The organism is Streptococcus suis, from assembly GCF_016743335.1.
Taxonomy (GTDB): Bacteria; Bacillota; Bacilli; order Lactobacillales; family Streptococcaceae; genus Streptococcus; species Streptococcus suis_Y.
Genome location: NZ_WCJE01000018.1, coordinates 1 through 41,347 on the forward strand (window position 1 = coordinate 1; position 41,347 = coordinate 41,347).

The 41,347-nt window shown below is 39.9% G+C and carries 43 protein-coding genes; 36 read left to right on the forward strand and 7 right to left on the reverse strand.

Going from position 1 to position 41,347, the window contains the following annotated elements; genetic code table 11:
• Window positions 1-192: 192 nt before the first annotated feature.
• From F9856_RS06485 to F9856_RS06510, 6 genes are all read left to right on the forward strand, one after another.
• A complete protein-coding gene (locus F9856_RS06485; protein ID WP_202106110.1) occupies window positions 193-1,116 on the forward strand; it encodes an ABC transporter ATP-binding protein in 924 nt (307 codons plus the stop codon).
• 152 nt (window positions 1,117-1,268) lie between these two features.
• Window positions 1,269-1,694 (forward strand): ABC transporter permease, encoded by a 426-nt coding sequence (locus tag F9856_RS12160; RefSeq protein ID WP_236659566.1) that lies wholly within the window; start codon window positions 1,269-1,271, stop codon window positions 1,692-1,694.
• 263 nt (window positions 1,695-1,957) lie between these two features.
• Window positions 1,958-2,236 carry an autorepressor SdpR family transcription factor gene (locus tag F9856_RS06495; RefSeq protein ID WP_044668379.1) on the forward strand — a complete coding sequence of 93 codons (279 nt, stop codon included), beginning with the start codon at window positions 1,958-1,960 and terminating at the stop codon, window positions 2,234-2,236.
• On the forward strand, window positions 2,223-2,822 hold the full coding sequence (locus F9856_RS06500; protein WP_202106111.1) for a DUF1648 domain-containing protein: 600 nt from the start codon (window positions 2,223-2,225) through the stop codon (window positions 2,820-2,822). The genes F9856_RS06495 and F9856_RS06500 overlap by 14 nt, the downstream gene beginning before the upstream one ends.
• 112 nt (window positions 2,823-2,934) lie before the next feature.
• Window positions 2,935-3,342 (forward strand): GNAT family N-acetyltransferase, encoded by a 408-nt coding sequence (locus tag F9856_RS06505; RefSeq protein WP_202106112.1) that lies wholly within the window; start codon window positions 2,935-2,937, stop codon window positions 3,340-3,342.
• Window positions 3,343-3,476: 134 nt separating this feature from the next.
• Window positions 3,477-4,088 carry an FMN-dependent NADH-azoreductase gene (locus F9856_RS06510; protein ID WP_202106113.1) on the forward strand — a complete coding sequence of 204 codons (612 nt, stop codon included), beginning with the start codon at window positions 3,477-3,479 and terminating at the stop codon, window positions 4,086-4,088.
• Between the two features lie 14 nt (window positions 4,089-4,102).
• On the opposite strand, the gene F9856_RS06515 is transcribed toward F9856_RS06510, so the two are convergent.
• From F9856_RS06515 to F9856_RS06535, 5 genes are all read right to left on the reverse strand, one after another.
• Window positions 4,103-4,375, reverse strand: a complete 273-nt coding sequence (locus F9856_RS06515) for a GIY-YIG nuclease family protein (RefSeq protein WP_024379711.1) — start codon at window positions 4,373-4,375, stop codon at window positions 4,103-4,105.
• Entirely contained in the window at window positions 4,365-5,114 is a 750-nt protein-coding gene (locus F9856_RS06520) for a tRNA1(Val) (adenine(37)-N6)-methyltransferase (RefSeq protein ID WP_105128564.1), read from the reverse strand. Before F9856_RS06520 ends, F9856_RS06515 begins: the two co-directional genes overlap by 11 nt.
• A gap of 77 nt (window positions 5,115-5,191) precedes the next feature.
• Window positions 5,192-5,443, reverse strand: a complete 252-nt coding sequence (locus tag F9856_RS06525) for a hypothetical protein (protein WP_202106114.1) — start codon at window positions 5,441-5,443, stop codon at window positions 5,192-5,194.
• Window positions 5,444-5,452: 9 nt separating this feature from the next.
• On the reverse strand, window positions 5,453-5,707 hold the full coding sequence (locus F9856_RS06530) for a hypothetical protein (RefSeq protein ID WP_024379708.1): 255 nt from the start codon (window positions 5,705-5,707) through the stop codon (window positions 5,453-5,455).
• 13 nt (window positions 5,708-5,720) lie between these two features.
• Entirely contained in the window at window positions 5,721-5,987 is a 267-nt protein-coding gene (locus F9856_RS06535) for a hypothetical protein (RefSeq protein ID WP_202106115.1), read from the reverse strand.
• A gap of 201 nt (window positions 5,988-6,188) precedes the next feature.
• On the opposite strand from F9856_RS06535, the gene F9856_RS06540 reads away from it, so the two are divergent.
• Both F9856_RS06540 and F9856_RS06545 read left to right on the forward strand, forming a co-directional pair.
• A complete protein-coding gene (locus F9856_RS06540) occupies window positions 6,189-7,280 on the forward strand; it encodes a cystathionine gamma-synthase (protein ID WP_009910498.1) in 1,092 nt (363 codons plus the stop codon).
• Window positions 7,281-7,283: 3 nt separating this feature from the next.
• Entirely contained in the window at window positions 7,284-8,444 is a 1,161-nt protein-coding gene (locus F9856_RS06545; RefSeq protein WP_202106116.1) for a MalY/PatB family protein, read from the forward strand.
• Window positions 8,445-8,475: 31 nt separating this feature from the next.
• Here the strand turns inward: F9856_RS06545 and F9856_RS06550 are convergent, their stop codons facing one another.
• Entirely contained in the window at window positions 8,476-9,315 is an 840-nt protein-coding gene (locus F9856_RS06550) for an AraC family transcriptional regulator (RefSeq protein WP_202106117.1), read from the reverse strand.
• A gap of 104 nt (window positions 9,316-9,419) precedes the next feature.
• On the opposite strand from F9856_RS06550, the gene F9856_RS06555 reads away from it, so the two are divergent.
• The 18 genes from F9856_RS06555 to F9856_RS06640 all read left to right on the forward strand — a co-directional run bounded on the left by F9856_RS06555 (window position 9,420) and on the right by F9856_RS06640 (window position 28,238).
• Window positions 9,420-11,594 carry an alpha-galactosidase gene (locus tag F9856_RS06555; RefSeq protein ID WP_202106132.1) on the forward strand — a complete coding sequence of 725 codons (2,175 nt, stop codon included), beginning with the start codon at window positions 9,420-9,422 and terminating at the stop codon, window positions 11,592-11,594.
• 12 nt (window positions 11,595-11,606) lie between these two features.
• Window positions 11,607-12,842, forward strand: coding sequence for an extracellular solute-binding protein (locus F9856_RS06560; protein WP_171943442.1), 1,236 nt, complete (start codon window positions 11,607-11,609; stop codon window positions 12,840-12,842).
• 141 nt (window positions 12,843-12,983) lie between these two features.
• Window positions 12,984-13,856, forward strand: coding sequence for a carbohydrate ABC transporter permease (locus tag F9856_RS06565; RefSeq protein WP_161941503.1), 873 nt, complete (start codon window positions 12,984-12,986; stop codon window positions 13,854-13,856).
• Between the two features lie 10 nt (window positions 13,857-13,866).
• Window positions 13,867-14,697, forward strand: coding sequence for a carbohydrate ABC transporter permease (locus F9856_RS06570; RefSeq protein WP_009910491.1), 831 nt, complete (start codon window positions 13,867-13,869; stop codon window positions 14,695-14,697).
• Window positions 14,698-14,765: 68 nt separating this feature from the next.
• Window positions 14,766-16,214 (forward strand): sucrose phosphorylase, encoded by a 1,449-nt coding sequence (gtfA, locus tag F9856_RS06575; protein ID WP_202106118.1) that lies wholly within the window; start codon window positions 14,766-14,768, stop codon window positions 16,212-16,214.
• A gap of 72 nt (window positions 16,215-16,286) precedes the next feature.
• Window positions 16,287-17,903, forward strand: coding sequence for a glycoside hydrolase family 13 protein (locus tag F9856_RS06580; RefSeq protein ID WP_202106119.1), 1,617 nt, complete (start codon window positions 16,287-16,289; stop codon window positions 17,901-17,903).
• 82 nt (window positions 17,904-17,985) lie between these two features.
• Window positions 17,986-18,615, forward strand: coding sequence for a uracil phosphoribosyltransferase (gene upp / locus F9856_RS06585; protein ID WP_099779813.1), 630 nt, complete (start codon window positions 17,986-17,988; stop codon window positions 18,613-18,615).
• Window positions 18,616-18,710: 95 nt separating this feature from the next.
• Window positions 18,711-19,322, forward strand: a complete 612-nt coding sequence (locus F9856_RS06590) for an ATP-dependent Clp protease proteolytic subunit (RefSeq protein WP_223375679.1) — start codon at window positions 18,711-18,713, stop codon at window positions 19,320-19,322.
• A 126-nt stretch (window positions 19,323-19,448) separates the two neighbouring features.
• Window positions 19,449-19,721 (forward strand): YlbG family protein, encoded by a 273-nt coding sequence (locus F9856_RS06595; RefSeq protein ID WP_202106120.1) that lies wholly within the window; start codon window positions 19,449-19,451, stop codon window positions 19,719-19,721.
• Window positions 19,722-19,852: 131 nt separating this feature from the next.
• Window positions 19,853-21,022 carry an ABC transporter substrate-binding protein gene (locus tag F9856_RS06600; RefSeq protein WP_024378396.1) on the forward strand — a complete coding sequence of 390 codons (1,170 nt, stop codon included), beginning with the start codon at window positions 19,853-19,855 and terminating at the stop codon, window positions 21,020-21,022.
• A gap of 195 nt (window positions 21,023-21,217) precedes the next feature.
• Window positions 21,218-22,105: a branched-chain amino acid ABC transporter permease gene (locus tag F9856_RS06605; RefSeq protein ID WP_029173565.1), complete on the forward strand. Its 888-nt coding sequence runs from the start codon at window positions 21,218-21,220 to the stop codon at window positions 22,103-22,105.
• A gap of 2 nt (window positions 22,106-22,107) precedes the next feature.
• Complete coding sequence (locus F9856_RS06610; RefSeq protein ID WP_202106121.1) at window positions 22,108-23,055, forward strand: branched-chain amino acid ABC transporter permease; 948 nt, start codon at window positions 22,108-22,110, stop codon at window positions 23,053-23,055.
• Window positions 23,055-23,819, forward strand: a complete 765-nt coding sequence (locus F9856_RS06615) for an ABC transporter ATP-binding protein (protein ID WP_002937291.1) — start codon at window positions 23,055-23,057, stop codon at window positions 23,817-23,819. Before F9856_RS06610 ends, F9856_RS06615 begins: the two co-directional genes overlap by 1 nt.
• Window positions 23,819-24,529: an ABC transporter ATP-binding protein gene (locus F9856_RS06620; protein ID WP_202106122.1), complete on the forward strand. Its 711-nt coding sequence runs from the start codon at window positions 23,819-23,821 to the stop codon at window positions 24,527-24,529. The genes F9856_RS06615 and F9856_RS06620 overlap by 1 nt, the downstream gene beginning before the upstream one ends.
• 360 nt (window positions 24,530-24,889) lie before the next feature.
• On the forward strand, window positions 24,890-25,255 hold the full coding sequence (locus tag F9856_RS06625) for a glyoxalase (protein WP_202106123.1): 366 nt from the start codon (window positions 24,890-24,892) through the stop codon (window positions 25,253-25,255).
• A 128-nt stretch (window positions 25,256-25,383) separates the two neighbouring features.
• Complete coding sequence (locus tag F9856_RS06630) at window positions 25,384-26,040, forward strand: CBS domain-containing protein (RefSeq protein WP_024377199.1); 657 nt, start codon at window positions 25,384-25,386, stop codon at window positions 26,038-26,040.
• A 93-nt stretch (window positions 26,041-26,133) separates the two neighbouring features.
• Window positions 26,134-26,961, forward strand: a complete 828-nt coding sequence (locus F9856_RS06635) for a hypothetical protein (protein ID WP_202106124.1) — start codon at window positions 26,134-26,136, stop codon at window positions 26,959-26,961.
• 5 nt (window positions 26,962-26,966) lie between these two features.
• A complete protein-coding gene (locus F9856_RS06640; RefSeq protein WP_172004167.1) occupies window positions 26,967-28,238 on the forward strand; it encodes a toxic anion resistance protein in 1,272 nt (423 codons plus the stop codon).
• Between the two features lie 36 nt (window positions 28,239-28,274).
• Here the strand turns inward: F9856_RS06640 and F9856_RS06645 are convergent, their stop codons facing one another.
• Complete coding sequence (locus F9856_RS06645) at window positions 28,275-29,141, reverse strand: YitT family protein (RefSeq protein ID WP_024377196.1); 867 nt, start codon at window positions 29,139-29,141, stop codon at window positions 28,275-28,277.
• Window positions 29,142-29,315: 174 nt separating this feature from the next.
• On the opposite strand from F9856_RS06645, the gene tmk reads away from it, so the two are divergent.
• From tmk to F9856_RS06695, 10 genes are all read left to right on the forward strand, one after another.
• Complete coding sequence (gene tmk, locus F9856_RS06650) at window positions 29,316-29,954, forward strand: dTMP kinase (RefSeq protein ID WP_024412257.1); 639 nt, start codon at window positions 29,316-29,318, stop codon at window positions 29,952-29,954.
• The gene (locus F9856_RS06655; protein WP_202106125.1) at window positions 29,951-30,835 is read left to right on the forward strand and encodes a DNA polymerase III subunit delta'; all 885 of its coding nucleotides are present in this window, start codon (window positions 29,951-29,953) and stop codon (window positions 30,833-30,835) included. Before tmk ends, F9856_RS06655 begins: the two co-directional genes overlap by 4 nt.
• A gap of 19 nt (window positions 30,836-30,854) precedes the next feature.
• Window positions 30,855-31,172 carry a DNA replication initiation control protein YabA gene (gene yabA / locus F9856_RS06660; protein ID WP_004298942.1) on the forward strand — a complete coding sequence of 106 codons (318 nt, stop codon included), beginning with the start codon at window positions 30,855-30,857 and terminating at the stop codon, window positions 31,170-31,172.
• 1 nt (window position 31,173) lies between these two features.
• Window positions 31,174-32,037 (forward strand): 16S rRNA (cytidine(1402)-2'-O)-methyltransferase, encoded by an 864-nt coding sequence (gene rsmI / locus F9856_RS06665; RefSeq protein ID WP_202106126.1) that lies wholly within the window; start codon window positions 31,174-31,176, stop codon window positions 32,035-32,037.
• A 119-nt stretch (window positions 32,038-32,156) separates the two neighbouring features.
• A complete protein-coding gene (gene serC, locus F9856_RS06670; RefSeq protein WP_202106127.1) occupies window positions 32,157-33,248 on the forward strand; it encodes a 3-phosphoserine/phosphohydroxythreonine transaminase in 1,092 nt (363 codons plus the stop codon).
• Entirely contained in the window at window positions 33,248-33,805 is a 558-nt protein-coding gene (locus tag F9856_RS06675) for a GNAT family N-acetyltransferase (RefSeq protein WP_202106128.1), read from the forward strand. Before serC ends, F9856_RS06675 begins: the two co-directional genes overlap by 1 nt.
• Before the next feature lie 52 nt (window positions 33,806-33,857).
• Window positions 33,858-35,039: a 3-phosphoglycerate dehydrogenase family protein gene (locus tag F9856_RS06680; protein ID WP_105203022.1), complete on the forward strand. Its 1,182-nt coding sequence runs from the start codon at window positions 33,858-33,860 to the stop codon at window positions 35,037-35,039.
• A gap of 1 nt (window position 35,040) precedes the next feature.
• Complete coding sequence (locus F9856_RS06685; protein ID WP_202106129.1) at window positions 35,041-35,535, forward strand: methylated-DNA--[protein]-cysteine S-methyltransferase; 495 nt, start codon at window positions 35,041-35,043, stop codon at window positions 35,533-35,535.
• Window positions 35,532-35,885, forward strand: a complete 354-nt coding sequence (locus tag F9856_RS06690) for an arsenate reductase family protein (protein WP_202106130.1) — start codon at window positions 35,532-35,534, stop codon at window positions 35,883-35,885. The genes F9856_RS06685 and F9856_RS06690 overlap by 4 nt, the downstream gene beginning before the upstream one ends.
• Before the next feature lie 332 nt (window positions 35,886-36,217).
• A partial coding sequence (locus F9856_RS06695) for a prealbumin-like fold domain-containing protein (protein WP_202106131.1) occupies window positions 36,218-41,347 on the forward strand: 5,130 nt, incomplete at its 3' end.

The following is a 41,347-nucleotide window of genomic DNA, read 5'->3' on the forward strand; positions in this document are numbered from 1 at the left end:
TGTTTTTTTTTTTTTTTTTTTTTGAAATCTATTTAGAAAATAATCGAAATAGTTCTTGACAAACAATAAAAATAGAGTATAATTCTATTTAGAAATATTTCTAAATACTGACGATGAATTTTTTACTGTCTCAATTCTCTTCATGAGCATGCTTCATTTCTCATGGGTCTTATAGGTATAGGAGGGAATAAAATGGTTGTTGAAGTAAATGGAATTCAGAAAACAATTGGTTCAAAAAGTATCATTAATAATGTTTCTATAAAAATTGAGCGAGGTCAGGTCTTTGCATTACTTGGACCAAATGGTGCTGGAAAAACGACATTAATTCGAATTATTTTAGGGTTATTACACCCTGATAAGGGAACGGTTAAACTATTTGATATGATACTGACGGAAAATTCCAGAACAGAGTTGTTGCAACGTATTGGTGTTCAAAATGATGGAAATCTCTACGAAAACCTAACTGTTCAGGAGAACCTGGCTATTTGGGGAGAAATTTATGGTATGGACAATAGTCAGATTGACTCTAGAATAAGTATTTTAAAAAAGTTATTTCGGTTAGAACAGTATCTAGACATGGTTGTAGGGAGTCTTAGTAAAGGGAACAGACAAAAAGTTATGCTCGCTAGAGCTATGTTGCATAATCCAGAAGTATTGATATTGGATGAACCTACGACAGGTTTGGATCCAGAGGCCATTGATGAATTTTATAGTTTTATCAAACAGTTGAAAAAAGAAGGTATTACAATTATTATGTGCACTCACTATCTTTATGGAATGGATGGAGTGGTAGATAGTATAGGTATCCTAAAAAACGGTTGTATCTTGCAAAGTGGTGACTTAGATGCACTTCAAAAAACAGAAAAAATAGTTCAATTTCAAGGACATTTTCATCCAAATGACTTGGAAGAACTGTCCTATCTTGGGGCTATATTGAAATGTTCGAATACTGAGTTCCATATTAAGGTAGATAGACTTGACAATATTCCAGAAATTGTAAAAAAATTATCAGCTAAAGAAAATGCTATTTACGGTATTCATCAGGAAACCGAATCTTTAAAAGATATATACTTTAGAATTGTTGGAGGTACTCATTATGAAGAGCTATCAAATTAAAGTAATTGTTAAAAAAGATTTAATTGAGTCTGTTCCTTCCTCCAATCATTATTAGCATATTGCTTCCTTCTCTGATATTGGTCTTTGGTGCTAATGGAGGTGTCACCACTAGTATTGCTGGATTAAGTGATTTTTTAGAACACTTTCAAATTTTGAAGTATCCAAGCTATGTGACTTCTGCAAATTTACCATATTATGCTATTTTTACCTATTTCTTTTTACCGTTATTCATGTTGGTTCCAATCATGGCTTCTTCCATATTGGCAGTAAGTAGTCTTATTGGTGAGAAGGAGAACAAGACCATGGAGGGGTTGTTATATACTCCCTTATCTCCTAAGAACTTAATTTTGGGTAAGGCTCTTGCATGCGCAATACCAGCATTTTTAGTAACGATTACGTCAGTTATCATCTATTCAACGATGGTTAATATATTAGGTTGGAGCAACTTTGGGCATATTATCTTACCGAATCTTACTTGGTTGTTAGTAGTTTTCGTCATTTCCCCATTGCTTATCTTATTGTCAATTCTGCTCATTATTGGAAGTTCACAATATTTCAAAAATAGCAAATCTGCATAAGGAATTGCGATGATAATAGTGTTTCCGATTTTAGGGATGTTGATATCCCAATCGTCAGGAGTTTTAATATTAGGAATTTTTGAAACGATTGTTTTCATATCCATCTTACTGTTCGTAGTAATTGTGATGTTTATTGTTGTCGTTAAGAGATTTAATTTTGAAAAATTTATTTTGAATAATTAATCATGATTAAACTAAAGAAATATAGGCTTCAAGTTTTATTGAAGAGTAATTGCTACTAGAAAGAAGGAGGAAATGATAGTATGGGGCTTTCCGAAACCTTGAAGGCAATTTCTGCTCCTATTCGTAGGCAAATTCTAGATAGTCTTAAGTCGGGGCCGAAGTCTGCTGGGGAAATTGTTGAACAATTTCAATTAACAGGAGCAACAGTTTCTCATCATTTATCCACTTTGAAAAAAGCTGGATTAATTTTGGAGGAAAAGCAGAAAAATTTTATTTATTATCGTCTAAACTATACGGTCTTTGAAGAAGTCTTGGTTTGGATTGCAAGTTTAGGAGGGCAACAAGATGAAGAAAATTGACATAAAAACATTATTAGCAACTTCTAGTATATTCCTACTGATTGCTGTATTGATGATTTGTTACTATGGAGCATTGCCAGATACCATGGTAACGCATTTTGGCGTAAATGGTGAGCCAAATGGCTCTATGGCCAAGTATATGATGATTTTGACACCGCTACTATTCTTTTGTGTTCACCTATTCATTTGTGTACTTTATGATGTGAAAGGGATAGGGAAAACACCAGTCATTCGAGTGGTCAAATGGCTTTTTCCGCTACTGGCTCTCATCATTCAAGTTTCTTTACTCTGGTATAATTTAGGAGGAGAATTGGATTACCGGAGACTTGTTATTGGACTGCTGGCTATCTATTATATGGTGATAGGAAATTATTTACCCAAGGAGGAATTGGATAGCAAGACCAATGAAATAGAACGAAAGGGAAGAAAGCAGTCAGGCTATCTCTTGATGATTGGTGGGTTGTTGCAGTTAGTAAGTTTGTTGGGTTCACCAACCCTATCTATCCTTGTAATGATATTGGTTGGTATTTCTGTTGTAAGTCTTAGTATCTATTATGCTTATCTGCATTTTAAAACCGCTTCATAATTGGAGCAGTTTTTGTTATACTAATTGTAGTAAAACAGGAGGTACGACCATGGGTATTTTAACAATGGACAAAGCCTTTGTATTCTAAAATAACAATGCAAAGGAGAAAGACATGATTACTTACAAACAAAATCCTCAACTTGACTTTCAAGCAGTCCTTGAAATCTATGCTTCTGTGGACTGGACAGGATATACCAGCCGTCCAGATATGTTGCAAAACGCTATAGAGAACAGTCTGCTGGTTCTTGCGGCCTTTGATGGTGACTGTCTAGTTGGTCTTTTGCGGGCAGTTGGCGACGGGCATTCAATCGTTTTTATTCAGGACATCTTGGTCCTGCCACCCTATCAGCGTCAGGGAATTGGTCGCAATCTTTTAGAGCAAGCTATTGCCCACTTTCCAGGTATTTATCAACTCCATCTCTTGACGGACAATACTGAGAAAACACGGTCTTTCTATGAGGCAATTGGCTTTACAGCCGTTGATAGCCTGGACTGTGTCGCTTACACCTATTTAAAATAATAAAACAATCTAAAAAAAGCAAAAGGCTGGTTGGCCAGCCTTTTGCTTTGAGCAAATGATTTGAATTTCAAATCAAAAAGAGTAGAATGTATTTATCAATAATTAGTAATAACGGATGATAAAGGAGAGAACCAATGGCAACTGTATTAATTGTAAAGGCCCACCCCCTTGACGCACAAAAGTCCTACGCCTTGCGGGCCTTGGAAGAGTTTCAAACTCGTTACGCCAGTTTGCACCCAGAGGATAAGATAGAAATAGTTGATATATTTGAAGACCAGATTCCAGCTTTGGATAAGCCTTTGTTAGAATCTATGGGAGCTGCTAAAAAAGGCGAGAGTATCAGTCCTGAGCAAGCAGAGCAATTGGACCGCTACAATGTCTTGACCCAGCAATTTCTGGTAGCAGATAAGATTGTCGTCGTCAATCCTCTTTGGAACCTCAATGTGCCTAGCCAGCTCGTTTCATGGATTAACACCATCAATGTAGCAGGCCTGACCTTCAAGTATGGACCTGAGGGGTCTATCGGCTTGGTCAAGGGCAAAAAATTGTTGCACATCCAGTCCAATGGTGGCGTTTATGCAGGTCAAGATCCTGCAGCCCAGTATATCAAGTCTATCTTTGAATTTCTTGGCTTTGAAGACATTCATCAGATCTTTATCGAAGGACAATCGGCCGATCCAAGCCAGGCTGAAGCTATCTATGCTGAGGCAATGACCAAGATTGATACGATTTTGGAGACATTTTAAGTCAAAACCTCGCCCTATGTGGAGCGAGGTTTTTTTGTCATTTCTGCAATATAATCTAATTTACTCTGCCGACTGCGTTTCTTAAACAAAGCCTCGGCAGACATGGCTTCCTGCTTACTAGCAAAGGCTTCTTGATAGAGCAAGCTGACAGGTAAGCGTGCGCGGGTGTACTTGGCCCCTTTCCCACGATTATGGGTAGCAAGCCGCTTCTCCACATCAGTCGTATAACCAGTATAAAGACTCCCGTCGGCACATTCCAAAACATACAAGTAGGCCTTATTTTCCATAATAAATCTCACGAATGGCAGGAGTGTAGTCGCCGTTTTCCTCATGGACAACCAGAGGTGGCAGGATGTGCAGCCCATCCACCGAGCCGTCCTTGATAGCCTCAATCAGCAACATATTGGCCTCCTTGCTGGCCTTGGGATAGACAAACTGGATGCGTTTGGGAGCTAGTTTGTAGGTTCTCAGCGTGTCCAAAATATCTAAAAATCGATCGGGCCTGTGAACCATGGCCAAGCGACCATTGGATTTGAGCACCTGTTGGGCCATCTGACAAATGCTGTCTAGGTTGGTCGCAATTTCGTGTCTGGCCAGAAGATAATGCTCGCTTTCATTGAGGTTTGAACCCTCGTCCACCTTGAAGTAGGGAGGATTGCAGAGCATCAAATCAACCTTGGACCGCAAATCATACTGTGGCAGATTAGCCAAGTCGTCATTGATGACCGAAAGCTGTTCCTCCAGACCGTTGAGGGCGATGGAACGGCGGTTCATATCCGCCAAGCGTTCCTGTAATTCAACCTGAATAATCTGTGCCTTGGTGCGTGTAGAGGCAAATAGCCCCACCGCCCCATTTCCGCTACAAAGGTCAACAATCAACCCCTTCTGAGCAGGCATTTTTGGAAACCGTGAAAGAAGAACGCTGTCAATCGAGTAGCTAAAAACCTCCCGATTTTGAATAATCTGAACATCTGTCGAGAAGAGCTGGTCGATCCGCTCTCCGTCTAGTAAATCAATTTTTTGCATAGGTTTATTATACCATCTTTAGCAGAAAATCTCTGTTCATTTTGGAAGAAAAAGGAGCATTCAACGCTCTTCATCACCTAACTAAAAAATTCTACCCAAACCCCAACAAGCAAGAATGCGATACAGAGATAGATTTGCCAATTTGCCCTCAACATCCATTCATTAGACCAAAAGGCACTTCGGGCAGTACCGACGAAAGCAAAAAGCAAGAGCCCAAGCCAGAGGGTTGGCCCCTTGTCCAACCATTCTCCAATGCTACCTAATAATAACAATATCATTAAATAAAAATTCAAACTCCGATAATATTCTTTATTAAATTCCTTAAACATATAAAATCCTCACAGTACAAAGAAGGAAACGATTATCCAACTGACAATAAAACTAATGACTAAGTATAGTTGCCATGTTTTTTTAATCCAGCTACGTGACTTAAAGAAAGCTAGATAACCAGCATAAAGTCCGACTCCAAGCTTGAGAAAATGGATAAACCAAAACGGTCCATTTACAGCAGCATAAATCACTTGTAGGATACAGGCAAGAGACAAGTAAAATTCCCAGGTCCGATAAAATGCTGTATTGAAGTTCTTAAACATAGTAAGCTCCTTTCTATTTACCCAAAATGAATTTCAGATAGATAATCACCACAATCAATCCGATATAGAAGATGTAGCCCATGCGAGTGAGTTCTTTTTCTTCCTTGAAGAAAAAGGTTCGAATGGCATTGATAAAAATAATCAGACAGGCTAATAGGCTATACCAAGTTGGAGTTGGAGAGTTATCCCTAAAGAAATCTGGCAGTAAAAAACAAGTCCAAAAAATCATAGAATAGAAGGCGCTATAACGATAGAAATGCTTGTTAAACTGGAATTTCATTACAATCACCTCTCTTTCTTTTATTATATCAAATAAATTATAGGTTTAAAAGTATTTATCGGTAAATCCAGTATGGTTATTGTTATAAAGAAAAACTATAACAAAGCTTGCTGTTTTTCTATAAGTATTTTTGGATATTTTTCGCACCAAATCTCCTATTTCATGCTAGACTATATTGTAAGTTAGATTGGAGTAGATGTTATGACAGATTATAAGATTGATACGATTTTAGCGCATACGGGCATCAATAGCGATGAGAGAACAGGTGCCTTGATTTCCCCTATCCACCTTTCGACGACCTATCAACACCCTGAGTTTGGTCAATCGACAGGTTATGACTACACGAGAACAAAAAATCCGACACGTGCCAGTCTAGAGACGACTTTGGCAGCTATTGAAAAGGCCGACTATGCCTTAGCAACGAGCTCGGGAATGGCTGCTCTGGTCTTACTTTTTAATGGTTTTCCTGTAGGGAGTCAAGTGGTAGCGGCGCGTGATTTGTACGGTGGTTCCTTCCGCTGGTTCAATGAGCAAGAGAGTATCGGTAGATTTCAATTTACCTATGCAAACACCGAGGAGGAGCTGATTGCAGCCATCACCGAAGAGACAGACTATGTTTATCTGGAGACACCGACTAACCCACTCATGGTGGAGTTTGACATCGCTAAGGTTTCGGCTATCGCCCATGCCAAAGGTGCTAAGGTGATTGTCGATAACACTTTTTACAGCCCTATCTACCAAAATCCACTTGTTCTAGGAGCGGACGTTGTCCTACATTCAGCAACAAAGTACCTATCTGGGCATAATGATGTACTAGCTGGCGCTTTGATGACCAATGATCAAGCCCTATATGATAAGCTCTTTTATGACCAAAATACATCGGGTCCAACCCTATCTCCACTGGATTCTTACTTACTCATGCGTGGACTCAAAACTCTCTCGCTTCGAATGGAGCGGGCGACACAAAATGCTCAGAAAATTGTTGCCTATTTGGAGAAGAGTCCAGCAGTCAAGCAAGTTTACTACACAGGAAAAGGTGGGATGATTTCGGTTAAGGTGGTAGATGAAAGTCGGATTCCCCATATTCTCAACACCCTGAAAGTCTTTACCTTTGCTGAAAGTCTGGGTGGAGTAGAGAGTCTGATTACCTATCCAGCCACTCAGACCCACGCAGACATTCCAGCTGAAACCCGTCATTCTTACGGTTTGACAGATGATTTGCTTCGTCTGTCTATTGGTATAGAGGATGCGGAAGACTTGATTGTAGATTTAAAAACAGCCTTGGAGGGATAAGATATGACACAGTATAATTTTATAGATAGTCCGAATCGTCTATCCCAGCATGCGGAAAAATGGAGAAAAGTAGAGACGGATAAAGAACTCTTACCCTTGTGGATAGCAGATATGGACTTTGAGCCTCTACCAGAAATTCGCCAAGTTATCCGTGACTACGCAGATCATCATGTTTTTGGTTATCCTTATGCTAGTGACAGCCTCTATCAGTCTATTATTGACTGGGAAGATAGACAGCATGGCTACAAGATTGAAAGAGAGTCCATCCTGCTCATCGAAGGAGTTGTTCCTGCCTTATCTGTGGCTATTCAATCTTTGACAGAAGAAGGAGATGCAGTCCTAATTAACACGCCAGTCTATCCACCCTTTGCGCGGACTGTAAAATTGAACAATCGCCAGCTTGTTACCAATTCACTTGTTGAAGTGGATGGTGTTTTTAGGATTGATTTTGACCAGCTTGAAAAGGATATTGTAGAGAATCAAGTGAAACTCTATATTTTCTGTAATCCACACAATCCAGGTGGTAGGGTTTGGAGCAAGGAAGAACTCTTAGCTATTGGTCGTCTCTGTCAGAAACATGGTGTTATCCTTGTCTCAGATGAAATTCATCAAGATTTGGCTTTATATGGTCACAAACATGATACCTTTAATACGGTGGATGAAAATTTCAAAGATTTTTCAATTGTCTTATCATCTGCGACCAAGACCTTCAATATCGCTGGTACAAAAAATAGCTTTGCAATCATTGAAAATCCAAGCATCCGCAAGACTTTCGCCAAGCGTCAATTGATAAATAATCAGCACGAGATTCCAACGATTGGCTTGTTAACCACAGAAGCTGCTTTCACTTATGGAGATGAGTGGTTGAAGGAGTTGAAGGTTATTTTGGAGAGAAATATAGACTTTGTTGAGGAGTATTTGGCAACCCATACAAGGATCAAGGTCATGAAGCCCCAGGGAACCTACCTCATCTGGCTTGATTTTTCTGCTTATGAGTTAGAGCATGCGGAGCTCTTTGATATTCTTCATTGTAAAGCGAAGTTGATTTTGAATGATGGTTTGACCTTTGGTAAGGAAGGTAAGCATCATGCGCGTCTGAATGTAGCAGCTCCATTTGATGTCATTGAAGAAGCCTGTCAGCGACTTGGTAAGGTTTTTGGATAAAGAAATAAGGACTAGGTGTGAGTAAAATCACCTAATCCTTATTTTTTTGTATTTTTCTAAATTTTGTCGGGCTCATATGGAAATAATTTTTGAAGGCCGCACTGAAGGTGAGAGGGTCTTGGTATCCGACAGAATAGGCGATTTCAGTGATATTCCGAGAAGCATCTTCTAATAGTTGACAAGAACGATTCATTTTTACTTGTAAAATATAATCTTTGATAGAATAGCCAGTTTCCTGCTTAAAAATTTTATAGAGATAGCTTCGGCTTAAAGCTAGAAAATCTGCTATTTCAGAAACTTTAATTGGATGGGCATAGTGGTTATGGATCATCTTGATGGCTTGCTGAACATAGTGCTTGGTTTGTGTTTCAGGCTTAATTAATGTTTCACTGGGAAATTCCTCGATGAGTGCTGCTAAGAGTTGGTTGAGGTAGCCAATTAAGACCAATTCTGTGATAGAGGGGATGGGATGCATCTGAACATGGTTAATCTGATGCATGTAGCCTAGAATTGGTGACTCTAGATTGGAGTGGAGGTAGTAGTTTTCTAGCAGTTGACTTTGATTAAGTAGGTCTTTTGCTCGTGAACCACTAAAACCAACCCATATATAGGTCCACGGGTCTATATCATCAGCTTGGTAAAAAATGGAAACATCCTTTGGAAGAATAAACAAATCGCCTGCAGCAAGGTAGCTTGTTTTTCCGTCAACAAGAATTTTTCCTCTTCCTTTTGTAATAAAATGCAGGACAAAATTATCACGGATAGTAGGACCGAAGGAATAGCCCTTGTCACATTGTTCGGCACCGTAATGGTCTACATTTAGGTCAAAATTATGACTATCCAATTCATTATAGATATTTAGAATATTCATTTCAATCCTCCTAGGAAACATTATAACATGTTTTAAATACAAAAGACTATTAAGTAAAGCGTTTTCATTTTGTAAAATAATAGCATAAAGAAGAGATGGGAGAGATGAATGTGATTGAGATTTATAATGAAAAACAGATTTTCCACCTGAAAACAAGAGAATTCTCTTATATCATCCAAGTGTTGGAAACAGGCGATCTGGTTCATCGTTATTTTGGGAAAAAAATCGAAAAATTTAGCGATGGAAACAAAATAACATATTTAGATCGATCGTTTTCTCCGAGTCCAATTACTGGGGATAGGACATACTCATTGGATGTCCTCCCACTCGAATATTCCAGCAATGGTCTGGGAGATTTTAGAACCTCAGCATTAGATGTTCGGAATGAATTTGGAGTCACTCTTGACCTAAAATACAAAGAGTATCGATTATACAAGGGGAAAAAAGAACTGAGGGGATTACCAGCAAGTTTTGGAAATCAAGAAGAGGTAGAGAGTCTTGAAATTGATCTTTATGATCAGTTGACAGATATTACCGTGACACTTCAGTATTCTGTTTTTGAAGAAGCTTCCTATCTCGCACGGTCAGCTACAATTCAAACTGGCAAATATCCATGCAAACTAGAGAAGGTCTTGTCTGCAACGCTTGATTTTCCACATCAAGATTTCATTGTTCACAGCTTGGCAGGACGTTATGCTTATGAAAAAGAGTGGACACAGACTCCATTGACAAAAGGTCAGTATTCGATTGGTAGCATTCGAGGTGCTTCAAGTCACTCAAGAACACCCTTCTTAGCACTAGCCTCACCCGATGCAAGTGAGGACAAGGGCGATGTTTATGCAGCCCACCTTGTCTATAGTGGCAACTTTACAGCATTTGTCGAAACGACAGCCATGGAAACCAGTCGATTGGGACTAGGATTGGAAAGTCACTATTTCTCATGGCAATTGGATAAGGATGATTGGTTTCAAACTCCAGAAGTTCTCTTATCATATACTGATAAAGGATTTACTGGCATGACACAAAATAGTCATCACTTTATCACAAAACACCTCATTCGATCATCGTTTGTAAACAAACCAAGACCCATTTTAATCAACAACTGGGAAGCGACCTATTTCGAATTTACAGAAGAAAAGATTTTACAGTTAGCTCAGGTCGCAAGTCGAGCTGGTATTGAATTATTTGTTCTGGATGATGGTTGGTTTGGTAAACGAAACAATGATGAAAGTTCATTGGGCGATTGGAAAGTCAATTTGGATAAGTTGCCAAATGGTTTGAATGGCTTAGCAGAGCGAATAAATGAGCTTGGCATGAAATTCGGACTGTGGTTTGAACCAGAGATGATTTCTATTGATAGCGATCTTTATCGTGAACATCCTGATTGGGCAATTCGAACAGAAGGACGCTTACCAATCTACAGCCGAGAACAATTAGTTTTGGATTTGACCAAGCAGGAAGTCTGTGACTACATCATTGATAGCGTCTCTTCCATATTAGAATCAGCCAATATTTCTTATGTAAAATGGGATATGAACCGTAATATCACCAATATCCCTGAAGGTTTAGCAAATGACCAGCGCTTTGAGTTCCACCATCGTTACATGCTAGGTCTCTACCGTGTATTAGACCACCTTACCAAGCGGTTCCCAGATATTCTTTTTGAATCCTGTGCTGGTGGCGGTGGCCGAAATGATTTAGGTTTACTCTATTACATGCCACAGGCTTGGGCTAGTGATAATACAGATGCGATTGGTCGACTTTCTATCCAAGAAGGGACTAGTTTGATTTTACCTGCTTCTTCTATGGGAGCCCATGTGTCGGCTGTTCCAAACCATCAAGTCGGTCGAATCACTCCGCTTGCAACACGTGGGAATGTGGCAATGATGGGAGGAGCCTTTGGGTACGAGCTGGATTTAACGAAACTTTCGGAAAAGGAATTGGATGAAATCAGTCAGCAAATCGAAACCTATCACTCCATTCGTAAAACTATACAATTCGGTCAGCTCTACCGTCTGAAAAAGACGCCCAATACCTGGGCTGCCAATTATGTTAGTCAAGATAAGAATCAAGCGGTCTTTACATTTGTAAAAATTCTTGCTAAGCCGGAGGCACCATTGCTTCATGTCCGGTTGAAGGGGCTAGACCCGGATGCCTTGTATGAATGCCCTCAATTGGGAGAAACATTCTACGGGGATGAACTGATGAACATCGGTCTTACAATGCCACATGTTCAAAAAGATTATTTTAGTGTACAATATATTTTTAACAAAATCTAGGAGGATTTTATAATGAAAATGAAAACATTTTTAAAATGTGCATCGGTTTGTGCTTTTGCCAGCTTCTTGGTTGCTTGTGGGAATGCAAGTAGTAGCGATAAGGTAGAAATAGAATATTTTTCACAAAAACCTGAAATGCAGGCTACTCTTCAGGAAATTATTGATGAATTTGAAAAAGAAAATCCTACGATTGATGTTAAATTTTCAAATGTACCAGATGCAGGAACTGTTCTGAAAACCCGTATGGCAAATAACGAAGCGCCAGATGTCATCAACATTTATCCACAAAATGCGGACTTCAAAGCATACGCAGCGGATGGTCGTTTCCTAGAAATTGGTGATGATGCAGGTCTCAGTCATCTAAAAGATGGTGCTGTAACGCCATATCTTGTTAATGAAAAAAATTACACCCTTCCTTTGACAGCAAATGCCTATGGTATTTACTATAATAAGGATAAGTTCAAAGAATTGGGGCTCGAAGTTCCAACTACCTATGCAGAATTTGTGGCTTTGGTAGACAAAATCAAGGCTGATGGCAGTGCAGCACCGTTTGCTCTTTCATTGAACGATGCTTGGTCATTGAACGGCTACCATCAGTTAGCTTGGGTAACTGTTGCAGGTGGATTTGATGGTGCAGAAGATATTCTGATTCGTAGTGCAAAGGGAGCGATTCAAGATGATGCGACAACAAAAGCTGTCTTAGAACGCTTGCAACTGTTGACAGATAATGGTCAAAAAGGTGCAACAGGCGCGCTCTATGCAGATGCGGTGGCAGCCTTTGCAGCAGGTGATGCTCTCATGCTTCCACAAGGTACATGGGCAGCTACAGCTGTAAACCAACAAGAACCAGAATTTGAATATGGTATGTTTACATTCCCTGGCGATAAAGAAGGTGGCGACTATACCATCGGTGCAGCTGACCTTGCTCTATCTATTTCAGCAGATACAGAGCACCCAGAAGAGTCTAAAAAATTCCTAGAATACCTTTCTCGTCCAGAAGTTATCCAGAAATACTATGATGTAGATGGCTCACCAACTTCAGTTGAAGGTGTAGATACAGAAGGTAAGTTTGAAGAAACTGCTGGAGTGACACAATATGCCTTCACTGACAAACATGTAGTTTGGTTGCAATCTGAATGGGAATCAGAAGATGAGTTCTGGAACATTACTGTTGAAATGGTAAAAAATCCAAACTCAGCAGAATTAGTGAAAAAACTAAATGCATTCTTTGACCCAATGAAAAAATAATTCAAGAAAACTATAAGGAGGGCTAGAACAGCCTAGCTCTTCTTTATAGTTGCTTAGGGTCAGTTTGAATCCCCCCTAACCACACCTTTCATTCAAACTGTCCCTAAGCAACTATACATTATAGAAAAAAGGAGTACCATGATGAATCAAAAAGGATTTATTGCCAAATATTGGCCCTATCTATTTGTTGCCATACCAATTGGTCTACAGTTAATCTTTTTCTTCTATCCCTTATTTACGGGTATCTATTATAGCTTGACGGATTGGAATGGATTGACATCAGATTTCAGCTTGATTGGCGTTCAAAACTATCTAGATATCTTGAAGAATCCTGATTTTTATACGTCTATGACTTTTACCATTATCTTCACCATTGGTTTGGTCATTGGAGAAATTGTTATAGGGATTTGGTTGGCTAGTCTCCTCAATCGTAAGATCAAAGCTGTTGGTTTCTTTAGAACCTGGTATTTCTTCCCTGCGGTTCTTTCAACCGTTACTTTAGGCTTGATTTTTGTTCAATTGTTCAACTATGGTTTTACACAAATTGGAGAATTACTACATATTGATTGGTTGATGGAAAATTTATTGGTACAAGAAAATACTGTTATTCCAGCCGTACTCTTTGTGGCTCTCTGGCAAGGGCTGGCGATGCCAGTCATCATCTTCTTATCTGGTTTACAAAGTATTCCAGAAGATGTGAAAGAAGCAGCAGCGATTGATGGTGCTACTCGTTCTCAACAATTCTTCAATATTGAACTTCCATTCTTATTACCATCTATCAGTATGGTTTTCATCTTGGCAATGAAGTCAGGTTTGACAGCATTTGACCTTATCTTTGCACTGACAAGTGGTGGCCCAGATGGCAAAACAGAATCTTTGGGTTTACTTGTTTACAACTATGCCTTTGTAGACAACAAATTCTCGTATGCCAATGCTTTGGCTGTAGTACTTTTCATCTTCATTATTGTCATCTCATTGATTCAGATGAGAATTTCGAAGAAATTTGAAATTTAGGAGGACTGTCATGAATACTCAAAAACAGAAAAATTGGTGGGTCTATCTCGTGCTCTTCAGCGGTATTCTCTTCATGTTTATTCCGCTACTTGTGACGATTATAAGTTCGTTCAAACCAACCAAGGAAATCACGAGCAACTTCTTTGGTCTTCCTGAAAATTTCACCTTAAACAACTACGAACGCTTATTTAATGATGGGATTGTACAATATTTTGGCAATTCTGCCTTGATTACGATTGTAGCAGTAGGTTTGATTCTACTCGTTATTCCAATGGCAGCCTTTGCTGTAGCCCGTCAAATGAAACGCCAGACAGTATTTAACTTTATCTACTTTTTCTTGATTATTGGGATTTTTGTACCTTTCCAGGTGATTATGCTCCCAATGACCAAATTAATGTCAAGCCTTGGTTTGAACAATATTGTCGGTTTGATTATCTTGTACTTAACCTATGCAGTTCCTCAGGCCCTCTTCCTCTATGTCGGCTATATTAAGACCATTGTTCCTGAGGAAATGGATGAGGCGGCAGCTATTGATGGCTGTGATAAATTTACCATGTACTGGAAAATCATTTTCCCACTCATGAAACCTATGCATGCAACTGTTTTGATTATCAATGCCCTCTGGGTCTGGAACGATTTCCTCTTGCCTTTACTAGTATTGAACCGTGACCAAAGCATGTGGACTTTACCTCTTTTCCAATACAACTATCAAGGCATGTATTTCAGTGATTATGGACCATCATTTGCATCCTATGTGGTGGGAATTATTCCAATCTTACTAGTCTATCTTGTCTTCCAAAAACATATTATTTCAGGTATGACGAGTGGTTCTGTCAAATAAATCTAAAGGTTGACTTGTTCAACCTTTTCTAACAATGAAAAAAGAAAAGGCTTACGAGGAGAATGTCGATGAAAATTAAAAACCAAGCTATGTTGATTACTTATTCGGATAGTTTAGGCAAGAATCTTAAGGATTTGAAAAAAGTTCTTGAGGGGCCTTTAAAGGATGTTGTGGGAGGTATTCACATTCTACCATTCTTCCCATCGTCAGGTGACCGTGGGTTTGCACCAATGGATTATACCAAAGTAGATCCTGCATTTGGAGATTGGTCAGATATTGAAGCATTGAGTAAGGACTACTATCTGATGTTCGATTTTATGATTAATCATATCTCGGCAAAATCTCCATATTTCCTTGATTTTCTTGAAAAGAAAGATGAATCAGCTTATGCGGATTTGTTCATTCGCTATAAAAACTTTTGGCCAAATGGTGAGCCAACGCAAGAAGATGTTGATTTGATCTATAAGCGTAAACCTCGTGCGCCATATCGTATTGCAACATTTGCTGATGGTAGTGAGGAGAAGGTATGGTGTACCTTTGATGAGCAACAGATTGACTTGGATGTGACTACAGAGACAACACGCCGGTTCATCCAAGAAAATCTGGAACAGTTGGCAGAACATGGTGCTTCCATCATTCGTTTGGACGCCTTTGCTTATGCCAATAAAAAAATCGGAACCAATTGTTTCTTTGTGGAGCCTGATATTTGGGAAATGCTCCATTTTCCACGTCAGTTATTGGCACCAAAAGATGTGGAAATCTTACCAGAAATTCATGAACACTACACCATTCAGCAGAAAATTGCCGAGCAAGATTATTATGTTTATGACTTTGCCTTGCCAATGCTAGTTCTCCACGCTTTGTATTCTGGTCATGTCAATCGCCTGGTTCACTGGATGGAGATTTGCCCTCGCAAGCAATTTACAACCCTAGATACACATGATGGAATCGGTGTTGTGGATGTTAAGGATTTGCTGACGGATGAAGAGACAGAGGAGACACGTGAAGCCTTGTATGCACAAGGTGCCAATGTCAAGAAAATTTATAGTACAGAAGCCTACAATAATTTAGATATTTATCAGATTAACTGTACTTATTATTCTGCCCTTGGCAATAACGATCAAGCTTACCTATTAGCGCGTGTTCTTCAATGTTTTGCACCAGGTATTCCACAGATTTACTATGTTGGTTTACTTGCAGGTGAAAATGATATTGAGCTTTTGGAATCAAGCAAGGAAGGCCGCAATATCAATCGCCATTACTATGATTTGGAAGAAATTGAGCAGGAAGTACAACGTCCTGTGGTACAATCCTTGTTTAAACTCTTAAAATTCCGCAATACAAGTCCAGCTTTCGACGGAGAGTTCTCCGTTAAGATGCTGGATGAAACAAGTATGGAAATTTTCTGGAATAATCAAGATGCAGGGGTGTCTGCCCGTCTAACAGCAAACCTAAAAGAAAAATCCTTTGAAATTGTTGAAATAGAAGAGGATAAAATGACCATAATTGAGTTATAATATGATTATATAGAAATAGGGGAATTCCCCTTTTTCTTGCGTAAATAAGATTGTACAGAAAGGATCAATCAAATGCCAGAAATACAAAAAACAGATTGGTGGAAGAAGTCCGTCATTTACCAAATTTATCCTCGTAGTTTTCAAGATTCAAATGGAGATGGAGTAGGGGATATTCGAGGGATTATCAGCCGATTAGATTATCTCCATGAGCTTGGAATTGATGCTATTTGGCTCAGTCCTGTTTATCAGTCCCCCATGGATGACAATGGTTACGATATCAGTGACTACCAAGGAATTGCTCCAGAATTTGGGACCATGGAAGATATGGAAGAGTTGATTGCAGAAGGCCATAAGCGCAATATCAAAATAATCATGGATTTGGTACTCAATCATACCTCGGATGAACATTTCTGGTTTCAAGAAGCCCTCAAAGGACCAGATAATCCCTATTATGATTATTATGTTTGGGCTGATGAGCCGAATGAATTACGCTCAACCTTCTCAGGCTCAGCTTGGGAATATGTTCCACATCTGAACAAATACTACCTCCACCAATTCTCTGTTAAGCAACCTGATTTGAACTGGAAAAATCCTGCTCTGAAACAAGAAATCTGGGATATGATCAATTTTTGGATTGAAAAAGGTGTCGGTGGTTTCAGGCTAGATGTAATTGATTTGATTGGAAAAGAACCGGAAAAATTAATTACAGCCGATGGACCGACTCTCCATCCTCTTATTCAGGAATTAAATGAGAAAACCTTTGGTGCATACGACTTAGTGACTGTTGGGGAAACCTGGAGCGCCAATCCAGAAAATGCTCAGTTATATTCGCATCCTGATAGAAAAGAATTTTCGATGATTTTCCAATTTGAACATGTAGGACTTGATCAGCAGGAAGGGAAAGAAAAGTGGGATTTGGCACCGCTTGATCCAGCACGTTTGCATAAGGTTCTATCCAAATGGCAGACTGAACTGGTTGGTAAAGGCTGGAACTCGCTTTTCTGGAATAACCACGATTTACCTCGTGCCATTTCTCGCTTCGGTGATGATCGACCTGCATTTCGTGAACTAAGTGGTAAAATGTTAGCTATTTATCTTCATTTTATGTCAGGGACACCTTATATCTACCAAGGTGAGGAAATTGGTATGATTAATGCACCGATTACGGATATTAGCCAAGCGGACGATATTGAAACACGTCGTATGTATGCGGAGCGGATTGAAAATGGCTTCACCAAGGAGGAATTGATTACTTCTATAAATGCCAAAGGTCGTGATAATGCTCGCCGTCCAATGCAATGGACAGAGGCAGAAGGAGCGGGCTTCAGTACAGGTCAAGCCTGGCTGGCTTTGGGAGATACTGTCAAAGACATCAACGTTGAAAAAGCACTTGCAGACAAACAATCGCTTTTCTATACCTATCAAAAATTAATTGCTCTTCGGAAAGAGTATCCTTGTATGTCTGAAGGAAACTATGAAGTGATGGAGACTGGAAATAGCTTGGTAATGGCCTACCGTAAATATGATGAACAGGATGATTTCATCATATTAGTAAACTTTTCAAGCCAGGAGCAGGCTTATACTATAGCTGTGGAAGAATATTCTATTTTCATGAACAATTATGAAAACGAAGAGGCGATTAATAAAGAGATGTTGAGACCTTACGAAGCGATAGTTTTAAAAAAATAAGTTACTCAGTTTTTCTTTTCCCATGCTTTTTTCATGAATTTTTGGTAAAATAGAAAAAACAAAAAAGAGAGGTTTTATCATCATGGGGAAATTCCAAGTCATTTCACACCCACTCATTCAGCATAAGTTGTCTATCCTTCGTCGTACATCTACTTCAACAAAGGATTTTCGTGAGTTGGTTAATGAAATCGCGATGCTAATGGGTTACGAAGTTTTGCGTGACTTGCCACTTGAAGATGTGGAGATTGAAACACCAATCACTAAAACAGTTCAGAAACAAATTGCAGGTAAAAAATTAGCTATCGTACCAATTCTTCGTGCAGGTGTTGGTATGGTTGACGGCTTGCTTAGCCTTGTACCAGCGGCAAAGGTCGGGCACATCGGTATGTATCGTGATGAAGAAACCCTTCAACCCGTTGAGTATCTTGTGAAATTACCAGAAGACATTGATCAACGTCATATTTTTGTAGTTGACCCAATGCTTGCGACAGGTGGTTCAGCTATCTTAGCTGTTGAATCCTTGAAAAAGCGTGGCGCTTCAAATATTAAATTTGTTGCTCTTGTTTCAGCTCCAGAAGGTGTAAAAGCTCTTCAAGATGCACATCCAGACATTGATATTTACACAGCAGCTTTGGATGAAAAACTCAATGAAAAAGGCTACATCGTACCAGGTTTGGGAGATGCAGGTGACCGCTTGTTCGGTACAAAATAATTAAGAAATCAGCTCTGCTGGTTTCTTTTTCATTTCCTGAAATCGTGTTTTTTATTTGACCAATTTTGACTATTCATATATAATGAGTACAGAAAATCTCGAAAAGGAGTAATTTTATGATTCCAGTAGTTATTGAACAAACTAGCCGTGGTGAGCGTTCTTATGATATTTACTCACGCCTTTTGAAAGACCGTATTATCATGTTGACAGGACCAGTTGAGGACAACATGGCAAACTCTATCATTGCACAATTGCTTTTCCTTGATGCCCAAGACCCTACAAAGGATATTTATCTCTATGTTAATACGCCAGGAGGATCGGTGTCAGCAGGTCTTGCTATTGTAGACACGATGAATTTCATTAAAGCTGATGTTCAAACCATCGTTATGGGAACAGCTGCGAGCATGGGAACCATCATTGCATCAAGCGGTGCCAAGGGCAAACGTTTCATGTTGCCAAATGCAGAGTACATGATTCACCAGCCAATGGGTGGAACTGGTGGCGGTACTCAGCAAACGGATATGGCCATTGCTGCAGAACACCTATTAAAAACACGTAATAAGCTAGAAAAAATCTTGGCAGACAACTCAGGTAAGACAGTCAAGCAAATCCACAAGGATGCGGAACGCGATTACTGGATGTCAGCTGAAGAAACCTTGGCTTACGGATTTATTGACCAGATTATGGACAATACAAAAGTCAAATAAGCAGTGACAAATATGTAATAGTACTGACTATTCCTATTAGCTCCAACTCTTTTACAGGTAGTTGGAGCTTTTCATTTATCATTGAAAACGGTATAATATAGAAAGAGAATTTTTAGAGGAGAAGACATGTTTGAGAAGAAAAATCGCACTTGCTTAACTGTCTATTTACACTACAATCGTGATGCACGTAAACTCAGCCAATATGGAGATATTGTTTACCATTCCAAACGCTTGCGATATGTTTTGGTGTATATGGATCAAGAACTAGTAGAATCTACCATATTAAAATTGAAAAAGGAACGTTTTGTAAAAAAAGTGGTTCCTTCATACATTAAGGAGTTAGACCAAAACTTTGTGGGTAATCTATGGAGAGATGAAGAACCATTAGTTGTAGGATAGTCGGAATTAGCAGGTATGTATTCCCTGCTAATTTTTTATTTTAAAATTTTTTTCTTTTTTTGTTGACAATTTTCAGATAATTCAGTATATTGGATACATCGTAAAATTTAAGAAAGATTTAAGGAGTTTTCATGAAAACAAGAAAATTTGCAGTAGCGCTTGCTACATTTGCCTCTGCAGCTCTACTCGCTGCATGTGGTAATGTTTCGACAACCAATACTTCAGCCGCAGGTTCTTCTGTAGGTGATACATTTAAAATCGGCTACAACTTGGAGTTGTCAGGTGCTGTTTCATCTTATGGTCAAACAGAGGAAAAAGGTGCCAACCTTGCCGTGAAAGAAATCAATGCTGCGGGTGGTATTGACGGCAAAAAAATCGAAGTGATCACAAAAGACAACAAATCTGAAACAGCAGAGGCAGCTACTGTTGCGACAAGCTTGGCAAGTGAAGGGGCAAACGTTGTGATTGGCCCAGCTACATCAGGAGCTTCAGCAGCCTCTATTCCAGCATTGACATCTGCTGGTGTTCCTATGATTACTCCTTCAGGAACTCAAACAAACCTGGTTGTGAACGATAAAGGTGAGGTCCAAGAATACTTCTTCCGTACAACCTTTACAGATGGGTATCAAGGTCAAATTATGGCTAAATACGCTACTGAGAACTTGTCAGCTAAGAAAGTTGTTCTTTACTTTGACAACTCTTCTGATTATGGTAAGGGTGTAGCAGAGGCGTTCAAGAAAGCATACACAGGAGAAATCGTTTCAGAAATCACATTTGCTTCTGGCGATAAAGATTTCCAAGCTGCTTTGACAAAATTGAAAGATAAGGAATTTGATGCTATCATCATGCCTGGTTACTACAATGAAACAGGTACAATTGTGAAGCAAGCACGCGGTTTGGGTATTGACAAGCCAATTCTTGGTTCAGATGGTTTTGACTCACCACAATTTACTGAATTGGCAACTGCATCAGCAGCATCAAATGTTTACTACCTTTCTGCATTTGTAACATCAGCAAGTGAAAAAGCCAAAGCATTCTATGATGCATATAAGAAAGAATACAATGAAGAGCCATCAATGTTCTCAGCTCTAGCTTACGACTCAGTTTACATGGCAGCAGAAGCAGCAAAAGGTGCAGCTGATTCAGCAGCAGTGAAGGCTAATCTTGCAGCTCTGAAAGACTTTGAAGGTGTGACTGGTACAATGTCTGTTGACAAAGAGCACAATGTTGTTAAATCAGTTTATGTTGTTGGTCTAACAAACGGAGAAGAATCATCTGTAGATACTATCTCTATTGACTAATAGTGGATGAAAAGAGGGAATTCCCTCTTTTTCACTTGTCAGAATGTATAGAATAGTAGACATGCGGATATAAAATTTGGGTAAAATTTTCGGTAATGATTAAACTCCCTATCTAACTTGCTTATTTTCAGAAAATTTTGTATAATGTAACAATGCTATTGAGCTCGAAAAATATTTAGAAAGATTGGTGAACCTATGCTTCAACAACTTGTCAATGGTTTGATTCTTGGTTCTGTTTATGCCCTTTTGGCCCTTGGTTATACCATGGTGTACGGAATTATCAAACTCATTAACTTCGCCCATGGTGATTTGTATATGATGGGTGCTTTTATGGGGTACTTCCTATTAAATAATTTAACTTTTATTGCAGATGGTGGAACGCGTTTCTTTGTTGCTCTCATTTTAGCGATGGTAGGGACGGCTATTCTCGGTGTCGTTATAGAGTTTTTAGCCTATCGTCCTTTGCGTAATTCAACGCGTATAGCAGCTTTGATTACGGCTATCGGTGTATCCTTCTTCTTGGAATACACTATGGTCAAATTCTTTACAGCAGACGTAAAAGCCTTTCCACAAGCCATTGAGGCTGTGACCTTTAACCTTGGCCCAGTTTCTGTAACCAATATCCAGTTGATTATTCTTGGTGTATCGCTTGTGTTGATGGTCGCTCTTCAATTAATTGTAAAACGTACAAAAATGGGGAAAGCCATGCGTGCGGTCTCTGTAGATAGCGATGCAGCTCAGTTGATGGGGATTAACGTAAACCGTACAATCAGCTTTACTTTTGCTCTTGGGTCAGCTCTTGCGGGTGCTGCGGGTGTTCTCCTAGGTCTCTACTATAACCAGATAGAGCCTTTGATGGGGATGACGCCAGGTCTGAAAGCCTTTGTTGCGGCAGTATTGGGCGGTATCGGTATTATTCCAGGTGCAGCACTTGGTGGATTTGTTATCGGTATTATTGAAACATTTACATATGTGGTCGGTTTGGATACTTTCCGTGATGCGATTGTTTATGCTGTATTGATCATCATACTCCTTGTTCGTCCAAGTGGTATTCTTGGTAAAAATGTGAAAGAGAAGGTGTAACCATGAAGCAAAATTTAAAAGTTAATGCAATTTGGTTGGCTATCTTATTGGCTGGTTTTGGACTTATTCAAGGTCTTGTATCAGCAGGGATTCTGAATTTTTACTACATCCAGATTGTTCAGCAAATCGGTATTCAAATTATCTTGGCAGTTGGTTTAAACTTGATTGTTGGTTTCTCAGGTCAATTTTCACTTGGTCATGCTGGTTTTATGGCTATTGGTGCTTATGCAGTAGGTATCCTTGGGAAAATGATGCCGTCTTATGGTGGTTTTGCTATCGCCTTGATTGTTGGGATGTTGGTTGCTGGTGGTGTAGCCCTCTTAGTAGGTCTTCCAACATTGCGTTTGAAAGGTGACTACCTTGCAATTGCGACCCTTGGTGTTGCAGAGATTATTCGTATTTTAATTATCAATGGTGGTAGTGTAACGAATGGTGCAGCAGGTATTATGTCTATTCCACTCTTTACAAGCTGGCCTTTAGTTTATATTTTTGTAATTATCACAACCTTGGTGACAGTTAACTTTTTGCGCAGTCCGATGGGACGTGCTACAATTTCTGTTCGTGAGGATGAAATTGCGGCAGAATCTGTAGGTGTAAATCCAACATTTGTTAAGGTTTCAGCCTTTGTATTTGGTGCTATGACGGCAGCCATTGCAGGTGGTCTCCATGCAGGATACGTTGGGACAATTGTTCCGAAAGACTTTGCCTTTATGACCTCCGTTAACGTTTTGATTATCATTGTATTGGGTGGTTTGGGCTCTATTACAGGTACCTTTGTAGCAGCCATTGTACTTGGTATTTTGAACGTATTCCTCAAGAGTTACTCTGATATTTCAATGATTATCTATTCATTAGCTCTTATTCTCTTGATGATTTTCCGTCCTGGAGGTCTTTTGGGAACTAAGGAATTCAGCGTAGCGGCTCTACTCAAGAAGAAGGAGGTTAAGTAATGGCATTACTTGAAGTAAAAGATTTAACCAAGAACTTCGGTGGCCTGACTGCCGTTGGTGACGTGACCATGGAACTTCATGAAGGGGAATTGGTTGGTCTTATCGGTCCAAATGGTGCTGGTAAAACGACTCTTTTCAACCTCTTAACAGGTGTTTATGAGCCAAGCGAGGGGACAATTTCTCTTGCAGGGACTATTTTGAACGGTAAAGCACCATCAAAAATTGCTTCGCTTGGTCTTGGTCGTACTTTCCAGAACATTCGTTTGTTCAAAAATATGACCGTTTTAGAAAATGTCTTGATTGGTCTTGGCAACCATGGTAAATCAGAAGTATTTGCAAGTTTCTTCCGTCTTCCAGCATTCTATAAGAATGAAGAAGCGTTGAAAACAAAAGCGATTGAACTTTTGAAAATCTTCGATTTGGATGGAGATGCAGATACATTAGCTAAAAACCTTCCTTACGGTCAACAACGACGTTTGGAAATCGTTCGTGCCCTTGCGACTGAACCGAAAATTCTTTTCTTGGATGAGCCAGCGGCTGGTATGAACCCACAAGAAACGGCAGAATTGACCCAACTCATCCGTAAAATCAAAGAAGAATTTGGCATTACTATCATCTTGATCGAACACGATATGAGCTTGGTTATGGAAGTGACGGAGCGGATATACGTATTGGAGTACGGTCGTTTGATTGCCCATGGTACACCAGAAGAAATTCGTAATAATAAGCGTGTAATTGAAGCCTACCTTGGAGGTGAAGCTTAATGGCAATGTTAGAAGTAAAAAATCTTTCCGTTAACTACGGTGTTATCGAAGCTGTTAAAGATGTTAGCTTTGAGGTTAATGAAGGTGAAGTTGTAACACTTATCGGCGCTAATGGTGCTGGTAAAACCTCTATCCTTCGTACTATTTCAGGACTTGTCCGTCCATCAGCTGGAACGATTTCTTTCCTTGAAAATGAGATTCAAAAAGTTCCTGCTCGTAAAATCGTAGCGGACGGTTTGTCACAAGTTCCAGAAGGTCGACATGTCTTTTCAGGCTTGACTGTTATGGAGAACTTGGAAATGGGTGCCTTCCTTCGTAACAATCGTGAAGAAAACCAAGCAAACTTGAAAAAAATATTTGCTCGTTTTCCACGTTTGGAAGAACGTAAAAACCAGGATGCAGCTACCCTTTCAGGTGGGGAGCAACAGATGTTGGCCATGGGACGTGCCCTAATGAGCCAACCAAAGCTCTTGCTCCTTGATGAACCATCAATGGGCTTGGCTCCGATCTTTATCCAAGAAATTTTTGATATTATCCAAGATATTCAAAAACAAGGAACAACTGTCCTCTTGATTGAGCAAAATGCCAACAAAGCCCTTGCTATCGCAGACCGTGGCTATGTTCTAGAAACAGGAAAAGTTGTCCTCTCAGGAACAGGAAAAGAACTCCTCGCCTCAGAAGAAGTCAAAAAAGCATATCTGGGTGGCTAAAACAACCCTGACGGGTTGTTTTAGGTAGGAGATAGGAAAACCAGTAACGCAAGTTGCTGGTTTGTCCCCCGAGGCTGACGCCTCATTTTAGGTTGGAAATGAGAACCGCTGGTAAGCAGTTTTCTTTATAGGTGGGTTACCCCACGTTTAAAGTTGGAGATGAGAACTGCCGGTAGGCAGTTTTTTTATATTCGGATAGGCTGTTTTAATCGGGAGATAGGAAAACCAGCAATATGCATTACTTGGTCCTCCGACTTTGACGGTTTTCTTTTTATCTCTTACTTGCTAATTTCTGGATAATATGATAGCATTGTATCTCCATCAGAAGTATTTTTAGAATGTCTATACCGAGGTATAAAAATGTTTACCAAAGAATTTGGATTGATGTTTTATGTGGATGATGTTGTTGCTGAAAAGGATTTTTGGTCTGCAGCTGGTTTTATGATTTTAAATGAAGCTGAGATGATGGGCTATGAGACTTTTGATATGAAGTCTCATCCTGAAGCTACAACGACTATCACAGTTTATGCAAATGAGTTTATTCGCCAAGTATCACCAGAAGTGATTGATATGAAGCCAAGTCTCTTGTTTGAGACAGATGATATTGACGGTCTTCAGGCACGAATCGCTGGCCTGACAGATACTTGCAGTTCGGTCAATGCGGAGCCTTTCCCTAACTTTAACTTTGCAAGTCCAAGTGGTCATTACTTTGCGGTTAAAGGATAGAAAAATTAGTTAGCTTTGGAATAATCAGCGGTTTTCTATCGCTGATTTTCATTTCTTTTCATTAAATATTGAAATCGTTTTCGAATTTATGGTATAATAAAGTATGATTTACCAAAGGAGGAAGTCCTATGTCAGTTAAAGATTTTATGACCCGTAAAGTTGTTTACATTTCACCAGATACAACCATTGCACACGCTGCAGATATTATGCGTGAACAGGATTTGCACCGTCTACCTGTCATTGAAAATGATAAGTTGGTTGGTTTGGTCACTGAGGGAACAATCGCAGAAGCTAGTCCATCGAAGGCAACTAGCCTATCTATTTACGAGATGAACTACCTTTTGAATAAGACTAAGGTCAAGGATGTGATGATTAAGAACGTCATTACCGTTTCTGGCTATGCCAGTCTAGAAGATGCAGTCTATCTCATGTACAAAAACAAGGTCGGTATCTTACCAGTCGTGGATAATGGTCAACTCTATGGAGTTATTACTGATCGTGATATTTTTGCAGCTTTTCTTCATGTCTCAGGTTATGGGGAAGAAGGAGTACGCGCTCGGTTCCTTGTTGAAAATAAGGCAGGAGAATTAGAAAAGATTATTCGTCTGGTAGCTGATAAGGACTATAATATTGTGTCTACTGTGCAACTTGCTACCAAGTCTGGAAAAGTTGTCATTGAAGTGCAGATTGACGGAAAAGTTGATGTTGAAGAAGTTCGAACTCTTTTCGAGGGTGCAGGTATCCAAGTGGATAGCTTGGTTCCGACTGTTGCTAAAAACATTTAAAAACCGAGATTTCTCGGTTTTTTTCTTTAGCTATCATTCTAGTATTTTAGGGGAATGTGATATAATAAAGTATATCACGTATGAGGAGGCTCTATGGGGTACAAATATAAAAAGTATAAGAAATATGGTAAAAATAATTCAGGACTTGTGGCCCTCCTTGTTTTATTGGCAATCGGTTTTGTCATGAGGTTCTGGTATATCTTATTGCCCATTGGACTCTTAATTGGCTATTTTTACAAGAGAGAGGCTATTCAGCGTTTTTTGAATGGAGATTCTATAAAACGCTTGCAGGCATTAACGCTATCTATTCGTTCGGGCTATGAAAAGCATCAAGAGCTCTTGGTGGAAAAGGGTGAGGATAAGGTTGTGTTACAGTTGCGAAACAGACTGTTAGGACAATTATTTGAATTAGATCAGCTCTATCAAAAAGTTGGAAAATATCTGAATGGATATGAAAGTAAAGAAGTTGTAGATACCTTGCAACTAAAATATCATTTAAAACTGCCAGAAGCTAAAACAGAAAAAAATACTGACACACAGGTTTCTACTGGTGGTAATGCTGTGATGGATGAACAAGGCATGATAGCGGATTTAGCTCCTGAAATTCTAGAAACCTATTGTAATATTCAAAGAGACAATCTTGTTATTCTTGAAAAGCTGGAAAAGGCGACAGATAAGCGGGAAGAATTGACAGCTATCCATGAGGCCAATATGAATCGGTTTAACGATATTTTACAGGGTTATTTGAAAATCAAAAAATCACCGAAAGATTATTTCAACGCAGAAGAACGATTGGTGCAGGCAAAATCAGCCATGGAAATGTTTGATAAGGATTTGGATGATACCATCAAACAATTTAACGAAGCGGATATGAAAGATTTTGAAGTCAGTCTGCGTATGATGAAAAGAGAAGAGGAATAGAGAAGATGTCAGGATTTAATTTCGATATTGATCAGATTGCTAATAATAGTTTATCAACCAAAGATAAGACAACAGAGCTTATTCAAGCGACTCCGACTGGAGATAATTCAAAAGTGTCTTTCTTGGCACAGTTGACACCGGAACAACAAACAGGTATTCGTGCCAAGGCTCCCCAATTGGTGGATAATTTCTTAGCTAATCAAAATGCCCTCTTGGATTTTGGTAAGGAAGCGGTAGAAGAAGTCAATGCCACGGTCAATCACATTTTGTCAGAACAGAAGAAGATTGAAATTCCACAGGTGGATGAGCTTTTGGCCAATACCAACCGTGAATTGAATGGTTTTGTGGCTAAGTATAAGGACATTTCCACAACTGCTGAATTAGAAAAGAAACCAGGTTTCTTCCAACGCCTGTTCAAGCAGACCAAAAATGATTTGCAGGAATTTTATTTTGATTCGCAGACCATTGAAAAGAAAATGGATAGCATGGCAGCCAGTGTGGTCAAGCAAGAAGAGGTGTTGGCGCGCAATATTGTTTCTGCAGAGCTTTTGATTGAAAATAATACCAAGTCTATCGAGAATTTGGTGGGGGTCATCGCCTTTATTGAAGCGACTGGTCAAGAGGCTACCCAGCGAGCAAAAGCAGAGCAAGAACGCTTGGCAGGTCTGCAACCAACTACGGTAGATTATCAAGTAGCTTCTGAGAAGTTGGCACGTGTAACAGAGGTTGCTAATATCCTCGAACAACAACATTCTGAGTATATGAGTCGCTTGTATGTCGCGTGGACAACGACACCGCAGATGCGTAATCTGGTCAAGGTTTCGTCGGATATGAAACAGCGCCTTGGGATGTTACGTCGCAATACTATTCCAACAATGAAATTGTCCATTGCACAGTTGGGCATCTTACAACAATCTATCAAGTCTAGCCAGACGGCAGATGCGATTGTCAATGCTAATAATGCTGCCCTTCAAATGCTTGCGGATACATCAAAAGAAGCCATCCCGATGATGGAACGCACAGCTCAGAATCCGACCCTTTCAGTAGCATCTGTTACCAAATTGGCAGAAAGTTTGGTTGCCCAAAATAATGGCATTATTGCAGCTATAGATGAAGGGCGTCAGAAACGTCGGGAGTTGGAAGCAGCTATTGTACGGTCTGCAGAGACTATCAACGATTCTGTTAAGCTACGTGACCAAAAAATCATTGCTGCTTTGCTGGAGCAAGGCAAAGAAGCACAGTCTGAGGCAGAGCAAGCACTTGAAACCAATCAATAATATAAAACCTGCAGTTCAGCGAAACTGCAGGTTTGTTTAATGGCGTTCTATTGGTTTTTTATCTCGATCTAAAGTAAATCCCTCACCGAGCACTTCATGTGCGTCTGTAATGGTGATAAATGCGTGGGGGTCAATGCGGTGAATAAGCTCCTTCATCTCTTGGAGTTGGCTCTTATATATGACCGAGTAAATCATGTTGACATCGGCTTTGCTGTAGAAACCTTGTGCCTTGATAAAGGTGACACCACGCTCGATTTCACAATCAATAGCCTGAGCCAATTGGTCAGATTTTTGAGAAACAATCATAACACCCTTGCTACCATATCCGCCCTCCGTGACAAAGTCAATAACCTTGGAAGCAATAGCAACCATCATTAAAGTATATAGAACTGTTCGGAGGTCTTTAAAAACAATAACAATCAGAGTTAGGATGAGGATGTCAACTGCAAGAATGATTTGTCCAATGGAGTAAGGTAGGAATTTATGACCTATACGAGCAATAATATCGCTTCCCCCAGTCGTTCCGCCAGCACGGAAGATGGTTCCTAATCCTAGTCCCATAAGAATCCCACCAAGGATACTAACGAGTATCAAATCTTGTTGTAGATTGATTGAAAAATGGATTTTTTCAAAAATGGCCAACCAAAAGGTAACGCTAAAGGTTCCTAAGATACTGAGATAGAGAGTCTTCTTTCCGAGTATTTTCCACCCGAGGATGAACAATGGAATATTAATCACAATGTTCATTATCCAAGGTTGAATATGAAGAAGGTAGTAAATAATCAGCGTCAATCCAGTTGCGCCACCCTCGAATAGACGATTGGGCATGATTAAATAATTTAGCCCAAAGGCAAATAGCCCTGCACCAAGCAAAATAAGTAAAATATTTTTCAAACGAACCATAAGCACCTCCGAATATGTGTATATATCAATTTTAAAAGATTTTCTCCTTAAAAACAAGTCAATTTCCAAGTGATTTTTTGACTAATTTTTGGTAAAATGGAATGAATATCTAAGAACCAGTCTTCACAAGTGAAGTGCTGAACTGTGCATACTGGTACTAAGAGCGAGGGAAAGATGAGAAACGGTTTTTTTATTACATTTGAAGGTCCAGATGGGGCAGGGAAAACGACTGTATTGCAACAGTTATTGCCAGCCTTGCAGGAATTGGGGCCAGAAGTAGTCACAACTAGAGAGCCAGGTGGGGTGGCGATTGCAGAAGAAATTCGCAATATAATTCTCAATCCTGCCAATACTGAAATGGATGATAAGACGGAGCTGTTATTGTTCATTGCAGCACGACGTCAGCATTTGAAAGAGAAGATTCTTCCACCCTTGGCACAGGGGAAATTGCTCTTGATTGATCGTTTTATCGATTCCTCTATTGCCTATCAAGGATTTGGACGGGGCTTGGATATAGATGACATTCATTGGCTCAACCAGTTTGCAACAGATGGTTTAAAGCCAGATTTAACCCTTTATTTTGATATTGATACAGAAGAGGGGCTGGCTCGAATTGCCCGCAATGCTGACCGTGATGTGGATCGCTTGGATATGGAAAAAGCAGATATGCATAGACGGGTGCGTCAAGGCTATCTTAGTATTTTAGAGCAGGAACCAGAGCGGTTTGTAAAGATTGATGCCAGTCAGCCACTAGAGGCTGTTGTTGCAGATGCTCTGGCGGTCATTAAGAAACGGTTTGCAGAAAGAACATGAAGATTGAAGAACTTAGAAACTTACAACCCAATGTATTTCAACGTTTTGTGACAATTTTAGAGCAGAGACGTTTGGCGCATGCCTATCTATTTTCAGGTGACTTGGCTAGTTTTGATATGGCAATTTTTCTCAGTCAATCGTTATTTTGTCAGGAGAAAGAAGGCGTCCTTCCTTGTCAGAAGTGTCGGTCTTGTCGTCTAATTGAAGCAAATGAGTTTTCAGATCTTACTGTTATTGCACCGCAGGGAAATGTTATCAAAACAGATACGATACGTGAATTAGTTAAGAATTTTTCACAATCTGGATTTGAATCCAATAAGCAGGTTTTCATTATTCGTGATGCTGAGAAGATGCATGCTAACGCAGCCAACTCTTTGCTAAAAGTAATTGAAGAACCTCAGTCAGCCATTCACATCTTCTTATTGACCAATCAGGAAGAAGCTGTCCTTCCTACTATCAAGAGTCGGACACAGATTATAGGTTTTCCTAAAAATATTCCGGCCATGGAGCGAATGTTAGAAGAGGAGGGCTTGTTAAAAACACAAGCGAATCTCTTAGCTCAACTGGTTTCAAGTCAAGAAGAAGCGAAAAAGTTAGCAGAAAATAAAAACTTTTTAGATTTGATGGGACAGACAAAGAAATTTACAGACTTGCTCTTGGTGGAGCCTACACGTGCTTATTTGCAAGTTGGAATCCTAGTGTCTTTAGCTGTGGAAAAAGCTGAGCAGGGACGTTTGTTTGACCTTCTGAGTCTGATATTATCTGAGAAAATGATGGAGTCGGCAAATGTACGTGAAAAAATGGATGCTGTTCTTAAGGCTAAGAAGATGTGGCAGGCAAACGTAAGTCTACAAAATAGTCTAGAGTATATAACTCTGTAAAATAAAAGAAAGGGAGATAATGGATAAAAAAGAAATTTTTGATGCCCTAGATGATTTTTCGCAGAATCTTCTAACCACGTTGGCAGAAGTGGATGCTATCAAAAAGCATTTACAGGGAGTTATTGATGAAAATACGACCCTCCGCTTGGAAAATTCCAAGTTGCGCGAACGTTTGGAAAAAGATGATAAGACAGGCCATAAATCTTCCAACTTTGGTAAGGAGAATTTGGAGAATATTTACGAAGATGGTTTCCATATTTGTACCTTCTCTTATGGTCAACGTAGGGATAATGATGAACCTTGTATGTTCTGTGTGGAATTATTGAATCGAGATTAGGATGAAAGTACAAAAATCATTTAAGGGACAGACGAGTTTTGGGACGTTATATCTGGTGCCAACGCCTATTGGAAACTTACAGGATATGACATTTCGAGCTGTTCAGATTTTGAAAGAAGTGGATATAATTGCAGCGGAAGATACGAGAAATACAGGCCTCCTACTCAAACATTTTGAAGTAGGCACCAAGCAAATATCCTTTCATGAACACAATGCCCATGAAAAAATTCCAGTTTTGATTGATTGGCTCAAATCTGGTCAGTCCATTGCGCAAGTTTCTGATGCAGGCCTGCCTTCCATTTCGGATCCTGGTCATGACCTGGTAGGGGCAGCGATTGCGGAAGATATTCCTGTTGTAGCACTTCCAGGAGCATCGGCGGGAATTACAGCCTTGATTGCATCTGGTTTGGCACCCCAGCCACATATTTTTTATGGATTTTTACCGAGAAAATCGGGGCAGCAAAAAGAATTTTTCCAAGAAAAAAAGACCTATCCTGAGACGCAGATTTTCTATGAATCTCCATATCGTGTGGCAGATACCTTAGAAAATATGTTGACAGTTTATGGTGATCGTCAGGTAACAGTTGTTCGAGAATTGACCAAGTTATACGAAGAATACCAGAGAGGAAGCATTTCCGAATTACTAGAGTATTTGGAAGAAAATCCACTTAAGGGAGAATGCTTGATTATTGTCGAGGGTGCTGGTGAGGAAGTCTATCCTTCTGCTGACGAAGTGGACTTGAAGGCTGAGGTAGAAAGGGAAATTGCAAGTGGCATAAAACCTAATCAGGCTATCAAAGAAGTGGCCAAACGCTACCAACTCAAAAAACAAGAAGTATACGATGTTTATCATGGACTAGGCTAATGCTTGGTCTTTTTGGTTTTTAGGTATTTTCCGTACCTTTTCTGAGAACTCAGCATATTTTATGGAATTGTCTGAATATTTGTGATATAATGAACAGACTAATTTAATGGAGGGATTTTATGACAATCTACAACTTCTCTGCAGGTCCTGCAGTATTGCCAAAACCAGTACTTGAACGTGCCCAAGCTGAATTCTTGGACTACAATGGTTCGGGAATGAGTGTTTTGGAGATGTCCCATCGCTCCAAGGACTTCGATGATATTATTAAAGGTGCTGAAGCGACCCTGCGTGAACTTATGGCTATTCCTGATAACTACAAGGTGTTGTTCTTACAAGGTGGAGCATCTTTGGAATTTACCATGATTCCTCTCAACTTTGCCCAAGGTAAAAAAGCCTACTATCTTGTCGGTGGCTCATGGGGTAAAAAAGCCTATACTGAGGCTGTGAAGCTGTCTAAAACAATTGACTTTGAACCAATCTTGCTTGGCTCTACAGAAGATATCACCTATGCAGAATTGCCAACCTTCGATAAAAATGATATTGATCCAACTGCTGCTTACGTGCATTTGACAACAAACAATACCATTGAAGGTACAGCTGTTTACGATATTCCAGATACCAACGGTGTTCCAGTTATTGGTGATATGTCTTCAAACATCTTGGCGGCTCGCTACAATGTGGAAGACTTTGCCATGATTTATGCTGGCGCTCAGAAAAATATTGGTCCTGCTGGTGTGACGGTGGTGATTGTTCGTGAGGACTTCCTCAATGATCAACCAATGCTTTCAAGCATGTTGGACTACCGTATTCAAGCAGAAAATGACTCTCTTTATAATACACCGCCAGCTTACTCTATCTACATTTCCAAACTCGTCTTCGAATGGGTCAAGGAAATCGGTGGTGTGGACGAAATGGAAAAAATCAACCGTGAAAAGTCTGGTTTGCTTTATGACTATATTGACACGTCAGCTTTTTACAGCAACCCTGTTCGTAAAAAAGAAGAGCGTTCAGTAGCGAACATTCCTTTTGTCTCACCAAGTGAAGAATTAGATGCTAAATTTGTCAAAGAAGCAACAGCAGCTGGTTTTAAAAACATCAAAGGTCACCGTTCAGTAGGTGGGATGCGGGCGTCGCTCTATAATGCTTTCCCACGTCAAGGTGTGGTTGAATTGATTGACTTTATGAAAAAATTTGCAGCGGAGAATGTTTAATGGAAATTAGATTAGCACATCCAAATGAGATGGAGGCTATTGTCAATATTCTTGAAGATGCTCGTGCATTTCTAGCAACCTCCGGTATCAATCAATGGCAGGGAGAGTATCCTAATAAAGAGAATATCTTTGATGACATTCTTTCTGGCAGAGGTTACGTTGGTATAGTTGACGGTAAGGTGGCAGCTTATGCCGCCATTCATCATGGTCAAGCAGCAGAATATGAGGCCATATATGAAGGAAAATGGCAGCACAATCATCCTGTATATACAACATTTCATAGAATTGCAGCAGCTGACGAATTTCGTGGTCAAGGAATCATACAAACTTTTTTGCAAGGTTTAATTGAAGGTCAAAAAGGACCGGATTTCCGCTGTGATACCCACGAGCAGAATAAGACAATGCAGCACATTCTAAAAAAATTAGGCTATGTCTATTGTGGTAAAGTCCCAATAGATGGAGAACGTCTAGCCTATCAAAAAATCAAGCACAAGAGCGAGCGGAGTCTTTACCAGGAAATCAGTGAAGACGACCGTTGGTTACTCGGAAATAATTAATGAAATAAAGAAAGTCAGGCGGCAGCTATTCCGCCTTTTTAGGTAAAAATAAATGGTATTTAGCGTACGAACCTTTAACAATATTAACCAAGTTGGTTTGAAGGAATTGGGCAATCGTTTCCAGATTGACGGAGATCATGCAGCAAATCCAGATGCCTTTATCATCCGTTCTGAAAACTTGCATGGCTTTGATTTTCCCGAAAATCTGAAAGCCATTGCCCGTGCTGGTGCAGGGACTAATAATATTCCAATCGAAGAGGCAACTGAGAAAGGGATCGTGGTCTTCAACACTCCAGGTGCCAATGCCAATGCCGTAAAAGAGGCAGTCATTGCTTCCATCCTCTTGTCAGCGCGTGACTATATCGGAGCGACGGCATGGGCAAATACATTGTCAGGAGATGATGTGCCTAAGCAGGTTGAAGCAGGTAAGAAGCAGTTTGCTGGGACAGAGATTTCAGGTAAGACTCTTGGTGTTATCGGACTTGGTGCTATCGGTGCGCGCATTGCTAACGATGCCCGCCGTCTGGGTATGAATGTGCTTGGTTACGATCCTTATGTATCGATTGAAACGGCTTGGAGCATTTCCAGCCATGTCAAACGTGTGGATGATTTGAAAGAAATCTTTAGCAACGCGGATTACATTACTGTTCATGTTCCTTTGACAGACAAGACCCGCGATTTATTCAATGCGGACAGTTTTGGTCAAATGAAGAAAGGAACGACTTTGATTAACTTCGCCCGTGGTGAGTTGGTCAATAACGCTGACCTGTTTGAAGCTATCGAAGCAGGAGTTATCAAGAACTACATCACTGACTTCGGAACAGAAGAAGTGCTCAACAAAGACAATATTATTGTCTTCCCACATGTTGGTGGGTCAACAGAAGAAGCGGAGCTCAACTGTGCCATTGCGGCTGGTCAGACCATTCGCCGTTTTATGGAGACTGGTGAAATCATCAACTCAGTTAACTTCCCAAATGTCAAACAGTTCTTGGATGCACCGTATCGGATTACTCTCATCAACAAAAACATTCCAAACATGGTGGCAAAAATTACCACAGCCGTGTCTGAATTGGGCATCAACATTGACAATATTATCAACAAGTCAAAAGGTGACTATGCTTACACCTTGTTAGACTTGGATGAAGCAGATAAGGCAAAGATTGATCAGTTAGTTGCTAACTTTGAAGCGACCGATGCGATTGTCAAGGTTCGTGTTATCCAAAATAAAAACTAGTATGTATGTGAAAACGATCTATCAAAGTCCACTTGGGCCTATGTCCCTTGTTGCTAGTGATAGGGGCATGCGAGGAGCTTGGTTTGAGGGACAAAAATATTTTGAACGAGGCTTGAATGAGAAAGCTATTTTAGCATCCCATCCCATTTTAGACCAGACCAGTCTCTTGCTGGATGCTTATTTTTCAGGTCAAGATGTGGATTTTACTAGCCTGCCTCTTGAAGCTATTGGGACTGAATTTCAGGAAAATGTCTGGACTCTATTGAAAGAAATCCCTCATGGTCAGACGACTAGCTATGGACAACTTGCCCAGCAACTGGGCCTTCGTTCTGGGCAGGCAGTAGGAGGAGCAGTTGGGTGCAATCCCTATTCTATTATTGTTCCCTGTCACCGTGTTCTCAATCAGAAAGGACAGTTGACAGGCTATGCTGGAGGACTGGATAAAAAAATCTGGCTCTTGCAACATGAAAATCCACAGTTTGAGGTGAAGAAATGATCATATTTTATGAATATCCTAAATGTTCGACTTGTCGGGCAGCAAAAGCAGAGCTGAAGAGTTTGGGCTTGGAATTTGAAGCTATTGACATTAAGTCAACACCGCCTAGTGCTGAAGAGTTAAAAGCTTGGATGGAAGCAACAGGTCTTGAATTGAAAAAGTATTTTAATACTTCAGGAAATAGTTACCGCGAACTTGGTCTGAAGGATAAATTTGATAGTTTGACGGTGGATCAAGCATTAGACTTATTAGCTAATGATGGTATGCTGATTAAACGTCCATTACTTATTCGAGATGGAAAAATCTTACAGATTGGCTATCGAACAAAATATGAAAATCTCGGCTTATAAGGTCGGGATTTTTTATTGACTATAAAAGTCTAAATAAAGGGCAATAGTTACCAATCATGCAATGAGTATAAATAGACATAATAAACATATATGAAAACTATATATATTTGTATGATTGAAACCAAGAAAATTTCAAAGATTTTTTCAGAACTCTCTGCAAAACTGCTGAAAAAATCGCGTTTGCATATATATATATATATATAACAGTGAAATTTGTTTGTTTTTTGCCGTAAACTACTTTTATTTTTTAAAAAAATTTAGTATAATATTGCTGAAATAACAACGTGATAAAGAATAATTATGCATATAAGTATATGAAATGGAGTAAAGTTATGAAAAAGGTAAGATACTTTCTTAGTTCTTTCTTATTACTTGTTCTATGTTTGGATATTATTCGGCTACCGATAACAATTTTTTCGGAATCAGTTAGTGCTACAACGCCACTAACCATTCGGACTAAGTATCTAGAACATCTGAAGGAAGATGGTCAAAAGCTGGCCATTAAGCTAGATACCAGTCAAAAGCAGCTCGATAGGCTAGATGTGATTGTCCAGATTGAAGAGGGAGTAGACATCAGCAAAGGGCTTTCCTTGGTGCTCCAGAATGAGCTGGAACTGGAAAGTCAGCTGGATGAGCAAGGGATGCTCAAGGAAAAACTTCCACTAGGTTTTGTCAAGGACGAAGATTATCGTGAAGAAGATGCGCCCAAGGAATTTCCTGAGCAGGAAGTTGCCCCAACTGATGCAACACAGGATTCTCTAGAAGCTCCCTTGCCTGTATATGGTCTAGGCTATTACTCCATCAAAATCAAGCCAGATCCTGAACGCCATATAGAGTGGAAGGTAGATGAAGAGCAGCCTGAGCGGAGATACGAGGAAATTCTGCTACGCTTGAAGATAAAGAGTCCGCTACAAACTGGTCAATTTATGGCCGTTCTGTCTTCAGATTATAAGACCATCTTAACAGAAGACTGGAAAACATTTGAAGAATTGGTCAATAGAAATAGTATAGAGATGGTGACTGATTCCGCAGCCTTCGATACCTCACAACCAGTCTCAGAAAAATCGGTTTCTGATACCGAGCAGCAAGTCTCAGAAAAATCAGTTTCTGAGACCGAGCAGCCAATTCCAGAAACTTCTGAATCTATTTCTGACAACACGCAGTCTAATCCAGTACCTGAAGGCGAAGAGGTGCTACAAGAAGAACAAGCTTTAGCCATTCAAACAGCTAATCTACGCTTGGTATTACATGAATACGAAGAAGGTGTTTTGCAACCTAGCAAGCCCATCGCAGGTGCGGAGTTTTCTATGATAGCTGTAGGAAATTTTGAAAGCGCTCACAAAGGTCGTACAGATGAACAAGGAGTCTTGGAATGGCGAGATTTGCCCGTAGGTGAGTACCAGATCAGTCAATTGTCAACAGCTCAAGGTTACGAAGTAGAGAAACAGCTGCCAGCCATTCAGTTGCAAGAAAGTGGAGCCGAAAAAATAATCCATGTCACCAATGCTAAAAAGAATGAGTTAGAAGGACAGGTTGGTAGTATGTTGCGCTCTGCTCGGACAAGGAGGGCTGTAACAGAAACGAATACGAATAGTACAACTACCATTATCAACAATCCGAATGGAACAACCACTACTGTTACACGAGAAGAAGAGATTACAAAATACATTTTTGATACGATTCGGATTGAGATTCCGGGGGTAACACGTCATTTTAGACAGGGAGGAGATTTACGCAAGAAAGAAATTCAGGTTACCTCTACTGGTGAAAAGAAGATTATTTGGGAATATATTACAACCGTTACTGGAGCAAGTGATAGATATATCAAACAAATTGCAAATACTTTTATGGTGCCAGTTGACTCAGGACTTGGAGCACCTAAGATTACATCTATTATCGACAACCAAGGACAAACGCTTGAAAATCCTGAGACGAGTCAGTATAGTGATTCTGGTAGATTTAATTCTGTTACAAATCAGTTGCCGATTCAAGATGGCACATATGTGTACACCATTGAAACACCGATTCTTCTTCCAAGTGAGAACTACACACTGGATTATTATTCGGATGTTAAGGTGCAAGCGCCGATACGTTCCCGTTTGACACAAAATGGACAAACGATTGTATTAACTAGGGAGGAGGAGCGGAACATTAAAAGTGCAGGTAGTTTGACCTTGCCAAGTGATCAAACCACCTCACCCTATGATACACCCAAATTATCAGATACCATTCGAGTGAATGGTCGCTATCGCGAGTCTGATAATAAGGTGATTGAGTGGTATACCTCTCGTCTCAATACGACAGATAGTGTACAAACGTATACATTTGACGTTGCTGAAGATAAGAATACACAAGCGGTTCATTCAAAGACTGTCTATGTCTATGAACCTACTGAGGGGGGAAATTATAATCTAAAGAGTACGCAAACAGTTGATAAAGCGCAAAGTCAAATCACAGTAAGTGATGTTCCAGTAGGAGGCATTGCTGTTGTCGAAACAATCACCAACGTGACAAATGAAAAAGCCAATCATACGATTACGGGAGCATCGCTAGAAGCACTAAAAGGTGATATTACAATACAGAAAAAATGGGCAACTGGTACGGAGAAGACCGCTGTCACTTTTTCTGTCAATGGTGGAAGTTATCGAGACCATAAAGTAACCTTGCCAGAAAATCAGTCACAGGTAACAGTTTCAAATGTCGAAAAGTTTTCTGGAACAGGCAGTATTGCCACAAAAACACGAATATACTATGAAGTGACCGAAGATGTTCCAGTTGGCTATGCGCTTTCTACTGCACAGATGGATTGGAAAAACTTGCAGTATGTCTTTACGAATAAAAAGGATACTAGCCAACCTATCACACCTACGCCACCAGGTTCTTGCGAATCATACGGTGTCACAAGTGTTGAACCAGTCAATATTAACTGGTTGACTTGGCAACGAGGTAGTAATAGATGGGGAGGATTCCACGGGTCGTTAAAATTCTACTTCAAATTACCAGCTTTTGCTAAAGAAGGTGATAGCTTTACAATTGAATTGCCAAGAGAATTAAAACTCGAACACTTAGCAAATCCATCTGTCGAATGGACACCTGTTTATAAATCAGGTACAGATGTAATCCTTGCTCGGACCTACCATGTAGAAGATAGAAAATTAAAATTTGTGCTGACATCTGCTGCTTACTCTGTGAACGAATACAGTGGGTGGTTTGAAATTGGTAGTGATCAGAGTGCAAACCTAGTTCAGATAAATAACGATACGAATGTAGCTGGAAAAAAATATCTGACTGGTGTGCGTCCAGAAGTACCTGTCTGGTATTCTTTTGACCCTGAAAATCCAATCAATACACAGTCTAACATTGTAAATAAAAAGTTGAAGTATAAGACTAGCTATAAAGGTGGAAATTTTGACTGTAGCCACACTGTGACTGGTAACGGGACGCTCAATGCGACTGAGAATGGTAGCGGTGGTCTACAAGGAAGTTTGCATCAATTTTCTTCCGTTCACAAACAAGTCATCAATCAGACAGCTGATTCTGTGACCTGGGAGTTGGTTTATAACGGAGGTAGGAACGATATTTCCGGCAGTATTTTAGCAAACAAACGGAAGTTTTGGGATCGGCTACATGTGGATACCCCCCTGTACGATGGCAATACCCATACAAGCATTCTTAAAGATTTAGAAATTTTTGTATCAGATGGGACTCCGGCAGATTCTTATGTTGAGTCAGATATGGCACAACTTAAATATAAAACAACCTCAAATAGTGGTGCGAATACAACATATCATTATGGAATTGATGGTACCAATATGGGACTGGCTGTCCTGTTGAAACGTGAGGATTGGGGAGATGCTAATTTTGGTTTTCAGTCAAACTATGCACTTGAGTTTTATTATGAAGGAAGTGATTGGGGAAGGAAGGCAATCATCGTTCGTATAAAACAACGAAAAAATGGAAATAATACACTGAGAAATGCAGTCAATGTAATGTGGAATAGCCTAGTAATCAGTGGAAAAATGGGCACAGATAACTATTTTGTTGCTGGAGACACGGTTGCCAGTGGTGGTGCCTATCCGACAGATTGGTATGCTTTCCGGCTTAAGAAAGTGGATCAGCAAAAACGTCCGTTAGAAGGTGCGGTCTTTACTCTCTACGACTCGAAACAGCGCCCTTATCAAACCATTCGTTCAAATGAACAAGGTATTCTTGAATTTACTAATATCTTAGGAGGAGAGTACACTTTCAAGGAAGTTGAAGCACCAGCGGGTTATACGCTAGATACGACAGTCCATAGATTGATTATTAGAAATTCAGACAATATAACGATTGATGGACAATCCTATACTGCACAAGCACCGTTTGAAATTATAAACAAGAAGGATGCGAAACTCAGCCTCAAACTCAAGAAAAAAGATCTGGCAAATACTCCCTTGAAAGGTGCTGTATTCCGCCTGAGAAAAACAGATGGTGGTCAGCCATATGATGAGACGCTCGGAAATACATTTGAATCAGACGAGTTCCTCTTTAATGAGTTGACAGTAGGGAACTACACGCTGGAGGAAGTAAGAGCACCCACAGGCTATCGTGGAATGGGGCAGATCAACTTAACAGTTTATGAAGAAAATGGAACGCTTAAACTGCGTAAACAGGCAGACACGGCTAACAGCCAGACCAGTACTCCTCAACTGAACAATGGTGTGGTGACTCTGGATATCTATAATCAACCGCTTGAACTAACGTTTACGAAGCAAAATGCTCAGGGAGAACCATTGGAAAATGCAATCTTTGAATTGCGTCAGATACACTCAACTGGTTTTACAGTTGTACGAACAAACCTCTTCTCTAAAGCCAATGGACAATTTGTCCTGAAAGGTCTCTTGCCAAATACCACCTATGAACTGTGGGAAACTCGTGCACCAGATGGCTATGCAAAACCAACTCAAGCAGTGGTTCAGTTTACTGTAAACGAAGATGGAACAGCCCGATTTACTCGTGGCAATTCGACTATCGTTAACTCTCCACCGAAATTTAAGCTTAAGATTGTAAAAATCGATGCGGAGACAGGACAAACGATTACGGAAGGCGTCAACGATACCGCCCCACGTTTCGCGGTGACAAATGCTACAGGAGAAACGCTTAATGGTCAAATTGCCAATCTGCAAAATGGTATGTTTACATTCACAAATGGAAGCGGTGCCAATTCTGGATTTGAAGCAGGAACCTACTATCTTAAAGAAATCCGAGCACCGCAAGGGTATACACAACTGACAAACTTAATACCATTTACAATCCACTCAGATGGACGTGTAACAGTGAGTGAAGAGTTTGCGGACGGGATAGCCACCAGTGCAACATCTCCAGATACAGTACAAATCAAAGTCAAAAACGACCGCTTAAAAACCTTGCGTATTTCCAAACGCATCAAGGGATTGGAAAACTTGCCGAGTCTTATCACAGGA

Excerpts from the sequence above, each read along its gene's own strand:
- F9856_RS06485 (WP_202106110.1), top strand. The coding sequence starts at position 193 with ATGGTTGTTGAAGTAAATGGAATTCAGAAAACAATTGGTTCAAAAAGT.
- F9856_RS06495 (WP_044668379.1), top strand. The coding sequence starts at position 1,958 with ATGGGGCTTTCCGAAACCTTGAAGGCAATTTCTGCTCCTATTCGTAGG.
- F9856_RS06500 (WP_202106111.1), top strand. The coding sequence starts at position 2,223 with ATGAAGAAAATTGACATAAAAACATTATTAGCAACTTCTAGTATATTC.
- F9856_RS06505 (WP_202106112.1), top strand. The coding sequence starts at position 2,935 with ATGATTACTTACAAACAAAATCCTCAACTTGACTTTCAAGCAGTCCTT.
- F9856_RS06510 (WP_202106113.1), top strand. The coding sequence starts at position 3,477 with ATGGCAACTGTATTAATTGTAAAGGCCCACCCCCTTGACGCACAAAAG.
- F9856_RS06515 (WP_024379711.1), bottom strand. The coding sequence starts at position 4,375 with ATGGAAAATAAGGCCTACTTGTATGTTTTGGAATGTGCCGACGGGAGT.
- F9856_RS06520 (WP_105128564.1), bottom strand. The coding sequence starts at position 5,114 with ATGCAAAAAATTGATTTACTAGACGGAGAGCGGATCGACCAGCTCTTC.
- F9856_RS06525 (WP_202106114.1), bottom strand. The coding sequence starts at position 5,443 with ATGTTTAAGGAATTTAATAAAGAATATTATCGGAGTTTGAATTTTTAT.
- F9856_RS06530 (WP_024379708.1), bottom strand. The coding sequence starts at position 5,707 with ATGTTTAAGAACTTCAATACAGCATTTTATCGGACCTGGGAATTTTAC.
- F9856_RS06535 (WP_202106115.1), bottom strand. The coding sequence starts at position 5,987 with ATGAAATTCCAGTTTAACAAGCATTTCTATCGTTATAGCGCCTTCTAT.
- F9856_RS06540 (WP_009910498.1), top strand. The coding sequence starts at position 6,189 with ATGACAGATTATAAGATTGATACGATTTTAGCGCATACGGGCATCAAT.
- F9856_RS06545 (WP_202106116.1), top strand. The coding sequence starts at position 7,284 with ATGACACAGTATAATTTTATAGATAGTCCGAATCGTCTATCCCAGCAT.
- F9856_RS06550 (WP_202106117.1), bottom strand. The coding sequence starts at position 9,315 with ATGAATATTCTAAATATCTATAATGAATTGGATAGTCATAATTTTGAC.
- F9856_RS06555 (WP_202106132.1), top strand. The coding sequence starts at position 9,420 with ATGAATGTGATTGAGATTTATAATGAAAAACAGATTTTCCACCTGAAA.
- F9856_RS06560 (WP_171943442.1), top strand. The coding sequence starts at position 11,607 with ATGAAAATGAAAACATTTTTAAAATGTGCATCGGTTTGTGCTTTTGCC.
- F9856_RS06565 (WP_161941503.1), top strand. The coding sequence starts at position 12,984 with ATGAATCAAAAAGGATTTATTGCCAAATATTGGCCCTATCTATTTGTT.
- F9856_RS06570 (WP_009910491.1), top strand. The coding sequence starts at position 13,867 with ATGAATACTCAAAAACAGAAAAATTGGTGGGTCTATCTCGTGCTCTTC.
- gtfA (WP_202106118.1), top strand. The coding sequence starts at position 14,766 with ATGAAAATTAAAAACCAAGCTATGTTGATTACTTATTCGGATAGTTTA.
- F9856_RS06580 (WP_202106119.1), top strand. The coding sequence starts at position 16,287 with ATGCCAGAAATACAAAAAACAGATTGGTGGAAGAAGTCCGTCATTTAC.
- upp (WP_099779813.1), top strand. The coding sequence starts at position 17,986 with ATGGGGAAATTCCAAGTCATTTCACACCCACTCATTCAGCATAAGTTG.
- F9856_RS06595 (WP_202106120.1), top strand. The coding sequence starts at position 19,449 with ATGTTTGAGAAGAAAAATCGCACTTGCTTAACTGTCTATTTACACTAC.
- F9856_RS06600 (WP_024378396.1), top strand. The coding sequence starts at position 19,853 with ATGAAAACAAGAAAATTTGCAGTAGCGCTTGCTACATTTGCCTCTGCA.
- F9856_RS06605 (WP_029173565.1), top strand. The coding sequence starts at position 21,218 with ATGCTTCAACAACTTGTCAATGGTTTGATTCTTGGTTCTGTTTATGCC.
- F9856_RS06610 (WP_202106121.1), top strand. The coding sequence starts at position 22,108 with ATGAAGCAAAATTTAAAAGTTAATGCAATTTGGTTGGCTATCTTATTG.
- F9856_RS06615 (WP_002937291.1), top strand. The coding sequence starts at position 23,055 with ATGGCATTACTTGAAGTAAAAGATTTAACCAAGAACTTCGGTGGCCTG.
- F9856_RS06620 (WP_202106122.1), top strand. The coding sequence starts at position 23,819 with ATGGCAATGTTAGAAGTAAAAAATCTTTCCGTTAACTACGGTGTTATC.
- F9856_RS06625 (WP_202106123.1), top strand. The coding sequence starts at position 24,890 with ATGTTTACCAAAGAATTTGGATTGATGTTTTATGTGGATGATGTTGTT.
- F9856_RS06630 (WP_024377199.1), top strand. The coding sequence starts at position 25,384 with ATGTCAGTTAAAGATTTTATGACCCGTAAAGTTGTTTACATTTCACCA.
- F9856_RS06635 (WP_202106124.1), top strand. The coding sequence starts at position 26,134 with ATGGGGTACAAATATAAAAAGTATAAGAAATATGGTAAAAATAATTCA.
- F9856_RS06640 (WP_172004167.1), top strand. The coding sequence starts at position 26,967 with ATGTCAGGATTTAATTTCGATATTGATCAGATTGCTAATAATAGTTTA.
- F9856_RS06645 (WP_024377196.1), bottom strand. The coding sequence starts at position 29,141 with ATGGTTCGTTTGAAAAATATTTTACTTATTTTGCTTGGTGCAGGGCTA.
- tmk (WP_024412257.1), top strand. The coding sequence starts at position 29,316 with ATGAGAAACGGTTTTTTTATTACATTTGAAGGTCCAGATGGGGCAGGG.
- F9856_RS06655 (WP_202106125.1), top strand. The coding sequence starts at position 29,951 with ATGAAGATTGAAGAACTTAGAAACTTACAACCCAATGTATTTCAACGT.
- yabA (WP_004298942.1), top strand. The coding sequence starts at position 30,855 with ATGGATAAAAAAGAAATTTTTGATGCCCTAGATGATTTTTCGCAGAAT.
- rsmI (WP_202106126.1), top strand. The coding sequence starts at position 31,174 with ATGAAAGTACAAAAATCATTTAAGGGACAGACGAGTTTTGGGACGTTA.
- serC (WP_202106127.1), top strand. The coding sequence starts at position 32,157 with ATGACAATCTACAACTTCTCTGCAGGTCCTGCAGTATTGCCAAAACCA.
- F9856_RS06675 (WP_202106128.1), top strand. The coding sequence starts at position 33,248 with ATGGAAATTAGATTAGCACATCCAAATGAGATGGAGGCTATTGTCAAT.
- F9856_RS06680 (WP_105203022.1), top strand. The coding sequence starts at position 33,858 with ATGGTATTTAGCGTACGAACCTTTAACAATATTAACCAAGTTGGTTTG.
- F9856_RS06685 (WP_202106129.1), top strand. The coding sequence starts at position 35,041 with ATGTATGTGAAAACGATCTATCAAAGTCCACTTGGGCCTATGTCCCTT.
- F9856_RS06690 (WP_202106130.1), top strand. The coding sequence starts at position 35,532 with ATGATCATATTTTATGAATATCCTAAATGTTCGACTTGTCGGGCAGCA.